Annotated in this window: 69 protein-coding genes, 2 rRNA genes and 2 other annotated features (1 of these 73 only partly in view); all 71 genes read left to right on the plus strand. The window is 39.7% G+C overall.

Annotation, left to right across the window (positions count from 1 at the left end; all coding sequences use genetic code 11):
* Positions 1-2351: ribosomal RNA gene (locus MKY00_RS00500) — 23S ribosomal RNA — on the plus strand (it extends 572 nt beyond the left edge of the window).
* A 49-nt stretch (positions 2352-2400) separates the two neighbouring features.
* Positions 2401-2516 (plus strand): 5S ribosomal RNA (gene rrf, locus MKY00_RS00505).
* Positions 2517-2722: 206 nt separating this feature from the next.
* Positions 2723-3184: a transcriptional regulator CtsR gene (gene ctsR, locus MKY00_RS00510; RefSeq protein ID WP_001244563.1), complete on the plus strand. Its 462-nt coding sequence runs from the start codon at positions 2723-2725 to the stop codon at positions 3182-3184.
* Between the two features lie 174 nt (positions 3185-3358).
* Positions 3359-3907 carry a UvrB/UvrC motif-containing protein gene (locus MKY00_RS00515; protein WP_000128394.1) on the plus strand — a complete coding sequence of 183 codons (549 nt, stop codon included), beginning with the start codon at positions 3359-3361 and terminating at the stop codon, positions 3905-3907.
* Between the two features lie 4 nt (positions 3908-3911).
* Complete coding sequence (locus MKY00_RS00520; RefSeq protein WP_016716245.1) at positions 3912-4976, plus strand: protein arginine kinase; 1065 nt, start codon at positions 3912-3914, stop codon at positions 4974-4976.
* A gap of 22 nt (positions 4977-4998) precedes the next feature.
* Positions 4999-7434 carry an ATP-dependent protease ATP-binding subunit ClpC gene (gene clpC, locus MKY00_RS00525; protein WP_000971179.1) on the plus strand — a complete coding sequence of 812 codons (2436 nt, stop codon included), beginning with the start codon at positions 4999-5001 and terminating at the stop codon, positions 7432-7434.
* Between the two features lie 95 nt (positions 7435-7529).
* On the plus strand, positions 7530-8906 hold the full coding sequence (radA, locus tag MKY00_RS00530; protein WP_001085212.1) for a DNA repair protein RadA: 1377 nt from the start codon (positions 7530-7532) through the stop codon (positions 8904-8906).
* A 3-nt stretch (positions 8907-8909) separates the two neighbouring features.
* Positions 8910-9983: a DNA integrity scanning diadenylate cyclase DisA gene (gene disA / locus MKY00_RS00535; protein ID WP_000392168.1), complete on the plus strand. Its 1074-nt coding sequence runs from the start codon at positions 8910-8912 to the stop codon at positions 9981-9983.
* Between the two features lie 160 nt (positions 9984-10143).
* Positions 10144-11253, plus strand: a complete 1110-nt coding sequence (locus MKY00_RS00540; RefSeq protein WP_000919684.1) for a PIN/TRAM domain-containing protein — start codon at positions 10144-10146, stop codon at positions 11251-11253.
* 16 nt (positions 11254-11269) lie between these two features.
* Positions 11270-11950 carry a 2-C-methyl-D-erythritol 4-phosphate cytidylyltransferase gene (gene ispD, locus MKY00_RS00545; protein ID WP_000288294.1) on the plus strand — a complete coding sequence of 227 codons (681 nt, stop codon included), beginning with the start codon at positions 11270-11272 and terminating at the stop codon, positions 11948-11950.
* A gap of 115 nt (positions 11951-12065) precedes the next feature.
* The gene (gene ispF, locus MKY00_RS00550; RefSeq protein ID WP_000488396.1) at positions 12066-12542 is read left to right on the plus strand and encodes a 2-C-methyl-D-erythritol 2,4-cyclodiphosphate synthase; all 477 of its coding nucleotides are present in this window, start codon (positions 12066-12068) and stop codon (positions 12540-12542) included.
* Positions 12543-12631: 89 nt separating this feature from the next.
* On the plus strand, positions 12632-14089 hold the full coding sequence (gene gltX, locus MKY00_RS00555) for a glutamate--tRNA ligase (RefSeq protein WP_000415154.1): 1458 nt from the start codon (positions 12632-12634) through the stop codon (positions 14087-14089).
* 47 nt (positions 14090-14136) lie between these two features.
* Positions 14137-14381 (plus strand) — a binding site (T-box leader).
* 138 nt (positions 14382-14519) lie between these two features.
* Complete coding sequence (gene cysE, locus MKY00_RS00560) at positions 14520-15185, plus strand: serine O-acetyltransferase (RefSeq protein WP_000476500.1); 666 nt, start codon at positions 14520-14522, stop codon at positions 15183-15185.
* A complete protein-coding gene (cysS, locus tag MKY00_RS00565; protein WP_016716246.1) occupies positions 15166-16563 on the plus strand; it encodes a cysteine--tRNA ligase in 1398 nt (465 codons plus the stop codon). Before cysE ends, cysS begins: the two co-directional genes overlap by 20 nt.
* Positions 16564-16565: 2 nt before the next feature.
* Positions 16566-16973, plus strand: a complete 408-nt coding sequence (locus MKY00_RS00570; RefSeq protein WP_000564261.1) for a Mini-ribonuclease 3 — start codon at positions 16566-16568, stop codon at positions 16971-16973.
* Positions 16970-17713, plus strand: a complete 744-nt coding sequence (rlmB, locus tag MKY00_RS00575; RefSeq protein ID WP_000093759.1) for a 23S rRNA (guanosine(2251)-2'-O)-methyltransferase RlmB — start codon at positions 16970-16972, stop codon at positions 17711-17713. Before MKY00_RS00570 ends, rlmB begins: the two co-directional genes overlap by 4 nt.
* A 3-nt stretch (positions 17714-17716) precedes the next feature.
* A complete protein-coding gene (locus MKY00_RS00580) occupies positions 17717-18229 on the plus strand; it encodes an NYN domain-containing protein (protein WP_000997883.1) in 513 nt (170 codons plus the stop codon).
* 67 nt (positions 18230-18296) lie between these two features.
* Positions 18297-18956, plus strand: coding sequence for an RNA polymerase sporulation sigma factor SigH (locus MKY00_RS00585; RefSeq protein ID WP_000387198.1), 660 nt, complete (start codon positions 18297-18299; stop codon positions 18954-18956).
* Positions 18957-19083: 127 nt separating this feature from the next.
* Positions 19084-19230 carry a 50S ribosomal protein L33 gene (gene rpmG / locus MKY00_RS00590; protein ID WP_002070160.1) on the plus strand — a complete coding sequence of 49 codons (147 nt, stop codon included), beginning with the start codon at positions 19084-19086 and terminating at the stop codon, positions 19228-19230.
* Positions 19231-19262: 32 nt separating this feature from the next.
* Positions 19263-19442, plus strand: a complete 180-nt coding sequence (gene secE, locus MKY00_RS00595) for a preprotein translocase subunit SecE (protein ID WP_001241321.1) — start codon at positions 19263-19265, stop codon at positions 19440-19442.
* 131 nt (positions 19443-19573) lie between these two features.
* Positions 19574-20107, plus strand: coding sequence for a transcription termination/antitermination protein NusG (gene nusG, locus MKY00_RS00600; protein ID WP_000415794.1), 534 nt, complete (start codon positions 19574-19576; stop codon positions 20105-20107).
* A 167-nt stretch (positions 20108-20274) separates the two neighbouring features.
* Positions 20275-20700, plus strand: coding sequence for a 50S ribosomal protein L11 (rplK, locus tag MKY00_RS00605; RefSeq protein ID WP_001085872.1), 426 nt, complete (start codon positions 20275-20277; stop codon positions 20698-20700).
* 177 nt (positions 20701-20877) lie between these two features.
* A complete protein-coding gene (gene rplA, locus MKY00_RS00610) occupies positions 20878-21570 on the plus strand; it encodes a 50S ribosomal protein L1 (protein ID WP_002020168.1) in 693 nt (230 codons plus the stop codon).
* A gap of 49 nt (positions 21571-21619) precedes the next feature.
* Positions 21620-21763, plus strand: a sequence feature (ribosomal protein L10 leader region).
* A gap of 39 nt (positions 21764-21802) precedes the next feature.
* Positions 21803-22303 carry a 50S ribosomal protein L10 gene (rplJ, locus tag MKY00_RS00615; RefSeq protein ID WP_000048716.1) on the plus strand — a complete coding sequence of 167 codons (501 nt, stop codon included), beginning with the start codon at positions 21803-21805 and terminating at the stop codon, positions 22301-22303.
* Between the two features lie 67 nt (positions 22304-22370).
* Positions 22371-22730: a 50S ribosomal protein L7/L12 gene (rplL, locus tag MKY00_RS00620; protein WP_000159736.1), complete on the plus strand. Its 360-nt coding sequence runs from the start codon at positions 22371-22373 to the stop codon at positions 22728-22730.
* A 76-nt stretch (positions 22731-22806) separates the two neighbouring features.
* Entirely contained in the window at positions 22807-23406 is a 600-nt protein-coding gene (locus MKY00_RS00625; protein ID WP_000763282.1) for a class I SAM-dependent methyltransferase, read from the plus strand.
* A gap of 293 nt (positions 23407-23699) precedes the next feature.
* Positions 23700-27233, plus strand: a complete 3534-nt coding sequence (rpoB, locus tag MKY00_RS00630; protein WP_000147554.1) for a DNA-directed RNA polymerase subunit beta — start codon at positions 23700-23702, stop codon at positions 27231-27233.
* 37 nt (positions 27234-27270) lie between these two features.
* Positions 27271-30882, plus strand: a complete 3612-nt coding sequence (rpoC, locus tag MKY00_RS00635) for a DNA-directed RNA polymerase subunit beta' (RefSeq protein ID WP_000567938.1) — start codon at positions 27271-27273, stop codon at positions 30880-30882.
* A gap of 113 nt (positions 30883-30995) precedes the next feature.
* Positions 30996-31244 carry a 50S ribosomal protein L7ae-like protein gene (locus tag MKY00_RS00640; protein ID WP_000121830.1) on the plus strand — a complete coding sequence of 83 codons (249 nt, stop codon included), beginning with the start codon at positions 30996-30998 and terminating at the stop codon, positions 31242-31244.
* Positions 31245-31358: 114 nt separating this feature from the next.
* Positions 31359-31781 carry a 30S ribosomal protein S12 gene (gene rpsL, locus MKY00_RS00645; RefSeq protein ID WP_001142340.1) on the plus strand — a complete coding sequence of 141 codons (423 nt, stop codon included), beginning with the start codon at positions 31359-31361 and terminating at the stop codon, positions 31779-31781.
* Between the two features lie 29 nt (positions 31782-31810).
* On the plus strand, positions 31811-32281 hold the full coding sequence (gene rpsG / locus MKY00_RS00650) for a 30S ribosomal protein S7 (RefSeq protein WP_001137493.1): 471 nt from the start codon (positions 31811-31813) through the stop codon (positions 32279-32281).
* A 206-nt stretch (positions 32282-32487) separates the two neighbouring features.
* Positions 32488-34566 (plus strand): elongation factor G, encoded by a 2079-nt coding sequence (gene fusA / locus MKY00_RS00655; RefSeq protein ID WP_000532231.1) that lies wholly within the window; start codon positions 32488-32490, stop codon positions 34564-34566.
* Between the two features lie 117 nt (positions 34567-34683).
* Positions 34684-35871 carry an elongation factor Tu gene (gene tuf / locus MKY00_RS00660; RefSeq protein ID WP_001029615.1) on the plus strand — a complete coding sequence of 396 codons (1188 nt, stop codon included), beginning with the start codon at positions 34684-34686 and terminating at the stop codon, positions 35869-35871.
* A 400-nt stretch (positions 35872-36271) separates the two neighbouring features.
* Complete coding sequence (gene rpsJ, locus MKY00_RS00665) at positions 36272-36580, plus strand: 30S ribosomal protein S10 (RefSeq protein WP_001040596.1); 309 nt, start codon at positions 36272-36274, stop codon at positions 36578-36580.
* A gap of 34 nt (positions 36581-36614) precedes the next feature.
* Complete coding sequence (gene rplC / locus MKY00_RS00670; RefSeq protein WP_000160207.1) at positions 36615-37247, plus strand: 50S ribosomal protein L3; 633 nt, start codon at positions 36615-36617, stop codon at positions 37245-37247.
* Between the two features lie 25 nt (positions 37248-37272).
* Complete coding sequence (gene rplD / locus MKY00_RS00675) at positions 37273-37896, plus strand: 50S ribosomal protein L4 (RefSeq protein ID WP_001127258.1); 624 nt, start codon at positions 37273-37275, stop codon at positions 37894-37896.
* Complete coding sequence (rplW, locus tag MKY00_RS00680) at positions 37896-38186, plus strand: 50S ribosomal protein L23 (RefSeq protein ID WP_001205558.1); 291 nt, start codon at positions 37896-37898, stop codon at positions 38184-38186. The genes rplD and rplW overlap by 1 nt, the downstream gene beginning before the upstream one ends.
* 28 nt (positions 38187-38214) lie before the next feature.
* Positions 38215-39045, plus strand: coding sequence for a 50S ribosomal protein L2 (rplB, locus tag MKY00_RS00685; protein ID WP_000511580.1), 831 nt, complete (start codon positions 38215-38217; stop codon positions 39043-39045).
* Between the two features lie 60 nt (positions 39046-39105).
* Positions 39106-39384, plus strand: coding sequence for a 30S ribosomal protein S19 (gene rpsS, locus MKY00_RS00690; RefSeq protein WP_000124453.1), 279 nt, complete (start codon positions 39106-39108; stop codon positions 39382-39384).
* 17 nt (positions 39385-39401) lie between these two features.
* Positions 39402-39743: a 50S ribosomal protein L22 gene (rplV, locus tag MKY00_RS00695; protein WP_001148024.1), complete on the plus strand. Its 342-nt coding sequence runs from the start codon at positions 39402-39404 to the stop codon at positions 39741-39743.
* A 3-nt stretch (positions 39744-39746) separates the two neighbouring features.
* The gene (gene rpsC / locus MKY00_RS00700; protein WP_000529956.1) at positions 39747-40406 is read left to right on the plus strand and encodes a 30S ribosomal protein S3; all 660 of its coding nucleotides are present in this window, start codon (positions 39747-39749) and stop codon (positions 40404-40406) included.
* Between the two features lies 1 nt (position 40407).
* Positions 40408-40842, plus strand: coding sequence for a 50S ribosomal protein L16 (gene rplP, locus MKY00_RS00705; RefSeq protein ID WP_000928971.1), 435 nt, complete (start codon positions 40408-40410; stop codon positions 40840-40842).
* On the plus strand, positions 40832-41032 hold the full coding sequence (gene rpmC, locus MKY00_RS00710) for a 50S ribosomal protein L29 (RefSeq protein WP_000855718.1): 201 nt from the start codon (positions 40832-40834) through the stop codon (positions 41030-41032). The genes rplP and rpmC overlap by 11 nt, the downstream gene beginning before the upstream one ends.
* 20 nt (positions 41033-41052) lie before the next feature.
* Positions 41053-41316, plus strand: a complete 264-nt coding sequence (gene rpsQ / locus MKY00_RS00715; RefSeq protein WP_000004106.1) for a 30S ribosomal protein S17 — start codon at positions 41053-41055, stop codon at positions 41314-41316.
* Positions 41317-41359: 43 nt separating this feature from the next.
* Entirely contained in the window at positions 41360-41728 is a 369-nt protein-coding gene (rplN, locus tag MKY00_RS00720) for a 50S ribosomal protein L14 (RefSeq protein WP_000615912.1), read from the plus strand.
* Positions 41729-41766: 38 nt separating this feature from the next.
* Positions 41767-42078 (plus strand): 50S ribosomal protein L24, encoded by a 312-nt coding sequence (gene rplX, locus MKY00_RS00725; RefSeq protein WP_000558200.1) that lies wholly within the window; start codon positions 41767-41769, stop codon positions 42076-42078.
* A gap of 26 nt (positions 42079-42104) precedes the next feature.
* On the plus strand, positions 42105-42644 hold the full coding sequence (gene rplE, locus MKY00_RS00730; protein ID WP_001080827.1) for a 50S ribosomal protein L5: 540 nt from the start codon (positions 42105-42107) through the stop codon (positions 42642-42644).
* 33 nt (positions 42645-42677) lie between these two features.
* Positions 42678-42863: a 30S ribosomal protein S14 gene (rpsN, locus tag MKY00_RS00735; RefSeq protein WP_001085700.1), complete on the plus strand. Its 186-nt coding sequence runs from the start codon at positions 42678-42680 to the stop codon at positions 42861-42863.
* Positions 42864-42892: 29 nt separating this feature from the next.
* Positions 42893-43291 carry a 30S ribosomal protein S8 gene (gene rpsH, locus MKY00_RS00740; RefSeq protein WP_000245511.1) on the plus strand — a complete coding sequence of 133 codons (399 nt, stop codon included), beginning with the start codon at positions 42893-42895 and terminating at the stop codon, positions 43289-43291.
* Positions 43292-43323: 32 nt separating this feature from the next.
* Positions 43324-43863, plus strand: a complete 540-nt coding sequence (gene rplF, locus MKY00_RS00745) for a 50S ribosomal protein L6 (protein WP_000086558.1) — start codon at positions 43324-43326, stop codon at positions 43861-43863.
* Between the two features lie 31 nt (positions 43864-43894).
* Entirely contained in the window at positions 43895-44257 is a 363-nt protein-coding gene (rplR, locus tag MKY00_RS00750) for a 50S ribosomal protein L18 (RefSeq protein WP_000628816.1), read from the plus strand.
* A gap of 21 nt (positions 44258-44278) precedes the next feature.
* Entirely contained in the window at positions 44279-44779 is a 501-nt protein-coding gene (gene rpsE, locus MKY00_RS00755) for a 30S ribosomal protein S5 (RefSeq protein ID WP_000554646.1), read from the plus strand.
* 13 nt (positions 44780-44792) lie between these two features.
* The gene (gene rpmD, locus MKY00_RS00760; protein ID WP_001085234.1) at positions 44793-44975 is read left to right on the plus strand and encodes a 50S ribosomal protein L30; all 183 of its coding nucleotides are present in this window, start codon (positions 44793-44795) and stop codon (positions 44973-44975) included.
* Positions 44976-45008: 33 nt separating this feature from the next.
* Entirely contained in the window at positions 45009-45449 is a 441-nt protein-coding gene (gene rplO, locus MKY00_RS00765) for a 50S ribosomal protein L15 (protein ID WP_000766080.1), read from the plus strand.
* The gene (gene secY, locus MKY00_RS00770; RefSeq protein WP_000490114.1) at positions 45449-46750 is read left to right on the plus strand and encodes a preprotein translocase subunit SecY; all 1302 of its coding nucleotides are present in this window, start codon (positions 45449-45451) and stop codon (positions 46748-46750) included. The genes rplO and secY overlap by 1 nt, the downstream gene beginning before the upstream one ends.
* 56 nt (positions 46751-46806) lie before the next feature.
* Positions 46807-47457: an adenylate kinase gene (locus tag MKY00_RS00775; RefSeq protein ID WP_001048996.1), complete on the plus strand. Its 651-nt coding sequence runs from the start codon at positions 46807-46809 to the stop codon at positions 47455-47457.
* Positions 47457-48203: a type I methionyl aminopeptidase gene (gene map, locus MKY00_RS00780; protein WP_000582539.1), complete on the plus strand. Its 747-nt coding sequence runs from the start codon at positions 47457-47459 to the stop codon at positions 48201-48203. Before MKY00_RS00775 ends, map begins: the two co-directional genes overlap by 1 nt.
* A 68-nt stretch (positions 48204-48271) precedes the next feature.
* Positions 48272-48490, plus strand: a complete 219-nt coding sequence (gene infA / locus MKY00_RS00785) for a translation initiation factor IF-1 (RefSeq protein WP_001029884.1) — start codon at positions 48272-48274, stop codon at positions 48488-48490.
* Positions 48491-48525: 35 nt separating this feature from the next.
* Positions 48526-48639: a 50S ribosomal protein L36 gene (rpmJ, locus tag MKY00_RS00790; protein ID WP_000868344.1), complete on the plus strand. Its 114-nt coding sequence runs from the start codon at positions 48526-48528 to the stop codon at positions 48637-48639.
* 21 nt (positions 48640-48660) lie between these two features.
* On the plus strand, positions 48661-49026 hold the full coding sequence (gene rpsM / locus MKY00_RS00795) for a 30S ribosomal protein S13 (RefSeq protein WP_000090789.1): 366 nt from the start codon (positions 48661-48663) through the stop codon (positions 49024-49026).
* A 24-nt stretch (positions 49027-49050) separates the two neighbouring features.
* Entirely contained in the window at positions 49051-49440 is a 390-nt protein-coding gene (gene rpsK, locus MKY00_RS00800) for a 30S ribosomal protein S11 (protein WP_000101799.1), read from the plus strand.
* Positions 49441-49620: 180 nt separating this feature from the next.
* Positions 49621-50565, plus strand: coding sequence for a DNA-directed RNA polymerase subunit alpha (locus MKY00_RS00805; RefSeq protein WP_000569643.1), 945 nt, complete (start codon positions 49621-49623; stop codon positions 50563-50565).
* Positions 50566-50600: 35 nt separating this feature from the next.
* Positions 50601-50963 (plus strand): 50S ribosomal protein L17, encoded by a 363-nt coding sequence (rplQ, locus tag MKY00_RS00810; RefSeq protein WP_000331490.1) that lies wholly within the window; start codon positions 50601-50603, stop codon positions 50961-50963.
* Positions 50964-51066: 103 nt separating this feature from the next.
* Entirely contained in the window at positions 51067-51909 is an 843-nt protein-coding gene (locus MKY00_RS00815; RefSeq protein ID WP_000711783.1) for an energy-coupling factor ABC transporter ATP-binding protein, read from the plus strand.
* On the plus strand, positions 51885-52766 hold the full coding sequence (locus MKY00_RS00820; RefSeq protein ID WP_016716248.1) for an energy-coupling factor ABC transporter ATP-binding protein: 882 nt from the start codon (positions 51885-51887) through the stop codon (positions 52764-52766). Before MKY00_RS00815 ends, MKY00_RS00820 begins: the two co-directional genes overlap by 25 nt.
* Positions 52754-53548 (plus strand): energy-coupling factor transporter transmembrane component T family protein, encoded by a 795-nt coding sequence (locus tag MKY00_RS00825; RefSeq protein WP_001186536.1) that lies wholly within the window; start codon positions 52754-52756, stop codon positions 53546-53548. Before MKY00_RS00820 ends, MKY00_RS00825 begins: the two co-directional genes overlap by 13 nt.
* Before the next feature lie 14 nt (positions 53549-53562).
* On the plus strand, positions 53563-54306 hold the full coding sequence (truA, locus tag MKY00_RS00830; RefSeq protein WP_011039908.1) for a tRNA pseudouridine(38-40) synthase TruA: 744 nt from the start codon (positions 53563-53565) through the stop codon (positions 54304-54306).
* Positions 54307-54458: 152 nt separating this feature from the next.
* Complete coding sequence (gene rplM / locus MKY00_RS00835) at positions 54459-54896, plus strand: 50S ribosomal protein L13 (RefSeq protein WP_001260793.1); 438 nt, start codon at positions 54459-54461, stop codon at positions 54894-54896.
* A gap of 21 nt (positions 54897-54917) precedes the next feature.
* On the plus strand, positions 54918-55310 hold the full coding sequence (gene rpsI, locus MKY00_RS00840; RefSeq protein ID WP_000079986.1) for a 30S ribosomal protein S9: 393 nt from the start codon (positions 54918-54920) through the stop codon (positions 55308-55310).
* Between the two features lie 162 nt (positions 55311-55472).
* The gene (locus tag MKY00_RS00845; protein ID WP_001101006.1) at positions 55473-55901 is read left to right on the plus strand and encodes a YbaK family protein; all 429 of its coding nucleotides are present in this window, start codon (positions 55473-55475) and stop codon (positions 55899-55901) included.
* 66 nt (positions 55902-55967) lie between these two features.
* Positions 55968-56681, plus strand: a complete 714-nt coding sequence (gene cwlD, locus MKY00_RS00850; protein ID WP_000822436.1) for an N-acetylmuramoyl-L-alanine amidase CwlD — start codon at positions 55968-55970, stop codon at positions 56679-56681.
* Positions 56682-56700: the final 19 nt, after the last annotated feature.

A 56700-nucleotide genomic window follows, 5' to 3' on the forward strand; every position in this document is an offset into this window, starting at 1 on the left:
CAAATAGTCAGAGCCCGTTAACGGGTGATGGCGTGCCTTTTGTAGAATGAACCGGCGAGTTACGATCCCGTGCGAGGTTAAGCTGAAGAGGCGGAGCCGCAGCGAAAGCGAGTCTGAATAGGGCGTTTAGTACGTGGTCGTAGACCCGAAACCAGGTGATCTACCCATGTCCAGGGTGAAGTTCAGGTAACACTGAATGGAGGCCCGAACCCACGCACGTTGAAAAGTGCGGGGATGAGGTGTGGGTAGCGGAGAAATTCCAATCGAACCTGGAGATAGCTGGTTCTCCCCGAAATAGCTTTAGGGCTAGCCTTAAGTGTAAGAGTCTTGGAGGTAGAGCACTGATTGGACTAGGGGTCCTCATCGGATTACCGAATTCAGTCAAACTCCGAATGCCAATGACTTATCCTTAGGAGTCAGACTGCGAGTGATAAGATCCGTAGTCAAAAGGGAAACAGCCCAGACCGCCAGCTAAGGTCCCAAAGTGTGTATTAAGTGGAAAAGGATGTGGAGTTGCTTAGACAACTAGGATGTTGGCTTAGAAGCAGCCACCATTTAAAGAGTGCGTAATAGCTCACTAGTCGAGTGACTCTGCGCCGAAAATGTACCGGGGCTAAATACACCACCGAAGCTGCGGATTGATACCGAATGGTATCAGTGGTAGGGGAGCGTTCTAAGGACAGTGAAGTCAGACCGGAAGGACTGGTGGAGTGCTTAGAAGTGAGAATGCCGGTATGAGTAGCGAAAGACGGGTGAGAATCCCGTCCACCGAATGCCTAAGGTTTCCTGAGGAAGGCTCGTCCGCTCAGGGTTAGTCAGGACCTAAGCCGAGGCCGACAGGCGTAGGCGATGGACAACAGGTTGATATTCCTGTACCACCTCTTTATCGTTTGAGCAATGGAGGGACGCAGAAGGATAGAAGAAGCGTGCGATTGGTTGTGCACGTCCAAGCAGTTAGGCTGATAAGTAGGCAAATCCGCTTATCGTGAAGGCTGAGCTGTGATGGGGAAGCTCCTTATGGAGCGAAGTCTTTGATTCCCCGCTGCCAAGAAAAGCTTCTAGCGAGATAAAAGGTGCCTGTACCGCAAACCGACACAGGTAGGCGAGGAGAGAATCCTAAGGTGTGCGAGAGAACTCTGGTTAAGGAACTCGGCAAAATGACCCCGTAACTTCGGGAGAAGGGGTGCTTTCTTAACGGAAAGCCGCAGTGAATAGGCCCAAGCGACTGTTTAGCAAAAACACAGCTCTCTGCGAAGCCGTAAGGCGAAGTATAGGGGGTGACACCTGCCCGGTGCTGGAAGGTTAAGGAGAGGGGTTAGCGTAAGCGAAGCTCTGAACTGAAGCCCCAGTAAACGGCGGCCGTAACTATAACGGTCCTAAGGTAGCGAAATTCCTTGTCGGGTAAGTTCCGACCCGCACGAAAGGTGTAACGATTTGGGCACTGTCTCAACCAGAGACTCGGTGAAATTATAGTACCTGTGAAGATGCAGGTTACCCGCGACAGGACGGAAAGACCCCGTGGAGCTTTACTGTAGCCTGATATTGAATTTTGGTACAGTTTGTACAGGATAGGCGGGAGCCTTTGAAACCGGAGCGCTAGCTTCGGTGGAGGCGCTGGTGGGATACCGCCCTGACTGTATTGAAATTCTAACCTACGGGTCTTATCGACCCGGGAGACAGTGTCAGGTGGGCAGTTTGACTGGGGCGGTCGCCTCCTAAAGTGTAACGGAGGCGCCCAAAGGTTCCCTCAGAATGGTTGGAAATCATTCGTAGAGTGCAAAGGCATAAGGGAGCTTGACTGCGAGACCTACAAGTCGAGCAGGGACGAAAGTCGGGCTTAGTGATCCGGTGGTTCCGCATGGAAGGGCCATCGCTCAACGGATAAAAGCTACCCCGGGGATAACAGGCTTATCTCCCCCAAGAGTCCACATCGACGGGGAGGTTTGGCACCTCGATGTCGGCTCATCGCATCCTGGGGCTGTAGTCGGTCCCAAGGGTTGGGCTGTTCGCCCATTAAAGCGGTACGCGAGCTGGGTTCAGAACGTCGTGAGACAGTTCGGTCCCTATCCGTCGTGGGCGTAGGAAATTTGAGAGGAGCTGTCCTTAGTACGAGAGGACCGGGATGGACGCACCGCTGGTGTACCAGTTGTTCTGCCAAGGGCATAGCTGGGTAGCTATGTGCGGAAGGGATAAGTGCTGAAAGCATCTAAGCATGAAGCCCCCCTCAAGATGAGATTTCCCATAGCGTAAGCTAGTAAGATCCCTGAAAGATGATCAGGTTGATAGGTTCGAGGTGGAAGCATGGTGACATGTGGAGCTGACGAATACTAATAGATCGAGGACTTAACCATATAATATGAAGCAAATGTTATCTAGTTTTGAAGGAATATGCCTTCATAGTTTGGTGATGATGGCAGAGAGGTCACACCCGTTCCCATACCGAACACGGAAGTTAAGCTCTCTAGCGCCGATGGTAGTTGGGACCTTGTCCCTGTGAGAGTAGGACGTCGCCAAGCAACTAAACACGAGTCAAATGACTCGTGTTTTTTCGTGTTTTCTTTTATAATCCATAGTAATTAAAAATGTATTTAAATAATTATTATTTTGATTAAATACAGGAAAATGTGGCTAGGATAGTAAATAAGCAAAAGAGTTGCAAATTTTATTAATACGTATATAATTAAAGTCAAAGATAGTCAAAGTCAATAAAGGTGGCGGATAAATGAGAAATATATCTGATATCATTGAGCAATATCTAAAGCAAGTTATTGACTTAAGTAATAATAATGTGATTGAAATCAAAAGAAATGAGATTGCGGATCGATTCGAGTGCGTACCATCTCAAATCAATTATGTAATCAATACCCGTTTTACGTTAGAAAGAGGATTTGTAGTAGAAAGTAAACGTGGTGGAGGAGGTTACATTCGCATTATAAAAGTCAAACTGCATGATGATATAGACATTATTGATCAAATGCTTCATATGATTGATCATAGCGTTGCGCAAGGAAATGCAGAGAGTATGATTATACGTTTAATAGAAGAGGGAATCATAACGAATCGTGAAGCTAAACTTATGTTAAGCGTACTAGATCGTTCTGTATTATCAATGGATGTTCCTTCTAGAGATGAACTTAGGGCTCGAATATTATGCGCAATGTTAAGAACACTGAAATATAAATAAATACAGCTTTTGTAAAAGAATAATAACTAAGAGATAAAGCAGTTAAATATTGTAGAAGTTTTGAAAAAAACAACACGCACTTTTATGTAAACGAATAAAGGAAAGTGAACAGTCTAGTAATGTATGAAAAGTACTATGAGATAGATCGTTCCTGTTGTAAAGGTGGGGATAGTGATGACTTGTCAAAACTGTAATATAAGACCAGCAACTTTACATTATACAAAAGTAATTAACGAAAAGAAGGCGGAAGTTCATCTTTGTGAGCAATGTGCAGAACAAAGTGGCTATACGTCTTTCTTTCAATCATCGCAGTCTAACTTTTCATTCCATGATTTATTTGCTGGGTTATTACACGGTGAATCAACAATGTTTGAAGAAGGAAAAAGCGGATTTTCGAACACAAATATATTAAGATGTCCAGATTGTAAAATGACATATGAGCAACTTACAAAGGTAGGACGCTTTGGATGTGCTTCTTGTTACGATACATTTAAGGAACATTTAAAGCCGTTATTAAAACGTCTTCACGGCGGGCATACAGATCATTGCGGAAAAATTCCGGAGCGTATAGAAGGAAATATTCACTTAAAGAAAGAATTAGATGAACTAAAACTCATTCTGAAACAATACGTACAGAAAGAGGAATTTGAGAAAGCTGCTGAAGTAAGGGATAAAATTAGAAACCTTGAAAATCAGCTTAGTGAGCATAGAGAGGGGGAATAGTTCTATGTCACTGGACAAAATTATGAATGAAGCGATTAGTCCATGGATGAAGGGGGATGGCCCTGATTCTGATATTGTTTTAAGTAGTCGAATTCGTTTGGCTCGTAATTTTAAAAAATATCAATTCTCTACTATGCAAAATGAAGAAGAAGCTAAACTGATTCAAGAATTATTTAAAAAGGAATTTATAAATAAAACGGTAGAACCTTTTGGAGAGTTTGAGCTATTACAAATGAATGAATTGACGCCTCTTCAAAGGAGAGTATTAGTTGAAAAGCATTTAATTAGTCCCAACCTTGCAGGAACAGAATATGGAGCATGTCTATTGTCAGAAAGCGAACATATTAGTGTTATGCTGAATGAAGAAGACCATATTCGGATTCAGTGCTTATTTTCAGGATTGCAGTTATCAGAGGCTCTTCAAAGTGCCAATCAAATAGATAATTGGATTGAGAAAGAGGTTGAATATGCTTTTGATGAATCACTTGGATATATTACAAGCTGCCCTACTAATGTTGGTACAGGATTGAGGGCTTCCGTAATGATTCATTTACCGGGACTCGTTTTAACGAAAAGAATTAGCCGCATTATACAAGTAATTCAAAAATTAGGGTTAGTAGTAAGAGGAATATACGGTGAAGGTAGCGAAGCGTTAGGTAATATATTTCAAGTGTCAAACCAAATGACGCTAGGAAAATCTGAAGAAGATATTATTGCAGATTTAAAGAGTGTCATTCAACAAATCATACAGCAAGAAAAGATGGCTAGAGAATTAATTGTACAAAATTCAAGTATTGAGCTTGAAGATAAAGTTTATCGCTCTTATGGCATACTAGCCAACAGTCGTTTAATTCAATCTGCGGAAGCAGCCAATTGCTTATCAGATTTACGACTTGGTATTGATTTAGGATATATAAAAGGTATATCGAGAAATATTTTGACTGAGCTAATGGTCCTTACACAACCAGGCATTTTACAACAATATGCAGGAGGACCTTTAGGACCAGAAGAAAGAGATTATCGAAGAGCAACCTTAATCCGTGAGCGATTACGTATTGAAAAAAACTAAGCGCAAGTAGGAGGCGATTTCTATGATGTTTGGAAGATTTACAGAAAGAGCACAGAAAGTATTAGCTTTATCTCAAGAGGAAGCGATTCGTATTGGGCATAACAATATTGGAACAGAACATATTTTACTTGGGCTTGTACGCGAAGGTGAAGGAATTGCAGCAAAAGCGTTGATTGCTCTTGGATTAAGCCCGGAGAAAGTTCAAAAAGAGGTAGAAGCGTTAATTGGGCGCGGAACAGAAGCTTCTCAAACTGTACATTATACACCGCGTGCTAAAAAGGTTATTGAGTTGTCTATGGATGAAGCTCGCAAATTAGGCCATTCTTATGTTGGAACAGAACATATCTTACTTGGTTTAATTCGCGAAGGTGAAGGGGTAGCAGCACGTGTTTTAAATAATTTAGGTGTTAGCTTAAATAAGGCAAGACAACAAGTATTGCAACTTCTTGGAAGTAATGAAGCAAGTTCAGGTCATCAAGGTGGTTCTTCAACAAATGCAAATACACCAACACTTGATAGCTTAGCACGTGATTTAACAGTTGTTGCACGTGAAAATCGTTTAGATCCTGTTATTGGACGTGGTAAAGAAATTCAACGTGTAATTGAAGTTTTAAGTCGTAGAACAAAAAACAACCCTGTATTAATTGGGGAGCCTGGTGTAGGTAAAACGGCAATTGCAGAAGGATTAGCACAACAAATTGTAAATAATGAAGTTCCTGAAACTTTAAGAGATAAGCGTGTTATGACACTAGATATGGGTACGGTGGTAGCCGGAACGAAATACCGTGGTGAATTTGAAGACCGTTTGAAGAAAGTAATGGATGAAATCCGCCAAGCAGGAAATATCATTCTATTTATTGATGAACTTCATACATTAATTGGTGCAGGTGGCGCAGAAGGTGCTATTGACGCATCGAATATTTTAAAACCATCTTTAGCTCGTGGTGAATTACAATGTATTGGGGCGACAACGTTAGATGAATACCGCAAATATATTGAAAAAGACGCAGCTTTAGAGAGACGTTTCCAACCAATTCACGTTGATGAGCCAAGTTTAGATGAATCAACTCAAATTTTGAAAGGTTTACGCGATCGTTATGAGGCACATCACCGCGTATCTATTACGGATGATGCAATTGATGCAGCTGTAAAGCTTTCAGATCGTTATATTACAGATCGTTTCTTACCAGATAAAGCAATTGATTTAATTGATGAAGCTGCTTCAAAGGTTCGCTTACGCTCTTATACAACACCACCAAATCTAAAAGAGCTTGAAGTGAAGCTTGAGGAAATTAGAAAAGAGAAAGATGCAGCTGTACAAAGTCAAGAATTTGAAAAAGCTGCTTCGTTACGTGATATGGAACAACGCTTACGTGAGAAGTTAGAAGATACGAAGCGTCAATGGAAAGAGCAACAAGGAAAAGAAAACTCAGAAGTGACAGTAGAAGATATTGCAAATGTCGTTTCTACGTGGACTCGTATCCCGGTTTCTAAACTTGCACAAACAGAGACTGATAAATTATTAAACTTAGAATCGATTCTTCACGATCGTGTTATTGGTCAAGATGAAGCGGTAGTAGCTGTAGCGAAAGCTGTTCGTCGTGCTAGAGCAGGCTTGAAAGATCCGAAACGTCCGATTGGTTCATTTATTTTCTTAGGACCAACAGGTGTAGGTAAAACGGAGCTAGCAAGAGCGTTGGCAGAATCTATGTTCGGTGATGAGGATGCAATGATTCGCATCGATATGTCTGAGTACATGGAGAAGCATTCTACTTCTCGTTTAGTTGGATCTCCTCCAGGATATGTTGGATATGAAGAAGGTGGACAATTAACAGAAAAGGTTCGCCGTAAGCCATATTCAGTTGTCTTATTAGATGAAGTAGAGAAAGCTCATCCTGATGTGTTTAACATTTTACTACAAGTATTAGAAGATGGTCGCTTAACAGATTCTAAAGGGCGTACAGTTGATTTCCGTAATACAATTGTTATTATGACATCTAACGTTGGTGCAGAAGCATTAAAACGTAATAAGCATCTTGGATTTAACGTACAAGATGAGAGCCGCGATTATTCAGATATGAAAGGTAAAGTAATGGATGAACTGAAAAAGGCATTCCGTCCAGAATTCTTAAACCGTATTGATGAAATTATCGTGTTCCATATGCTTGAGAAAAAACATATTCAAGAGATTGTAACACTTATGGTAAATCAGTTAGTAAATCGCTTAAAAGAGCAAGAAATTGAATTGCATTTAACAGAAGGAGCGATTTCGGCTATTGCTGATAAAGGGTTTGACCGAGAGTACGGTGCTCGTCCGCTTCGTAGAGCAATTCAGAAACATGTAGAAGATAGACTATCGGAAGAACTTTTAAAAGGTGCTATTGAGAAAGGACAAAAAGTTATCTTTGATGTTGAAGGAGAATCATTTGTCATTCATAGTGCTGAAAAGGTAAAATAAGTATAGACAAACTAAGAGGGCTACGAGATAGCCCTCTTTCTTGTACGACAAGGATAAATTGTTATAGATGAAAGTGAAGTGAGATATAAAACAATATGGCTAAAAAGAAAACAAAATTCACATGTCAAGAGTGTGGGTATCAGTCACCAAAATATATGGGGAAATGCCCTGGATGTGGTCAATGGAATACGCTTGTTGAAGAGATGGAACCAGTTGTATCATCAAGGCGCCTTAATTATGCCAATGCAATTCAAACAGAAGTAACAAAACCAAGACGTCTAACAGAAGTGGAAACAAAGTCTGAGGCGCGTATTGAAACAAAATTTCAAGAATTTAACCGTGTACTTGGTGGCGGGATTGTAGATGGATCCTTAGTACTGATTGGTGGAGACCCCGGGATTGGAAAATCAACGTTACTGTTACAAATATCATCGCAATTAGCAGATTCTTCATATGATGTCCTATATATATCGGGTGAAGAATCAGCAAAACAGATTAAACTGCGTGCGGATCGTTTACATGTAAATGGTAGTAATCTATTTGTTGTATCAGAGACGGATTTACAGCGAATTGCAACACATATTGAAGAGGTGAACCCAGCCTTTGTTGTTATTGATTCTATTCAAACAATACATCTACCTGAAGTAACATCAGCGCCGGGAAGTGTGGCACAAGTTCGTGAATGTACAGCGGAATTAATGAAACTTGCAAAAACGAAAGGGATCCCTATTTTTATCGTTGGACATGTGACAAAAGAGGGAGCGATTGCAGGACCTCGTATGTTAGAACATATGGTCGATGCAGTTCTTTACTTTGAAGGAGACCGTCATCATACATACCGCATTTTGCGAGCAGTAAAGAATCGTTTTGGTTCTACGAATGAAATGGGTATTTTTGAAATGAAAGAGCTTGGCCTTGCAGAAGTATTAAACCCTTCTGAAATTTTTCTTGAGGAAAGACCAGTTGGGGTTGCAGGATCAACAGTGGTTGCCTCAATGGAAGGAACAAGACCAGTTTTAGTAGAAATACAAGCATTAATCTCCCCTACTAGTTTTGGAAACCCTCGAAGAATGGCAACGGGAATTGATCATAACCGTGTATCGCTTATTATGGCAGTGCTAGAAAAAAGAACAGGCTTATTATTGCAAAATCAGGATGCATATTTAAAAGTAGCAGGTGGTTTGAAGTTAGATGAACCAGCAATTGATTTAGCTGTCGCTTTAAGTATAGCTTCAAGTTTTAGAGATAAATCTACGGCACCAACCGATGCAGTAATAGGAGAAGTAGGATTAACTGGAGAAATAAGAAGAGTATCAAGAATTGAACAACGTGTACAAGAAGCAGCTAAATTAGGATTTCAACGCGCTATTATTCCTAGAAAAAATTTGGGAGGATGGACAATTCCAGATGGGATTGAGGTAGTTGGTGTATCTAATTTAGGAGAAGCGCTTCGTTTGACATTAGGAGGCTAGGCTATGGAAGAAAACAAGCAACGTGTCAAAAGTATGATTAATATTTTACAACTTGTGGCCCCGGGAACACCACTGCGCGAAGGGATAGATAATGTACTTCGCGCACAAACAGGGGGATTAATTGTTCTTGGATATAATGAGCAGATTAAAAGTATTGTTGATGGAGGTTTTCATATTAATTGTGCATTTTCTCCGGCTAGTTTATACGAATTAGCAAAAATGGATGGGGCACTTATTTTAAATGAAACTGGAAGTAAAATTTTGATTGCGAACGCACAGTTAGTTCCAGAGTCATCTATCGACTCTATTGAGACAGGTATGCGCCACCGAACAGCGGAGCGTGTAGCAAAGCAGACTGGTAGCCTTGTTGTGGCTATTTCACAAAGACGTAACGTAATTACACTATACCAAGGGAATTTACGTTATACACTAAAAGATATAGGTGTTATTTTAACAAAGGCAAACCAGGCTATTCAGACGTTAGAAAAATATAAGGCTGTATGGAATGATGGGATTACGAATTTGGGCATTCTAGAATTTGAAGAGGTTGTTACAATGTCCGAGGTGGTTCATGTTTTACATAGTGTTGAAATGGTACTACGTATTAAAAATGAAATATTGAGCTATATTCATGAATTGGGAACAGAAGGTAGGTTAATTCGTTTACAACTTACGGAACTACTAGCCGACTTAGAAGCAGAGGCAGCGCTATTAATTAAAGATTACTATCAAGAAAAAACACAAGACCATCATCAAATTTTGAAAAAGTTACAAGAGCTTGCGAATACACAACTTCTAGAGGATAGTGATTTAGTTAAATTGCTCGGATATCCGGGACAAACGAGCTTAGAAGAAAGTGTGACGCCGAGAGGATACCGAATCACAAGCAAAATTTCGCGTGTTCCACCACTTATCATTGAAAATTTAATTAATCGATTTAAAACCTTGCAGGGTGTTTGTCGTGCAACTATTAATGAATTAGATGATGTGGAAGGAATTGGAGAAGTCAGGGCGAAGAAAATACGAGAAGGCCTAAAAAGAATTCAAGAGCATCTCTATATGAGTAGACACAATTAAGAATATTACATTGATTCCATAATATAACGACACTAGAACATTTTTGGTATATGATATGATATATTGGTAAATAAAACTATTTATAAAAAAACACGTCCGCTTTTGCATTCGGCGTTTTGATTAGCGAAACAATGGTTAATAATGAGTAGGAGGTGGTTGGATGTTAAAACGGATTGTACAGCTCTTCTTTTTAGTAATCGGGGGAGCGTTAGGGATTTACTTAATCCCAAAAGTTATTAATGTATTAGACATCGGTGCCGTTCCTTTATTGGAAGGATCGTATGTTCGTGCAATTATTGGTGCAATTATTTTATTTTTAACAACATTTTGGCTTGTAGATTATATTGTTCAACTTATTAAGCATATTGAAGAGGCTCTTGTAAAGGCGCCTGTAGCAGATGTTTTATTTGGTACATTAGGGTTAATCTCTGGGCTTATTGTTGCGTATTTAATTTTAATACCAATTCGTGAATTTACAATTCCAGTTATTAGTACAGTGTTGCAAGTGTTCTTTACTCTTTTACTAGGATATTTAGGATTCCAAGTAGGGTTTAAAAAGAGGAATGAATTGCTAGGATTATTTACATTACCACAACGTGGGAAAAAGAAAAATAATAATAGTGAGAATGAAGAACCAGAAAATGAGGTAGAAGAATCTTTAGCGCATTGGAAAATTCTTGATACAAGTGTAATTATCGATGGACGTATTGCTGATATTTGCCAAACAAAGTTTTTAGAAGGAACAATTGTCATTCCACAATTCGTGTTAGAAGAACTTCAGCACATTGCCGATTCTTCTGATGCTTTAAAACGTAATCGTGGTCGCAGAGGATTAGATATTTTAAATCGTATTCAAAAAGAGATGCCGATTCCGGTAGAAATTTATGAAGGCGATTTCGACGATATTCAAGAAGTGGATAGCAAACTTGTAAAGTTAGCGAAAATCACTGGTGGAACGGTAGTAACGAATGACTTCAACTTAAACAAGGTCTCTGAATTACAAGGGGTAACGGTGTTAAACATTAACGATTTAGCTAATGCAATTAAACCTGTTGTACTCCCAGGTGAAGAACTAAGTGTTTATGTTGTAAAAGATGGAAAAGAACAAAATCAAGGTGTGGCATATTTAGATGATGGCACAATGATTGTAGTAGAAGATGGTAGAGAATATGTGGGCTCACAACTCGATGTACTCGTTACGAGTGTGTTACAAACATCGGCGGGGCGTATGATTTTTGCCAAACGTAAATTATTAGAAAAAGCATTATAAGTAGAGGATTATTAATATGTATACATTAATTATTCCAGCAGCGGGTCAAGGAAAGCGGATGGGTGCTGGCAAAAATAAGTTGTTCTTACTTATTAATGAAGTACCGATTATTGTGCATACGTTACGTGCTTTTGAAAAGGATAAAGCATGTAAAAATATTATTATGGCAATTAATGAAGAAGAGCGCCCGTATTTTGAAGAGTTAATGCAGAAGTATCCGGTTAAAAAGCCAGTGCAATTTATTCAAGGTGGAGCTGAAAGACAAGATAGTGTATATAACGCGATTCAGCATACGAGTGATGTTGAGTATGTTCTTGTACATGACGGTGCGCGCCCGTTTGTAACGAATAAAGTGATTCAAGATGTATTAACTGCAGCAGAAAAATATGGAGCTTCCATTTGTGCGGTGCCAGTGAAAGATACTGTTAAGAAAGTAGAGCAGGGTGTTGTTGTAGAAACAGTAGAAAGATCTCAGCTGAAAGCTGTACAAACACCGCAAGGGTTCTCTGTTTCTCTTTTGTTAGAAGCTCATAGAAGTGCGAAACAGAGTTGTTTTCTTGGTACAGATGATGCAAGTCTGGTAGAACGTATCGGGAAGCAAGTAGGTGTAGTAGAGGGGAGTTACTATAATATTAAGGTGACGACTCCAGAGGATTTACTAATTGCTGAAAGTTTTCTTCACGTTCAAAAGAAATGATAGCAATGATTATAGCGAAGAAAAGCTCGGCAACAGCCGGGCTTTTCTTTATAAAGATAGCGATATAATATAGAATCATAAAGCTCAGTAGTTTAGCTCGAGGAGGATGTAAAAAATGTTTCGAATTGGACAAGGTTTTGATGTACATGAATTCGCAGAGGGTAGACCGTTAATTATTGGTGGGGTTACAATTCCTCATGAGAAAGGATTAATCGGTCACTCCGATGCAGATGTATTGTTACATACAATCGCGGACGCTTGTTTAGGTGCAATTGCAGCAGGAGATATCGGAAAACATTTCCCTGATACAGACCCTGCCTTTAAAGATGCTGATTCAGCTGTATTGTTGCAAAAGGTTTGGGAATTTGTGCGTGAACAAGGTTATGAATTAGGAAATTTAGATTGTACAATTATTGCTCAAAAGCCAAAAATGGCACCACATATTGAAAGTATGCGTAAACGCATTAGTGAACTATTAGAAACGTCTATTGATAATATCAATGTAAAGGCAACAACAACAGAAAAATTAGGATTTACAGGTAGAGAAGAAGGAATTGCTTCTCAAGCAGTTGTTTTATTACAGAAAAAATAATGGTTTTTAATTCGTAAGATGGATAATCACATTTTTTTGGTGTACAATTATAGAATGTGTTGACATTAAGAATGGAAGGTGTACCAATTATGGAAAAGCAAGTGAGAGTGCGCTATGCGCCAAGTCCAACAGGACACTTACATATCGGAAATGCGCGTACGGCATTATTTAATTATTTATTTGCTCGTCATCAAGATGGTAAGTTTATTATTCGTATTGAAGATACTGATGTAAAACGTAATGTTGCTGGTGGAGAAGAAAGCCAATTAAAATACTTGAAATGGCTCGGTATGGACTGGGATGAAGGTGTTGATGTTGGTGGTGAATTTGGACCATATCGTCAAACAGAGCGTTTAGATATTTATAAAAAGTTATATGAAGATTTATTAGAGCGTGGTTTAGCTTACAAATGTTATATGACAGAAGAAGAACTAGAAGCAGAACGCGAAGGGCAAATTGCTCGTGGTGAAACACCTCGTTACGCAGGTAACCACCGTGATTTAACTGAAGCGCAAGTGAAAGAATTTGAAGCTGAGGGACGTATTCCAAGTATTCGTTTCCGTGTACCAGCTGACCGTGATTACACATTTAAAGATATTGTAAAAGATGAAGTTGCATTCCATTCAAATGATTTCGGTGATTTCGTTATTGTGAAAAAAGATGGGATTCCAACTTATAACTTTGCAGTAGCAGTAGATGATCACTTAATGGAAATTACACACGTGCTTCGTGGTGATGACCATATTTCAAACACGCCAAAACAAATGATGATTTATGAAGCTTTCGGTTGGGATATTCCACAATTCGGTCATATGACTTTAATTGTAAATGAAAGCCGTAAAAAATTAAGTAAGCGTGATGAATCTATTATTCAATTTATTGAGCAATATAAAGAGCTTGGATATCTTCCAGAAGCAATCTTTAACTTTATTGCATTACTAGGTTGGTCGCCAGTAGGAGAAGAAGAAATCTTCTCTCAAGAAGAGTTTATCAAAATGTTCGATGCAGCTCGTTTATCAAAATCACCTGCATTATTTGATTCTCAAAAACTAAAATGGATGAACAACCAATATATGAAAAAGCAAGATTTAGATACGGTGGTAGAATTAAGTTTACCGCATTTAGTGAAGGCTGGACGTATAGGTGAAACTTTAAGTGAACAAGAACAAGCTTGGATTCGTGATGTAATTGCGTTATATCATGAACAAATGAGCTTTGGAGCTGAAATTGTAGAGCTTTCTGAAATGTTCTTCAAAGATCATGTTGATTATGAAGAAGAAGGACAAGAAGTATTAAAAGGTGAACAAGTACCAGAAGTACTTCGTGCATTTGCTGGTCAAGTAGAAGCACTAGAAGCTATGGAACCGGCAGCAATTAAGGCTGCTATTAAAGCAGTTCAAAAGGAAACAGGTCATAAAGGTAAAAACTTATTTATGCCAATCCGTGTTGCAACTACTGGTCAAACACACGGCCCAGAGCTTCCTAATGCTATTGCACTTCTTGGAAAAGAAAAAGTTTTAAATCGTCTTCAAAAAGTAATTGGTTAACATTTTCTAGGTTTAGAAATATAATAAGTATACTTAAAACCTAATAAGGAAAAGCGACGAGAAGGAGAAGTAGAAAATCAGGCTTTTTACAGAGAGAACCACCTTAGGCTGGAAGTGGTTTATAAGCGGGTTTTTGAAATGCCCCTTCGAGTCTTCTGCTGAACAGCAAATGGTTTTGCGAAACGTCTTAGGACGTAAAGTAAGCAGAAGCGGTGTACACCGTTATCAGAGATGAGTTTGAGGCTTTTTTAGCCTAAACAGAGTGGAACCGCGCTTATAAGGCGTCTCTGTCAATATGACAGAGGCGTCTTTTTTTATACCGTAAAACTGGGTGTGAGTATAAGCTTTATCCACGTGTATAAAGATTTAGGGGGATAAGTAGGGAGTTAGTTCACTCGAAAAAGCAGCCCATAAAGGGGAGGGAACGTCGATGTTTAAGAGGCTTCGGGAAGATATTGAAGTCGTTTTTGAACAGGATCCAGCGGCAAGAAGTTATTTCGAAGTCATTTTGACTTACTCTGGATTACATGCAGTTTGGGCCCATCGAATTGCACATGCTTTTTATAAAAAGAATTTCTTCTTTATTGCACGTTGGATCTCACAAGTTAGTCGTTTCTTTACTGGCATTGAGATTCATCCAGGAGCAACAATTGGTCGTCGTTTTTTCATTGACCATGGAATGGGGGTTGTAATTGGAGAAACGTGCGAAATTGGTGACAATGTAACGATCTATCAAGGAGTTACATTAGGTGGTACGGGTAAAGAAAAGGGAAAGAGGCACCCTACAATCCAGGATAATGTATTAATTGCAACGGGTGCTAAAGTACTAGGTTCTATTACAGTTGGAGAGAATTCTAAAATTGGAGCAGGTTCTGTCGTATTAAAAGAAGTCCCTGCACATTCTACAGTTGTAGGTATACCTGGCCGAGTCGTTATTCAAAATGGAGTAAAGATCGGTCAAGAATTAAATCATTCCGACCTTCCAGACCCAATTTTTGATAAATTAAAGGTCATGGAAGTAGAACTTGATAAATTGAAAAAACAACTTGAAGTAAAGGTAGAAAGGAAGGATAAAAATGACTATTCACATTTATAATACGTTAACACGTCAAAAGGAAGAGTTTATTCCATTAGAAGAAAATAAGGTGAAGATGTATGTATGCGGACCTACAGTTTATAACTATATTCACATCGGGAACGCAAGACCACCTATGGTATTTGATACAGTGCGCCGTTATTTAGAATATAAAGGGTACGATGTGCAGTATGTATCTAACTTTACTGACGTAGATGATAAATTAATTAAAGCAGCAAATGAGTTAGGCGAAGATGTGCCGACAATTGCGGACCGTTTCGTGGAAGCGTACTTTGAAGATGTAACAGCATTAGGTTGCAAACATGCAACAGTTCATCCGCGTGTAACAGAAAATATGGATATTATTATTGAATTTATTCAAGAACTTGTGAATAAAGAATATGCATATGAATCAGAAGGGGATGTGTACTTTAGAACGAAGGAATTCGAAGGGTACGGTAAGTTATCACATCAACCGATCGCGGACTTACGTCACGGTGCGCGTATTGAAGTAGGAGAAAAGAAACAAGACCCTCTTGATTTTGCACTATGGAAAGCTGCGAAAGAAGGAGAAATCTTCTGGGAAAGCCCTTGGGGTCAAGGTCGTCCAGGCTGGCATATCGAATGCTCGGCAATGGCGCGTAAATACTTAGGGGACACAATTGATATTCACGCCGGTGGTCAAGACTTGGCATTTCCTCATCATGAGAATGAAATTGCGCAGTCTGAGGCGCTAACAGGAAAAACATTTGCACGTTATTGGATGCACAATGGATATATTAATATTAATAATGAGAAAATGTCTAAGTCACTTGGGAACTTCATTTTAGTTCACGATATCATTAAGCAATATGATCCGCAGTTAATTAGATTCTTTATGCTATCAGTACATTATCGTCACCCAATTAATTTCAGTGAAGAGTTATTACAAAGCACAAATAACGGACTGGAAAGAATTAAAACAGCTTACGGTAATTTGAAACACCGTATGGAAAGTAGTACGGATTTAACAGATCATAATGAGAAATGGTTAGCTGATCTGGAAAAATTCCAAACTGCATTTGAAGAAGCGATGAATGATGATTTCAATACTGCTAATGCAATCACTGAGTTATATAATGTAGCAAATCATGCAAATCAATATTTACTGGAAGAACATACGTCTACAGTGGTAATTCAAGCATACGTAAAACAACTTGAAACATTATTTGATATTTTAGGGTTAGAATTAGCACAAGAAGAGTTACTAGATGAAGAAATTGAGGCGCTTATTCAAAAACGTATTGAAGCTCGTAAAAATCGTGATTTTGCATTATCAGATCAGATTCGCGATGATTTAAAAGATCGTAATATTATTTTAGAAGATACCGCTCAAGGTACAAGATGGAAAAGAGGATAAGAATGATTGATGCAAAGCAATTAAACAGCTTAGCGTTAGCATATATGGGTGATGCGGTATATGAACAATATATCCGCTATCACCTACTTCAAAAAGGGAAGGTTCGTCCTAATCAGTTGCATCGATTAGGGACAAGCTTTGTTTCGGCAAAAGCACAGGCGAAAGTTGTTTATCATTTATTAGAGACAGCATTTTTAACTGAGGAAGAAGAGGCAGTACTAAGAAGAGGGCGTAATGCAAATTCAGGTACTGTTCCGAAAAATACAGATGTACAAACATATCGACATAGTACAGCCTTTGAAGCGTTAATTGGCTATCATCACTTATTAAATAATCGTGAAAGATTAGACGAAATTGTATATAAGGCAATTGCTGTTCTAGAAGAAAAGGAAGGGGGCACATCATCATGAGTAGTGAATATATTATCGGACGTAACCCTGTAATTGAAGCGTTACGATCAGGGAGAGATATTAATAAAATTTGGATCGCAGAAGGTGCTGCCAAAGGACAAGTACAAATTGTACTAGCACTAGCGAAAGAAAATAAAATTATTTTGCAACATGCACCAAAAAAGAAGTTAGATCAATTAGTTGAGGGGAACCATCAAGGTGTAATTGCTCAAGTGGCCGCATATCAATATGCGGAGCTAGAAGATCTATTTAAAGTAGCAGAGAAGCGTAACGAAGATCCGTTCTTCTTAATTCTAGATGAAATTGAAGACCCGCATAACCTAGGTTCTATTATGCGTACTGCGGACGCAACAGGGGCTCATGGAATTATAATTCCGAAAAGAAGAGCTGTGGGACTTACTGCATCAGTTGCGAAAGCATCTACTGGGGCAATTGAATATATTCCTGTTGCACGCGTAACGAATTTATCTCGTACAATCGATGAATTAAAAGAACGTGGACTTTGGATTGCTGGTACAGATGCAAAAGGGAAAACGGATTATCGTAATTTAGATGGTAAAATGCCAATTGGATTAGTAATTGGAAGTGAAGGAAAAGGTATGAGTCGTATTATTGGTGAAAAATGTGATTTCTTAATTACTTTACCGATGGTTGGTAAAGTTACATCCTTAAATGCTTCAGTGGCCGCAAGTTTGTTAATGTATGAGGTATATCGTAAACGTAACGAAATTGGTAAATAAAAAATGAACGATATTTTAATCGTTGACGGTTACAACATTATTGGAGCTTGGGGAGACTTGAAGAAACTACGGGATGTAGATTTGCAGTCATCAAGAGATGCACTGATTGATAAGATGGCGGATTACCAAGGTTACACAGGGACAAAGGTAATGATAGTTTTTGATGCGTATACAGTCCACGGTATTGAAAAAAAGATGAAACAATCGCGTGTGGAAGTTATATTCACGAGGAAGAATCAAACGGCAGATGAAAAGATAGAGCAACTTGCGATTGAACTTAGAAATATAAATACGCAAATATATGTTGCGACTTCTGATTATACGGAACAATGGGTTATATTTGCTCAAGGTGCGCTCCGGAAATCTGCGCGGGAATTAGAGTTGGAAGTACAAGCGATGGAGCAACAAGTAAGAAGGCGTACACAAGACACAAAAGAAAAGCAACCCGCCATGCGAAAGATATTTAGTAAAGATATTACAGAAAAGTTAGAAAAATTAAGAAGAGGAGAGCGTTGAAGCATTGACGCTCTTTGTCTTTTTACTGTATAATATTGCTAAATAAATAGCGGTCGGAGGGATCAAGGTGGAAGCAGGCTTCGTAAGTGTAGGCGACGTTACATTTCGTGATTTAGAAGATGAGGCAATCGTTGAGTTAGTTCGAAAAGGTAATACTGACGCTCTAGAATATTTGATTCACAAATATAAGAACTTTGTTCGCGCGAAATCGAGATCTTATTTCTTAGTGGGTGCCGATCGAGAAGATATTGTTCAAGAAGGTATGATTGGATTGTTTAAAGCGATTCGTGATTATAAGGAGGACAAGCTGTCTTCATTCAAAGCATTTGCTGAACTGTGTATCACTCGACAAATTATTACCGCTATTAAAACAGCAACCAGGCAAAAGCATATTCCGTTAAATTCATATGTGTCTTTAGATAAACCGATTTATGACGAGGAATCTGATCGGACATTATTAGATGTTATTTCGGAAGCGAAGGTAACTGATCCTGAAGAAATGATTATAAGTCAGGAAGAATATACAGACATAGAATCTAAAATATCTGAATTATTAAGCGATTTAGAAAGAAAAGTGCTTTCTTTATATCTAGACGGCCGTTCTTATCAAGAGATTTCGGAACAGTTAAATAGACATGTGAAATCTATTGATAACGCTTTACAGAGGGTGAAGCGGAAATTGGAACGATATATGGAAATGCGAGAGAGTACCACTTTAAATTCATAACAAGTACTACAGGTGTAAAAATCACCTGTTTTCTTTTTGTAGGGAGTACAAAAGGCATGACATTGACATTGTCTTTTATTGTATGATACATTTTTAGGGACATAATGTTACAAGGTTGGTGTAACTAATGAGGAAAAAAGTTGTACTCTCATGTGAAGAGTGTAAAAATCGAAACTACTCTACGATGAAAGATACGAGCTCAGTAGAGCGACTTGAAATAAAGAAATTTTGTAAAACATGCAATCAGCATACAGTTCACAAGGAAACAAAATAAATAATTGAAATAATACACTGGAGGTCCCGTAGATGCGTTTAACGAACTTTTTCGGCGATGTAGGTCGCGAAATGAAAAAAGTAAGTTGGCCTAAAAAAGATGAATTACTCCGTTCAACAGCGACTGTTATCGCTACAGTTGTCTTCTTTGCGATTTTCTTCGCAGTTGTTGATATGGGCATTTCTTCTTTAATTCGGTTAATTCTTGGTTAATTCTTGAATAAGAAGCACTTATCCATGATATAATGTTATTTATAAGAACTGTGTAAAAGCCCGGTGAACGGGTTTTTTCATTTGCGCAAAAAAATGTACGTCAGGGAGGGAAGGACGCTCGTCCTAAATGAATGGAAAAAAGTTGGTATGTTGTCCATACTTATTCTGGATATGAAAATAAAGTAAAAGCAAACCTAGAGAAACGTGTAGAATCAATGGGTATGCAAGATAAAATTTTCCGTGTTGTTGTCCCGGAAGAAGTAGAAGTAGAAATGAAAAATGGTAAAGAAAAATTAATGAAAAGAAAAGTGTTCCCAGGTTATGTATTAGTAGAATTAATCATGACTGATGACTCTTGGTATGTTGTACGTAACACACCAGGTGTAACTGGGTTCGTTGGTTCTTCTGGTTCTGGATCTAAACCATCACCTCTATTAGAAGAGGAAGTTGTTACCATTATGAAACATATGGGAATGGACAACGAGGTGGTTGATTTCGACTTTGAACTTCATGAGACAGTACGTGTAAATGAGGGGCCATTCGCAGATTATACAGGTGCTATCGAAGAAATTGATGTGGAGAAGAAGAAGGTTAGCGTGCTTGTGGACATGTTTGGTCGCGAGACTCCAGTTGAACTTGACTTCCATCAAATTGAAAAATTATAAAATGAAACTTGAAATGAATTGTAAAAAGTGATAATATCTTTTAAGTCAGTACGTCTTCGTTATCGGAGACGTTTTTTGAAAGATTTTATCCTTAGAGATAAAATATGACGTGGGAGGGCAAATCACTGTCCAATTGACCACATCACGGACTTAAGGAGGTGTGTCTCGTGGCTAAAAAGGTAATTAAAATGGTAAAGCTTCAAATTCCTGCAGGTAAAGCTAACCCAGCTCCACCAGTTGGTCCAGCATTAGGACAAGCAGGTGTTAACATCATGGGCTTCTGTAAAGAGTTTAACGCTCGTACAGCAGATCAAGCTGGTCTTATCATCCCTGTTGAAATTACGGTATTTGAGGACCGTTCATTCACTTTCATTACTAAAACTCCTCCTGCTGCTGTTCTTCTTAAGAAAGTAGCTGGTATTGAGTCTGGTTCTGGTGAACCAAACCGTAATAAAGTGGCAACTGTTAAGCGTGATAAAGTACGCGAAATCGCTGAAACTAAAATGCCTGACCTAAACGCTGCTAGCGTAGAAGCTGCAATGCGTATGGTTGAAGGTACTGCACGCAGTATGGGCATCGTTATCGAAGACTAATTCGATTTGTTTTTTAAAAAAGGTTGCGGGTCTGGAATTCCAATTCGCAACCTTTATTATCGTAAATGATTATCGTTTTTAAATAAATGGGTGGCGCGCATCCTCAGGTTATACCTGAAAATAAGCGTAAACGTGGGAGGTTATTCCGCTAAAACCACATTCGAGGAGGAAATAAAAATGGCTAAAAGAGGTAAAAAGTACGTAGAAGCTGCAAAGCTTGTTGATCGTGCAGCTGCTTACTCTGCAACAGAAGCAGTAGAATTAGTAAAGAAAACAAACACAGCTAAATTTGATGCAACTGTAGAAGCTGCATTCCGTTTAGGTGTTGACCCTAAGAAAGCTGACCAACAAATCCGTGGTGCAGTTGTTCTTCCACACGGTACTGGTAAAGTACAACGTGTATTAGTATTCGCTAAAGGTGAAAAAGCTAAAGAAGCTGAAGCTGCTGGAGCTGACTTCGTAGGCGATGCTGATTACATCGGTAAAATCCAACAAGGTTGGTTCGATTTCGATGTAGTAGTAGCAACTCCTGACATGATGGGTGAAGTTGGTAAACTTGGTCGCGTATTAGGACCTAAAGGTTTAATGCCAAACCCTAAAACTGGAACAGTTACTTTCGATGTAACTAAAGCTGTTAACGAAATCAAAGCTGGTAAAGTTGAATACCGCGTTGATAAAGCTGGTAACATCCACGTTCCAATCGGTAAAGTATCTTTCGAAGATGCTAAATTAGTAGAAAACTTCAGAACAATCGCTGACACTTTACAAAAAGTTAAGCCAGCTGCTGCAAAAGGTACTTACATGAAGAACGTAACAGTTGCTTCTACAATGGGACCTGGCGTACGTGTAGACGTTTCTACATTAGCGTAAATTTTGGAAGTTGACTTCATAAAGAAGTTTTAATATAATCATTTATGTTGTGAATTTAATTAGTGTACCGTAGACAGTAGGTGTCAATAGACTTAATTTCCTACCTAGGTGTTAATATACGAAGCGGAATTTTTTTCTGTGACTATATGCCTCCATGTCTACAAGTTGGGCATGGAGGTTTTTAGTGCACTTTCGGTACATCTTCTATATAATCTACAGGAGGTGTAATAACATGAGCAAAGTAATCGAAACTAAACAACAAGTTGTAACTGAAATCGCGGACAAACTTCGCGCTAGTAAATCTACAATCGTTGTTGACTACCGTGGTTTAACAGTTTCTGAAGCAACAGAATTACGTAAGCAATTACGTGAAGCTGGCGTTGAGTTCAAAGTTTACAAAAACTCTCTAACTCGTCGTGCTGCAGAATCTGCTGAAATGGCTGAGTTAAATGAATTCTTAACAGGACCAAACGCAATCGCGTTCAGTAACGAGGATGTAGTTGCTCCTGCGAAAGTATTAAACGACTTCGCTAAAGATCATGAAGCTTTAGAAATTAAAGCGGGCGTAATCGAAGGTAAACTTGTAACACTTGATGAGGTTAAAGCTATCGCTACTCTTCCATCACGTGAAGGCTTACTTTCTATGCTTCTTAGCGTTCTTCAAGCTCCAATCCGTAACCTTGCACTTGCTACTAAAGCAGTTGCAGACCAAAAGGAAGAGCAAGGCGCTTAATTTTTTAAAAGATAATTACGTATTATCGATAAAACAATACAAACCTATTTAAGGGAGGATATTTACAATGACTAAAGAACAAATCATTGAAGCAGTTAAATCTATGACTGTATTAGAACTTAACGACTTAGTAAAAGCTATCGAGGAAGAATTCGGCGTAACTGCTGCTGCTCCTGTAGCTGTTGCTGGTGGCGCTGGAGAAGCTGCTGCTGAGAAAACTGAATTTGATGTGGAACTAACTAGCGCTGGTGCACAAAAAATCAAAGTTATCAAAGTTGTTCGTGAAATCACTGGTCTTGGCTTAAAAGAAGCTAAAGAATTAGTTGACAACACTCCAAAAGTAATCAAAGAAGCTGCTGCTAAAGAAGAAGCTGAAGAAATCAAAGCTAAACTTGAAGAAGTTGGCGCTGCTGTAGAAGTTAAGTAATTAACTTTTGATGCTTTAAAAAAAGCTCGCTCTCATGCGAGCTTTTTTTTTAACTGTAAAGAAAAGAGGTGGCCATATGGCAGACCATTATTTTTCTAACGACCCTTCTAGTAAAAGTGATCGTAAGCGATGGGAATTTACGCTTCGTGGATCTCAATTTACTTTCTTATCTGACCGTGGGGTGTTCTCGAAAAACGAAGTGGACTTTGGTTCTCGTCTTTTAATTGAAGCGTTTCAAGTGCCAGATATTAAAGGTGACATATTAGACGTAGGTTGTGGATATGGACCAATTGGTTTATCGTTGGCGAAAGAGTTTCAAGACCGTAAAGTTCACATGGTGGATGTGAATGAAAGGGCACTTGAGCTTGCAAAAGAAAATGCCGCTAACAATAGAATTGGAAATGTGCACATTTTTCAAAGTAGCGTCTATGAAAATGTAGATGGTATGTATGCTGCTATTCTATCTAATCCTCCAATTCGTGCAGGTAAAGATATCGTGCATGAGATTTTAGAAAAAGCTGTAGAACATTTAGTTCCAGGTGGAGAGTTGTGGATTGTTATTCAAAAGAAACAAGGTGCACCATCTGCGCTGAAGAAACTAGAAGAAGTGTTTTCTGAAGTCGAAGTTGTAGAAAAGAAAAAAGGATATTATATCATAAAATCAAAAAAACGTTGACGGTTATTTTTGGCTATGTTAACATTATACAATGCCAATATATGATTTTCTGCGTTGAGAAAGATGTATATTTTTGTTTCTCTTGGAAAAGATAGTAAAATCAGCAGATTATGAAACAGAATGATGGTTTTCTTATAGAAGCCATTTTTCTTTTTTGAACAGGTAGAAAGACTCAACGTATTTATCTTTAAGAGAAAAAAGACTACGCTAAATAGCAGTAGTTGTATTTATTTGTGATTTTGCACAAATTTTTTTGTGCATTTATAATACTCATGATTTGAGGGGTGAAGCAGTTGACAGGTCAACTAGTTCAATACGGACGCCACCGCCAACGAAGAAGTTATGCCCGTATTAGTGAAGTATTAGAGTTACCAAATCTTATCGAAATTCAAACCTCTTCTTATCAGTGGTTTCTTGATGAGGGTTTGCGAGAAATGTTCCAAGACATTTCTCCGATTGAAGACTTTACGGGAAATCTATCGCTTGAATTTATCGACTACAGCTTAGGTGAACCTAAATACTCTGTAGACGAATGCAAAGAGCGTGATGTGACGTATGCAGCACCACTTCGTGTAAAAGTGCGTCTAATCAACAAGGAAACTGGTGAAGTAAAAGAACAAGATGTGTTCATGGGAGATTTCCCACTCATGACAGAGACTGGAACATTCGTAATTAACGGTGCAGAACGTGTTATCGTTTCCCAGTTAGTTCGCTCTCCAAGCGTATACTATAGTGGCAAAGTGGATAAAAACGGAAAACGTGGTTTTACTGCTACTGTAATTCCAAACCGCGGAGCTTGGTTAGAGTATGAGACAGATGCTAAGGATGTTGTATATGTGCGTATTGACCGTACGCGTAAACTTCCTGTAACTGTTTTGTTACGCGCATTAGGGTTTGGCTCTGATCAAGAAATCACCGAGCTTTTAGGTGATAACGAATACTTAAGCAACACATTAGAAAAAGACAACACAGATAGCACAGAAAAAGCATTGCTTGAAATTTATGAGCGCCTACGTCCTGGTGAACCACCAACAGTAGAAAATGCAAAGAGCTTACTTGTGTCTCGTTTCTTTGATCCAAAGCGCTACGATTTAGCAAATGTAGGTCGCTACAAGATCAACAAAAAGTTACACATTAAAAACAGATTGTTTAATCAACGTTTAGCTGAAACATTAGTGGATCCAGAAACTGGTGAAATTTTAGCGGCAGAAGGAACAATCTTAGATCGTCGTACACTCGATCGCATTTTACCTTACTTAGAGAAAAACATTGGATTCAAAACAGCGAAACCAATGGGTGGAGTGGTAGAAGGCGATGTTGAGCTGCAATCTATTAAGATTTATGCTCCTGAGTCAGAAGGCGAGCGCGTAATTAACGTAATTGGTAATGCAAATATTACTCGCGATGTAAAACACATCACACCAGGTGATATCCTTGCTTCTATCAGTTACTTCTTCAACCTACTATATAAAGTAGGGGATACAGATGATATCGACCACTTAGGAAACCGTCGTCTGCGTTCTGTTGGAGAACTATTACAAAATCAATTCCGTATCGGTCTTTCTCGTATGGAACGTGTTGTTCGTGAGAGAATGTCGATCCAAGATACAAATGCAATTACACCACAGGCATTAATTAATATTCGTCCTGTTATTGCATCTATTAAAGAGTTCTTCGGAAGTTCTCAGTTATCTCAGTTCATGGACCAAACAAATCCGTTAGCAGAGTTAACTCACAAACGAAGATTATCTGCATTAGGACCTGGTGGTTTAACGCGTGAGCGCGCAGGCTTTGAAGTACGTGACGTTCACTACTCTCACTATGGTCGTATGTGTCCGATTGAAACACCAGAGGGACCAAACATCGGTTTGATTAACTCATTATCTTCGTTCGCGAAAGTAAATGAGTTTGGTTTCATTGAAACACCATACCGTCGTGTTGACCCAGAAACTGGTCTTGTAACAGGGCATGTTGATTATTTAACAGCAGATGAAGAAGATAATTATGTTGTAGCCCAAGCGAATATGAAATTATCTGAAGAAGGAGAATTCCTTGATGAAGATATCGTAGCTCGTTTCCGTGGTGAAAACATTGTCACAAATAAAGAACGCATCGACTACATGGATGTATCACCAAAACAAGTAGTGTCGGCAGCGACAGCTTGTATTCCGTTCTTAGAAAACGATGACTCTAACCGCGCACTTATGGGAGCGAACATGCAACGTCAGGCGGTTCCGTTAATGAATCCGGAATCTCCGATTGTAGGTACAGGTATGGAGTACGTATCAGCAAAAGACTCAGGTGCTGCAGTAATCTGTAAACACCCTGGTATTGTTGAACGAGTAGAAGCACGTGAAGTTTGGGTACGTCGATATGTAGAAGTTGACGGTCAAACAGTAAAAGGCGACTTAGATCGCTACAAAATGCAAAAATTCATTCGTTCTAACCAAGGAACTTGCTACAACCAACGTCCAATCGTAAGTGTTGGAAATGAAGTTGTAAAAGGTGAAATCCTTGCGGATGGTCCTTCTATGGAATTAGGTGAACTAGCACTTGGACGTAACGTGCTTGTTGGTTTCATGACTTGGGACGGTTATAACTACGAGGATGCGATCATTATGAGTGAGCGCCTTGTAAAAGATGATGTGTACACTTCTATTCATATTGAAGAATATGAGTCAGAAGCTCGTGATACGAAGCTTGGACCAGAAGAAATTACACGTGACATTCCAAACGTTGGGGAAGATGCATTACGCAACCTTGACGAGCGCGGTATCATTCGCGTTGGTGCGGAAGTAAAAGATGGAGATTTACTTGTTGGTAAAGTAACACCTAAAGGTGTAACAGAATTAACAGCTGAAGAACGTCTATTACATGCTATCTTTGGAGAAAAAGCGCGTGAAGTACGTGATACATCACTACGTGTACCACACGGTGGTGGCGGTATTATCTTAGACGTAAAAGTATTCAACCGTGAAGATGGCGACGAATTGCCACCAGGCGTGAATCAACTTGTGCGTGCATATATCGTTCAAAAACGTAAAATTTCTGAAGGTGACAAGATGGCCGGACGTCACGGTAACAAAGGTGTTATCTCTCGTATTTTACCAGAAGAAGATATGCCTTACTTACCAGACGGTACGCCAATCGATATCATGTTAAACCCATTAGGGGTACCATCTCGTATGAATATCGGTCAGGTATTAGAGCTTCATCTTGGTATGGCAGCAAGATACCTTGGCATTCACATTGCAACACCAGTATTCGATGGTGCTCGTGAGGAAGATGTTTGGGGCACAATTGAAGAAGCTGGTATGGCAAATGACGCGAAAACAATCCTGTATGACGGACGTACTGGTGAACCATTCGATAACCGTGTATCTGTTGGTGTCATGTATATGATCAAACTTGCGCACATGGTTGACGATAAACTTCATGCTCGTTCTACTGGACCATACTCACTTGTAACGCAGCAGCCTCTTGGAGGTAAAGCTCAGTTCGGTGGACAGCGTTTCGGTGAGATGGAGGTTTGGGCACTTGAAGCTTATGGTGCTGCTTATACTCTTCAAGAAATCTTAACAGTGAAGTCTGATGATGTTGTTGGACGTGTTAAGACGTATGAAGCAATTGTTAAAGGCGAAAATGTTCCAGAACCAGGCGTTCCTGAATCATTCAAAGTATTGATTAAAGAGCTGCAAAGTTTAGGTATGGACGTTAAAATGATGTCTAGCGACGATACAGAAATTGAAATGCGTGATACGGAAGATGACGATGATCATCAATCAGCAGACAAATTGAATGTCGAAGTTGAGACAACTAAGGAATAATTGGGATAACCTGTAGACTAAAAGGGAGGTAGGCCCCTTGATAGATGTAAATAACTTTGAATATATGAAGATTGGACTTGCTTCACCTGACAAGATTCGTTCTTGGTCATACGGTGAAGTTAAGAAACCAGAAACAATTAACTATCGTACGTTAAAGCCTGAAAAAGATGGCTTGTTCTGTGAGCGTATTTTCGGACCACAAAAGGACTGGGAATGTCATTGCGGAAAATACAAACGTGTACGTTATAAAGGTGTAGTTTGTGATCGATGTGGCGTTGAAGTAACGCGTGCGAAAGTGCGTCGTGAACGTATGGGTCATATCGAATTAGCTGCTCCTGTATCTCATATTTGGTATTTCAAAGGTATCCCGAGCCGCATGGGACTTGTCTTAGACATGTCCCCTCGCGCGCTTGAAGAAGTAATTTATTTCGCTTCTTATGTTGTAACAGAAAGTGGAGATACACCACTTGATAAGAAGCAATTACTTTCTGAAAAAGAATACCGTGCATATCGTGATCGATATGGTAGCACATTCCAAGCTGCTATGGGTGCAGAAGCGATTAAAAAGCTATTACAAGACATCGATTTAGATAAAGAAGTAGACTTCTTAAAAGAAGAATTAAAAACAGCACAAGGACAACGCCGTACTCGTGCTATTAAACGTCTAGAAGTATTAGAAGCATTCCGTAACTCTGGAAATGAGCCATCTTGGATGATCTTAGATGTTCTACCAGTAATCCCACCAGAACTACGCCCAATGGTACAGTTAGATGGTGGACGTTTTGCTACTTCTGACTTAAACGACTTATACCGTCGTGTAATTAACCGTAACAACCGTTTAAAACGTCTATTGGACTTAGGTGCACCAAGCATTATCGTTCAGAACGAAAAACGTATGTTACAAGAAGCTGTAGACGCATTAATCGATAATGGTCGTCGTGGCCGTCCAGTTACTGGACCAGGTAACCGTCCATTAAAATCACTATCTCACATGCTTAAAGGTAAACAAGGACGCTTCCGTCAAAACTTATTAGGTAAACGTGTTGACTACTCTGGTCGTTCTGTAATCGTTGTAGGACCGAACTTAAAGATGTACCAATGTGGATTACCAAAAGAGATGGCGCTTGAACTGTTCAAACCTTTCGTAATGAAAGAGTTAGTTGAAAAAGGATTAGCACACAATATTAAGAGTGCGAAACGTAAAATCGAGCGTGTACAACCTGAAGTTTGGGACGTTTTAGAATCTGTAATTAAAGAACATCCAGTACTTCTAAACCGCGCACCAACACTTCACCGTCTTGGTATTCAGGCGTTTGAACCTACATTAGTAGAAGGTCGCGCAATCCGTCTTCACCCACTTGTATGTACTGCATACAACGCGGACTTTGACGGTGACCAAATGGCCGTTCACGTACCTTTATCATCAGAAGCACAAGCAGAAGCTCGTCTTCTTATGTTAGCGGCACAAAACATCTTGAACCCGAAAGACGGTAAACCGGTTGTTACTCCATCTCAGGATATGGTATTAGGTAACTACTACTTAACACTTGAGCGTGAAGGTGCAATCGGTGAAGGTATGGTCTTCAAAGATGCGAACGAGGCATTACTTGCATACCAAAATGGATATGTACATCTTCATACACGTGTTGCAGTAGCTGCAAGCGCAGTAAACAACGCAACATTTACTGAAGAGCAAAAGAGTATGCTTCTATTAACAACAGTTGGTAAATTAATATTTAACGAAATCTTACCAGAGTCGTTCCCTTATATTAATGAACCAACAAATTCAAACCTTGAAAAAGAAACACCAGCGAAATATTTCGTTGAAAAAGGTGCGAACATTAAAGAGATTATTGCTAGTCGCGAAGAAGTGGCGCCATTCAGCAAGAAAATCCTTGGTAACATCATTGCGGAAGTGTTTAAACGTTTCAAAATTACAGAAACGTCTCGCATGCTTGACCGTATGAAAAACTTAGGATTCAAGTACTCTACAAAAGCTGGTATTACAGTTGGGGTATCTGACATTCTTGTATTAGGTGAAAAAGATGAAATTCTCCACGAAGCACAAGCAAAAGTAGATAATGTAATTAAACAATTCCGTCGCGGTTTAATCACGGAAGAAGAACGTTACGATCGCGTTATCTCTATTTGGAGTAATGCAAAAGATGTTATCCAAGGAAAACTGATGAAATCCTTGAATAAACGCAACCCAATCTTCATGATGAGTGATTCCGGTGCCCGTGGTAACGCATCGAACTTTACTCAGCTTGCTGGTATGCGTGGTCTGATGGCCAATCCATCTGGTCGTATCATCGAACTTCCAATCAAATCAAGTTTCCGTGAAGGTTTAACAGTACTTGAGTACTTCATCTCTACGCATGGTGCGCGTAAAGGTCTTGCCGATACAGCACTGAAAACTGCCGATTCTGGTTACTTAACACGTCGTCTTGTTGACGTTGCACAAGATGTAATCGTTCGTGAAGATGATTGTGGAACAGATCGCGGTTTATTAATTGGTGCGATTAAAGAGGGTAATGAAGTTATCGAGTCATTATATGATCGTCTTGTTGGACGTTTTGCAAGAAAAACTGTAAAACATCCTGAAACAGGTGAAGTATTAGTTGCTGAAAATCAATTAATTACTGAAGATATCGCTCATATCGTTGAAAATTCGGGTGTTGAAACTGTAAACATTCGTTCAGCGTTCACGTGTAACACTCGCCACGGTGTATGTAAGAAGTGTTACGGTCGTAACTTAGCAACTGGAACAGACGTAGAGGTAGGGGAAGCGGTAGGTATTATCGCAGCTCAATCTATCGGTGAGCCAGGTACACAGTTAACGATGCGTACGTTCCATACAGGTGGGGTTGCCGGAGATGATATCACTCAAGGTTTACCTCGTATCCAAGAGATCTTCGAAGCTCGTAATCCGAAAGGTCAGGCAGTTATCAGTGAAATCGACGGTGTTATCGCAGCGATCAACGATGTTAAAGATCGCCAAGAAGTAGTTGTACAGGGTGAAGTTGAAACTCGTACGTATGCTATTCCTTACGGTGCTCGTCTGAAAGTAATTCCAGGACAGCAAATTAGCCACGGTAAAGAGTTAACAGAAGGTTCTATTGATCCGAAAGAATTACTAAAAGTAACGGACATTACGGCAGTTCAAGAATACTTATTACGTGAAGTTCAAAAAGTATACCGTATGCAAGGGGTAGAAATTGGTGACAAACACGTAGAAGTAATGGTACGCCAAATGTTACGTAAAGTTCGTGTAAGTGATGCAGGTGAAACAGATGTATTACCAGGAACATTACTAGATATCCATCAGTTTACTGATGCAAATGCGAAGGTGTTACTACAAGGTAAACAACCAGCAACAGCTAGACCTGTTCTACTTGGTATTACAAAAGCTTCACTTGAAACAGATTCATTCTTATCTGCAGCATCGTTCCAAGAAACAACTCGTGTCTTAACTGATGCAGCAATTAAGGGTAAACGTGATGAGCTTCTAGGATTGAAAGAAAATGTTATTATCGGTAAACTTGTTCCTGCTGGAACAGGTATGAATCGTTATCGCAAAGTGGATCTTGTTAAAACAACACAAGATGACATGAATGTAGAAAACGATGAAGTTTATGTGGAACAGTAAAATTTTCCGTCGTAAATTTTGTATAAAAACAGTTAATCCTAGTTGACATTGTATGAGTCAAAATGTTACTATAAGCAAGGTTGCTCCTGAACGATGCTTTGGAGGATATTTATATGTCTTATCAAAAAGTGTCAAATGCTGAAAATGTGGTCGTTGGTCATAAACGCACATTGGAAGCAATCAAAAATGGTATAGTTAAAGAAGTTGTCATTGCAGAAGATGCTGATATGCGGTTAACCCATGTTATCATTCGTACTGCATTGCAACATAACATACCCATAACAAAAGTTGAATCAGTTCGTAAACTTGGAAAAGTTGCGGGGATTCAAGTGGGAGCTTCAGCAATAGGAATAATAAGTTAAAACTGTTTTTGTGAGGAGAGAGCATTTGCTCTCCCTTGCAAAAACTTTGTTTTCAACTAATAATGAACCACCTGGATATGTGGTCATACAAACATGCGAAGGGAGGATAATCAAATGCCTACTATTAACCAATTAGTGAGAAATGGTCGTACTGATAAAGTATGGAAATCTAAATCACCTGCGTTAAACAAAGGTTTTAACTCTTTAAAGAAAAAATCAACTGATATCTCTGCACCTCAAAAACGTGGTGTATGTACTCGTGTTGGTACAATGACTCCAAAGAAACCAAACTCAGCGTTACGTAAATATGCTCGTGTTCGTTTAACAAATGGTATTGAGGTAACAGCATACATCCCAGGTATCGGTCACAACTTACAAGAGCACAGCGTAGTATTAATTCGCGGTGGTCGTGTAAAAGACTTACCAGGGGTACGTTACCACATCGTTCGTGGTGCGCTTGATACAGCTGGTGTTGACAAGCGTATGCAAGGCCGTTCTAAATACGGTACTAAAAAGCCAAAAGCGGCTAAGAAATAATAACTTTTTAATGAAAGGAGGAACTCAATATGCCTCGTAAAGGACCTGTTGCAAAACGTGACGTGTTACCAGATCCAATGTACAATTCAAAGCTAGTAACACGCCTTATCAACAAAATGATGGTTGACGGTAAAAAAGGTAAATCTCAAACAATTCTTTATAATGCGTTCGATATCGTAAGCGAACGTACTGGTAAAGAGCCAATGGAAGTATTCGAGCAAGCTCTTAAGAACATTATGCCTGTTCTTGAAGTACGCGCTCGTCGTGTTGGTGGTGCTAACTACCAAGTTCCAGTTGAGGTTCGTCCAGAACGCCGTACAACTTTAGGTCTTCGTTGGTTAGTAAACTACGCTCGTCTTCGTGGTGAAAAAACTATGGAAGAGCGTCTTGCTAACGAAATCTTAGATGCAGCTAACAACGCTGGTGCATCTGTTAAGAAACGTGAAGACACTCATAAAATGGCAGAAGCTAACAAAGCATTTGCTCATTACCGTTGGTAGGATACAACGTAAAATAAATGTAAGCATAGACCGCTTTATTTGTCGCTTATGGAAGTGTGGAGAGGGAGAATGCCTCTCCCTTTCAATGGCGCTCGTTTTACATAATGAGAGTACTGGACATACTGACATATGTAACAATATAAAGTGGCTTTTTTGCTACTTAAAATAAAAAATCCAATCCATATATGGAAGGAGCAAGACACCAAATGGGAAGAGAGTTCTCTTTAGAAAACACTCGTAATATTGGTATCATGGCTCACATCGATGCTGGTAAAACAACAGCTACTGAGCGTATTCTGTACTACACAGGACGTATTCATAAAATCGGTGAAACTCACGAAGGTGCATCTCAGATGGACTGGATGGAGCAAGAGCAAGAGCGTGGTATCACAATTACTTCTGCTGCAACTACAGCACAATGGAAAGGTCACCGTGTAAACATCATTGACACTCCAGGTCACGTAGACTTCACAGTAGAAGTAGAACGTTCTTTACGCGTACTTGATGGCGCGGTAGCAGTACTTGATGCACAATCTGGTGTTGAACCACAAACAGAAACTGTTTGGCGTCAGGCTACTACTTATGGCGTACCTCGTATCGTATTCGTTAACAAAATGGATAAGATTGGTGCGGACTTCTTATACTCTGTAGGAACAATCCACGATCGTTTACAAGCAAACGCACATCCAATTCAGTTACCAATCGGTGCTGAAGATGAGTTCAATGGTATCATTGACCTTGTTGAAGAATGTGCTTACATGTACGGTAACGATTTAGGAACAGACATTCAACGTGTTGAGATTCCTGAAGAGCACAAAGAACTAGCTGAAGAATACCGTGGAAAACTTATCGAAGCGGTAGCTGAGCTAGATGAAGAAATGATGATGAAGTACCTAGAAGGTGAAGAAATCACTGTAGAAGAGCTTAAAGCTGGTATCCGTAAGGCTACAACTTCTGTAGAATTCTTCCCAGTAATCTGTGGTTCTGCATTCAAAAACAAAGGTGTTCAAATTCTGTTAGACGCAGTTATCGACTACCTACCATCTCCATTAGACGTACCTGCTATTAAAGGTATCGTTCCTGATACAGATGAAGAAGTAGAACGTAAGTCTAGCGATGAAGAGCCTTTCTCAGCATTAGCATTCAAAATCATGACTGACCCTTATGTTGGTAAGTTAACGTTCTTCCGTGTGTACTCTGGTGTGTTAAACTCTGGATCATACGTGAAAAACTCAACTAAAGGTAAGCGTGAGCGTGTAGGTCGTATCCTACAAATGCACGCTAACAGCCGTGAAGAGATCTCAACAGTTTACGCTGGTGACATCGCTGCTGCTGTAGGTTTAAAAGATACTACTACTGGTGATACTCTTTGTGACGAGAAGAGCCTTGTTATCCTTGAGTCTATGGAATTCCCAGAGCCAGTTATCTCTGTAGCTATCGAACCAAAATCTAAAGCTGACCAAGATAAAATGGGTACAGCATTAGCTAAGCTTTCTGAAGAAGATCCAACATTCCGTGCTCACACTGACCAAGAAACTGGCCAAACAATCATCGCTGGTATGGGTGAACTTCACCTTGATATCATCGTTGACCGTATGCGCCGTGAGTTCAAAGTTGAAGCAAACGTTGGTGCTCCTCAGGTAGCATACCGTGAGACTTTCCGCTCTGCTGCGAAAGTTGAAGGTAAGTTCGCTCGTCAATCTGGTGGACGTGGACAATTCGGACACGTTTGGATTGAGTTTGAACCTAACGAAGAAGGTAAAGGATTCGAATTCGAAAACAAGATCGTCGGTGGTGTTGTTCCACGTGAATACATCCCAGCTGTAGGCGCAGGTCTTGAAGATGCACTTAAAAATGGTGTACTTGCTGGATATCCAGTAGTAGACATTAAAGCTGCATTAGTTGACGGATCTTACCATGATGTCGATTCATCTGAGATGGCGTTCAAAATCGCTGCATCTATGGCACTTAAAGCTGCGGTTTCTAAATGTAACCCAGTAATCCTTGAGCCAATGATGAAAGTTGAAGTTGTAATTCCTGAAGAGTACATGGGTGACATTATGGGTGACGTAACATCTCGTCGTGGACGTGTAGAAGGTATGGAAGCTCGCGGTAACGCTCAAGTTGTTCGCGCTATGGTTCCACTTTCTGAAATGTTCGGTTATGCAACGTCATTACGTTCTAACACTCAAGGACGCGGAACATTCTCTATGGTGTTTGACCACTATGAAGAAGTACCAAAGTCTGTTTCTGAAGAAATTATCAAAAAAAATAAAGGTGAATAATTGATTTTTATCGATTGTTCAAGTATAACTACTTATGTAAGCTTAGAAAGTGGGACGCAAGTTTCGCTTTCTAGACTAAATATAAAATAACCTATATAAACTAAGGAGGAATTTAGAATGGCTAAAGCTAAATTCGAACGTTCTAAACCCCATGTTAACATCGGTACAATCGGCCACGTTGACCATGGTAAAACTACATTAACTGCTGCGATCACTACAGTTCTTGCAAAAGCTGGTGGTGCTGAAGCACGCGGATACGATCAAATCGATGCTGCTCCAGAAGAAAGAGAGCGCGGTATCACAATCTCAACTGCACACGTTGAGTACGAAACTGAAACTCGTCACTATGCACACGTTGACTGCCCAGGTCACGCTGACTATGTTAAAAACATGATCACTGGTGCTGCTCAAATGGACGGCGGTATCTTAGTAGTATCTGCTGCTGATGGCCCAATGCCTCAAACTCGTGAGCACATCCTTCTTTCTCGTCAAGTAGGTGTACCTTACATCGTTGTATTCTTAAACAAATGCGACATGGTAGACGACGAAGAATTATTAGAATTAGTAGAAATGGAAGTTCGCGACCTATTATCTGAATACGGATTCCCAGGCGACGACATTCCTGTAATCAAAGGTTCTGCTCTTAAAGCTCTTCAAGGAGAAGCTGATTGGGAAGCAAAAATCATTGAATTAATGGCTGAAGTTGATGCTTACATCCCAACTCCAGAACGTGAAACTGACAAACCATTCTTAATGCCTGTAGAGGATGTATTCTCTATCACAGGTCGTGGTACAGTTGCTACTGGTCGTGTTGAGCGCGGTATCGTTAAAGTTGGTGACGTTGTAGAAATCATCGGTCTTGCTGAAGAAAATGCTTCTACAACTGTAACTGGTGTAGAAATGTTCCGTAAACTTCTTGACCAAGCTCAAGCTGGTGACAACATCGGTGCTTTACTTCGTGGGGTTGCTCGTGAAGACATCCAACGTGGACAAGTACTTGCAAAAAGCGGTTCTGTAAAAGCTCACGCTAAATTCAAAGCTGAAGTTTTCGTATTATCTAAAGAAGAAGGTGGACGTCACACTCCATTCTTCGCTAACTACCGTCCACAGTTCTACTTCCGTACAACTGACGTAACTGGTATCATCCAATTACCAGAAGGTACTGAAATGGTAATGCCTGGTGACAACGTAGAAATGACTATCGAACTTATCGCTCCAATCGCTATCGAAGAGGGAACTAAATTCTCTATTCGTGAAGGTGGACGTACAGTAGGTTACGGCGTAGTTGCTACTATCGTTGAGTAATCTTAACTGATATAAAAAACCCCGAGGGATTTTTCCTTGGGGTTTTTGTTTGCATTTATATAATGAACAAAATGATTGTTTCATATTTTGACGAGTTTCTTCTATAGTAATGTAAAATCATCAAAACCGAAATCCAGAAACTGTAAAATGAATTCTACTAGATGAAAACTTGAAATTCTTTAAAGTGCCATGTATAATAGCAAAAGTAGAGAAAAGCAGATGCAAACAAAAAGATGCTTGCATCTAGACGAATAACATTGTATAATAGACAATGTTGGTCTTTGACTGCGATGAAGTGGAAGGTTGCTGACACACCCGGCCGCTTTGCCATGGCATGGTGTGAGGAAATTTCCATGGAGAAGGTCTATTTTAGAAATAGGCGAACGAAGGAGGGAAAATAATGGCAAAAGAAAAAATTCGTATCCGTTTAAAAGCTTACGATCACCGTATTCTTGATCAGTCAGCTGAGAAAATTGTAGAAACAGCTAAGCGTTCTGGGGCAACAGTTTCTGGTCCGATCCCATTACCAACTGAAAAAACTGTTTACACAATTCTTCGTGCTGTTCATAAGTACAAAGATTCTCGTGAGCAATTCGAAATGCGCACGCACAAACGTCTAATCGACATCGTGAGTCCTACTCCACAAACAGTAGATTCATTAATGCGTTTAGACTTACCATCTGGTGTAGATATCGAAATCAAACTATAATTTATATAACTTAAAAATGTAGGAGGTGTAACTCATGACCAAAGGAATCTTAGGAAGAAAGATCGGTATGACTCAAGTATTTGCTGAGAACGGTGAGTTAATCCCAGTAACAGTTATCGCTGCTAATCCAAACGTTGTTCTTCAAAAGAAAACAACTGAAACTGATGGCTACAACGCAATTCAGTTAGGATTTGAAGATAAGCGTGAAAAGTTAACTAACAAACCTGAACAAGGCCACACTGCTAAAGCATCTACAACTCCTAAGCGCTTCATTCGCGAAATCCGCGATGCAGACGTGGACGGATTAGAGGTTGGTCAAGAGGTAAAAGTTGACGTATTCGCTACAGGTGAAATCGTTGATGTAACAGGAATTTCTAAAGGTAAAGGTTTCCAAGGTGTTATCAAACGCCACGGACAATCTCGCGGACCTATGTCTCATGGTTCTCGCTATCACCGTCGTCCAGGTTCAATGGGCCCAGTTGCTCCGAACCGTGTATTCAAAGGCAAAAAACTTGCTGGACGTATGGGTGGAGACCAAGTTACTATCCAAAACTTAGAAATCGTTCAAGTTGACACTGAGCGCAACTTATTACTAGTAAAAGGTAACGTTCCAGGTGCTAAGAAATCTCTTGTAGTTGTTCAAGGCGCTGTGAAGGTTAGCAAATAATTCACAATAGGAAGGAGGAATTCCAATGCCAAAAGTTACTGTATATAACCAAACTGGTTCACAGGTTGGTGAAATCGAATTAGCTGAAGCTATTTTCGGTATCGAACCAAATGAAGCTGTACTTTTCGAAGCTGTAATGATGCAACGTGCATCTTTACGTCAAGGTACACACAAAGTAAAAACTCGCTCTGAAGTTCGCGGTGGTGGTCGTAAACCATGGCGTCAAAAAGGAACTGGACGTGCTCGTCAAGGGTCTATCCGCTCTCCTCAATGGCGTGGTGGTGGTACGGTATTCGGACCTACACCAAGAAGCTATGCGTACAAACTTCCTAAGAAAGTTCGTCGTTTAGCAATCAAATCTGCATTAGCTACTAAAGTAGTTGAGAACAACATTGTAGTTCTTGAAGACCTAGTGTTAAATGCACCAAAAACAAAAGATATGCTAGCAGTACTTAAAGGATTAACTGTTGAGAAGAAAGCTCTTATCGTAACTGCTGATGCAAACGAATCTGTAGAGTTATCTGCTCGCAATATCCCTGGAGTAACAGTAATCACTGCTGATGGCGTAAACGTTTTAGACGTGCTTCATCATGATAAGCTAATCATGACAAAAGCGGCAGTGGAAAAAGTAGAGGAGGTGCTTGCATAATGAGAGATCCTCGTGATATCATTAAGCGCCCAGTTATCACTGAACGTTCTATGGAAATGATGGCTGAAAAAAAATACACGTTCGATGTGGACGTTAAATCTAATAAAACAGAAGTTAAAGATGCTCTAGAAGCGATCTTTGGTGTTAAAGTAGAAAAAGTGAACATCATGAACTACAAGCCGAAAGCAAAACGCGTTGGTCGTCACGCTGGTTTTACTAGCCGTCGTCGTAAAGCAATCGTTAAGCTAACTGCTGACAGCAAAGAAATCGAAATCTTCCAAGGCGTTTAATTCTTACTAAAGAAGGAGGGAAATTGAGATGGGAATTAAAAAGTATAATCCAACTACTAACGGTCGTCGTAACATGACTACGAATGATTTCGCTGAAATCACGACTGACAGACCCGAAAAGTCTTTACTTGCTCCTTTAAGCAAAAAGGCTGGTCGTAATAACCAAGGTAAAATCACTGTACGTCATCAAGGTGGCGGACATAAGCGTCAATACCGTATCATCGACTTCAAACGTAACAAAGATGGAATTCCAGGACGCGTTGCTACGATCGAATACGATCCAAACCGCTCTGCGAATATCGCATTAATTAACTACGTTGACGGTGAAAAACGTTACATTCTTGCTCCTAAGAACTTAGAAGTAGGTATGGAAATTATGTCTGGCGCTGAAGCTGACATTAAAATCGGTAACGCATTACCATTAATCAACATTCCAGTAGGTACTGTTGTTCATAACATCGAGCTTAAACCAGGTCGTGGTGGACAATTAGTTCGTTCTGCTGGTACATCTGCACAAGTACTTGGTAAAGAAGGTAAATACGTTCTTGTACGTTTAACTTCTGGTGAAGTGCGTCTTGTATTATCTGCTTGCCGTGCAACTGTAGGTCAAGTTGGTAATGAGTCACACGAACTTATCAAGATCGGTAAAGCTGGTCGCTCTCGCTGGTTAGGTAAGCGCCCAACTGTTCGTGGTTCTGTAATGAACCCAGTTGATCACCCACACGGTGGTGGTGAAGGACGTTCACCAATCGGACGTAAGTCTCCAATGTCTCCATGGGGTAAACCAACTCTTGGATTCAAAACTCGTAAGAAAAACAAAGCGTCTGACAAATTCATCGTTCGTCGTCGTAAAAAATAATGGGATTGTAGTACGGTTCACTTTAAGAACCGTACGGCAATCACGAAGGGAGGCACCAAAATGGCTCGTAGCTTGAAAAAAGGACCATTTGTCGATGATCATTTAATGAGTAAAATTGCAAAGCTAAATGAAACTGAGCAAAAGCAAGTTGTTAAAACTTGGTCTCGTCGTTCAACGATCTTCCCTCAGTTCATCGGTCACACAATCGCTGTATATGACGGTCGTAAACATGTACCTGTATATGTTACTGAAGACATGGTAGGCCACAAGTTAGGTGAATTCGCACCAACTCGTACGTATAAAGGTCATGATGCTGACGATAAGAAAACTAGAAGATAATGAGAGGAGGCACTTCAATGCAAGCTAAAGCAGTAGCGAGAACAGTTCGTATTGCTCCTCGTAAAGTTCGTTTAGTTGTAGACTTAATCCGAGGTAAGCAAGTGGGTGAAGCGATTGCTATCCTTAACCACACACCAAAAACTGCTTCTCCAGTTGTAGAAAAAGTTTTAAAATCTGCAATCGCAAATGCAGAGCACAATTATGAAATGGACATTAACAACCTAGTTGTTGAGAAAGTTTTCGTTGACGAAGGTCCAACGTTAAAACGTTTCCGTCCACGTGCAATGGGTCGTGCAAGCCAAATTAACAAACGCACAAGCCACATCACAGTTGTGGTATCAGAAAAGAAGGAGGGATAATCGATGGGTCAAAAGGTTAATCCAATTGGTCTTCGTGTCGGCGTTATCCGTGACTGGGAATCTCGTTGGTTCGCTGAGAAAGATTACGCTACATTATTACATGAAGACATCAAAATCCGTGAGTACATTAATGTACGCTTAAAAGATTCTGCTGTTGCTAAAGTAGAAATCGAACGTGCAGCAAATCGTGTAAATGTTACAATTCACACTGCAAAACCTGGTATGGTAATTGGTAAAGGTGGTACTGAAGTTGAAGCACTTCGTAAAGCTCTTAACCAATTAACAGGCAAGCGTGTACACATCAACATTTTAGAAGTTAAGAGAGCTGATCTTAACGCTAAATTAGTAGGCGAAAACATCGCTCGTCAATTAGAAAACCGTGTATCATTCCGTCGTGCACAAAAGCAAGTTATTCAACGTGCTATGCGTGCAGGTGCTAAAGGTATTAAAACACAGGTTTCTGGTCGTCTTGGCGGAGCTGATATCGCTCGTGCAGAATCTTACAGTGAAGGAACTGTTCCACTTCATACACTTCGCGCTGATATTGACTATGCAGCAGTTGAAGCTGATACAACATACGGTAAATTAGGCGTAAAAGTATGGATCTACCGTGGAGAAGTCCTTCCTACAAAAAAGAAAGCTTCTGAGGAAGGAGGAAAATAATATGTTAATGCCAAAACGCGTAAAATATCGTAGAGAGCATCGTGGTAAAATGCGTGGTCGTGCTAAAGGTGGAACTGAAGTAGCTTTCGGTGAATTCGGTTTACAAGCACAAGCTGCTTCATGGATTACAAACCGTCAAATCGAAGCTGCTCGTCGTGCAATGACTCGTTACATGAAACGTGGCGGTAAAGTATGGATTAAAATTTTCCCTTCTAAACCTTACACTGCAAAACCTCTAGAAGTACGTATGGGTTCCGGTAAAGGGGCACCAGAAGGCTGGGTAGCAGTAGTAAAACCTGGGAAAATTATGTTCGAAATCGCGGGTGTATCTGAAGAGGTAGCACGCGAAGCATTACGTCTTGCAGCTCACAAGTTACCTGTGAAATGTAAATTCGTAAAACGTGAAGAAAATGGTGGTGAATCTAATGAAAACTAATGATATTCGTGAATTAACCACTGCCGAAATCGAAACAAAAGTTAAAGCTTTAAAGGAAGAGTTGTTTAATCTTCGCTTCCAACTTGCTACAGGACAATTAGAGAATCCAACTCGCATTCGTGAAGTGCGTAAGGCAATTGCTCGTATGAAAACTGTAGTTCGTGAAAGAGAGATCGGAATTAATCGATAAATTGAGGGGAGGTTTGCATAGTGAGCGAACGTAACCAACGCAAAGTTTATACTGGTCGTGTAGTGTCTGACAAAATGGACAAAACGATTACAGTTTTAGTTGAAACTTACAAAACTCATTCCTTGTACGGAAAACGTGTTAAGTATTCTAAGAAGTACAAAGCCCATGATGAGCAAAACCAAGCGAAACTTGGCGATATCGTAAAAATCATGGAAACTCGCCCGCTTTCTGCTACTAAGCGTTTCCGTTTAGTTGAAATCGTTGAAGAAGCGGTTATTATCTAAATAGACGAATCGGAATTTTTAGTCCGAAGGGAGGTTTCATAACATGATCCAACAAGAATCTCGTTTGAAAGTTGCTGACAACTCTGGTGCACGTGAACTTTTAACAATTAAAGTATTAGGCGGCTCTGGTCGTAAATATGCTAACATTGGTGACATTATCGTTGCTACGGTAAAACAAGCAACACCAGGTGGCGTTGTTAAAAAAGGTGACGTTGTTAAAGCAGTAGTAGTACGTACGAAGAGCGGTGCTCGTCGTCCGGATGGTTCTTACATCAAATTTGATGAAAACGCAGCGGTTATCATTAAAGACGATAAGAGCCCACGTGGTACTCGTATCTTCGGACCAGTAGCTCGTGAATTACGTGATAGCAACTTCATGAAGATCGTTTCTTTAGCTCCAGAAGTTCTATAATTTAAGGTATTGCCTTGCTAAGGAGGTGCAGAATTAAGATGCATGTAAAAAAAGGTGATAAAGTACAGGTAATCACTGGTAAAGACAAAGGAAAACAAGGCGTTATCCTTGTGGCTTTCCCAAAGCAAAACCGTGTTATCGTTGAGGGTGTTAACATCGTTAAGAAGCACTCTAAGCCATCTCAATTAAATCCACAAGGTGGAATTATTACTAAAGAGGCACCTATTCACGTTTCTAACGTTATGATTTTAGATCCGAAAACAGGTGAACCTACTCGCGTAGGCTTCAAGGTAGAAGATGGTAAAAAAGTTCGTATTGCAAAAAAATCTGGTGAATTATTAGATAAATAATTTTCTTAAGAAAGGAGGTCACTTCATTGAATCGCCTTAAAGAGAAGTTCCAAAAGGAAATTACTCCTGCTCTAATGAGCAAGTTTAACTATAAATCTGTAATGCAGGTACCAAAAATCGAAAAGATCGTAATCAACACTGGTGTTGGTGACGCGGTATCTAACTCAAAAGCTTTAGACAACGCAGTAGAAGAATTAACACAAATCGCAGGTCAAAAACCTGTTGTAACTCGTGCTAAAAAATCAATCGCTGGTTTCCGTCTTCGTGAAGGTATGCCAATCGGTGCGAAAGTAACTTTACGCGGCGAGCAAATGTATGAGTTCTTCGATAAATTAGTATCAGTTTCTTTACCACGTGTACGTGATTTCCGTGGTGTTTCTAAGAAATCATTCGATGGTCGTGGAAACTATACATTAGGTGTTAAAGAGCAACTTATTTTCCCTGAGATTGATTATGATAAAGTAAGCAAAGTCCGCGGTATGGACATCGTAATCGTTACTACAGCGAACACTGATGAAGAAGCTCGTGAACTTTTAACACAATTCGGTATGCCATTCCAAAAATAATGGAAGCCAACGCTAAGTAGAGGAGGCGAAAACGTGGCTAAAAAATCTATGATTGCGAAACAAAAGCGTACTCCTAAGTTTAAAGTACAAGAGTATACACGTTGCGAACGCTGCGGTCGTCCGCATTCTGTATACCGCAAATTTAAACTTTGCCGTATTTGTTTCCGTGAACTTGCATATAAAGGTCAAATTCCTGGTGTTAAAAAAGCTAGTTGGTAAAACCCACAAATGGGAAGGAGGTAAAACACATGGTGATGACAGATCCAATTGCAGACATGCTTACTCGCATCCGTAATGCGAACATGGTACGTCATGAGAAATTAGAGGTTCCTGCTTCTAAAATCAAAAAAGAGATCGCTGAACTTTTAAAACGTGAAGGTTTCATTCGTGATGTAGAATACATCGAGGATAACAAACAAGGTATCCTTCGTATTTTCCTGAAATATGGTGCAAACAACGAACGTGTAATCACTGGATTAAAACGTATCAGTAAACCTGGCTTACGCGTTTACGCTAAAGCTGACGAAGTACCACGTGTACTTAACGGATTAGGTATCGCTCTTGTTTCTACATCTAAGGGAGTAATGACAGACAAAGACGCTCGTCAATTACAAACTGGTGGAGAAGTAGTAGCATACGTTTGGTAATATATATTTAAAACGAACGGAGGTGTGACCACATGTCTCGTATTGGTAAAAAGATTCTTGAAATCCCTGCAGGTGTTACTATTACAGTTGCAGAAGACAATACTGTAACAGTAAAAGGCCCTAAAGGTGAATTAACTCGTACTTTCAATGCTGATATGCTTATCAAAATTGAAGAGAATACATTAACAGTTGAGCGTCCATCTGAACAGAAGGAACACCGTGCATTACACGGTACAACTCGTGCTTTAATCGGAAACATGGTTGAAGGTGTAACTGAAGGTTTCGCACGCGGACTTGAATTAGTCGGTGTTGGTTACCGTGCTCAAAAACAAGGTGATAAACTTGTATTAAGCGTAGGTTATTCTCATCCAGTAGAAATGACTCCGGAAGCAGGTCTTGAAGTTGAAGTACCTGCACCAACTAAGATCGTAATCAAAGGTATCGACAAGCAACGTGTTGGCGAATTCGCTGCTAACATCCGTGCTGTACGTGCTCCTGAGCCTTACAAAGGTAAAGGTATTCGTTACGAAGGCGAAGTTGTTCGTCGTAAAGAAGGTAAAACTGCTAAGTAAACCCGTTAGGTGAGAGAAAGGAGTGACAAGAATGATCACTAAAGCTGATAAAAATGCGACTCGTAAGAAAAGACATGCGCGTGTACGTGCTAAACTTACTGGTACTGCAGAACGTCCACGTTTAAACGTGTTCCGTTCTAACCAACATATTTACGCTCAAGTTATTGATGATGTAAATGGTGTAACGTTAGTAAGTGCATCTACTCTTGATAAAGACCTTGCTCTTAACGGTACTAGCAATATTGAAGCTGCTACGAAAGTTGGAGAATCAGTTGCTAAGCGTGCTGTAGAGAAAGGCGTTAAAGAAGTAGTATTTGATCGCGGTGGTTACTTATACCATGGCCGTGTTAAAGCTCTAGCTGAAGCTGCTCGTGAGGCTGGATTACAATTTTAATGGTCAAAGGAGGGAAAATTGATGCATCGCATTGACCCAAGTAAATTAGAACTTGAAGAACGTGTAGTTACGATAAATCGTGTCGCGAAAGTTGTTAAGGGTGGTCGTCGTTTCCGCTTTGCTGCACTAGTTGTAGTTGGCGATAAAAACGGTCATGTTGGATTCGGTACTGGTAAAGCACAAGAGGTACCAGACGCAATCCGCAAAGCTATCGAAGACGCTAAGAAAAACTTAATCGCTGTACCATTAGTTGGTACAACAATTCCACACACAATCAACGGTCATTTTGGAGCTGGTGAAGTATTCTTAAAGCCTGCTGCTGAGGGTACTGGTGTTATTGCTGGTGGACCTGTTCGTGCGGTCCTTGAATTAGCAGGTGTACAAGATATTCTTTCGAAATCTCTTGGTTCTAACACACCAATCAACATGATTCGCGCTACTGTGAACGGATTAAGCGAACTTAAGCGCGCTGAAGATGTTGCAAAATTACGCGGTAAATCTGTAGAAGAGCTACTAGGTTAAGGAGGGAAAACAAATGGCGAAAAAGTTAGAAATTACCCTCACTCGTAGTGTAATTGGTCGTCCACAAGATCAACGTGCGACGGTAGAAGCTTTAGGTCTTAAAAAGTTGAATTCAACTGTAGTTAAGGAAGAAACTCCTGCTATTCTTGGTATGATCAACAAAGTTTCTCACCTTGTAACTGTAAAAGAAGCTTAAGGATAACTCATTAATATAAGGAGGTGCCTGGGAATGAAACTTCATGAATTAAAACCTGCAGAAGGTTCTCGTAAAGTACGTAACCGTGTCGGTCGTGGTATCGGTTCTGGTAACGGTAAAACTGCTGGTAAAGGTCATAAAGGACAAAACGCACGTTCTGGCGGCGGTGTTCGTCTTGGCTTCGAAGGTGGTCAAACTCCATTATTCCGTCGTTTACCAAAACGCGGCTTCACAAACATTAACCGTAAAGAGTTTGCTATTGTAAACTTATCAACGTTAAATCGTTTTGAAGATGGTACAGAAGTAACACCTGAATTATTGCTGGAAACTGGCGTTATCAGCAAATTAAACGACGGTGTTAAAATTCTTGCAAGCGGCGCAGTAGAGAAAAAACTAACTGTTAAAGCGCACAAGTTCTCTTCAAGTGCTAAAGAAGCAATTGAAGCAGCTGGCGGATCAGTTGAGGTGATCTAATGTTTCGTACAATCTCCAACTTTATGCGCGTTGCTGAGATAAGACGTAAAATATTATTCACTTTAGCGATGTTAATCGTATTCAGGATTGGCACGTTTATCCCCGTGCCATTTACAAATGGAGACGTACTGAAGGCACAAGATCAATTAAATGCTTTAGGTATTCTAAATACATTTGGCGGTGGAGCCTTGAAAAACTTCTCCATCTTTGCGATGGGAATCATGCCGTATATTACAGCATCCATCATCGTGCAATTATTGCAGATGGATGTTGTTCCTAAATTTTCGGAATGGGCGAAGCAAGGTGAAATGGGCCGTCGTAAATTAACGCAATTCACGCGTTATTTTACAATTGTTCTTGCGTTTATTCAGGGGTTTGGTATGTCAATCGGTTTTAACGGTATGGTAGGTGGACAATTAATTTTGAATCCTGGTTGGAGCACTTATTTATACATTGCTACGGTACTGACTGCTGGTACTGCATTTTTAATGTGGTTAGGTGAACAGATTACAGCTAAAGGTGTAGGTAATGGTATTTCCATCCTAATCTTTGGTGGTATTGCCGCAGCGATCCCAAGTGTTATATCTCAAGTGTATCAGCAACAGTTTCAAAATATCGGAGATCAATTGTTCATGAGTATCGTTAAAGTTGCATTGATCTTACTAGCTGTGTTAGCAGTTATTGTGGGTGTTATTTTCATTCAACAGGCTGTTAGAAAGATCCCAATTCAATATGCGAAGCGTGTAACAGGAGGAAATGGTGGTTATGCTGGAGCACAAAACACACATTTACCGCTTAAGGTAAATAGTGCTGGTGTTATTCCAGTAATTTTTGCTGTTTCATTCTTAATTACGCCTCCGACTATTGCACAGTTCTTCCCGAAACATGATGTATCGCAGTGGATTATTGCAAACTTTAACTATTCTCACCCAGTGGGAATGATCATATATGTTGCGCTCATTGTAGCCTTCACATATTTCTATGCGTTTGTTCAGGTTAATCCAGAGCAAATGTCAGAGAATCTAAACAAACAAGGTGGATATGTTCCAGGTATTCGTCCGGGTAAGAATACAGAACAATATCTAACAAAAATCTTGTATCGTTTGACCTTTGTAGGATCAATTTTCCTAGCAGCGATTGCAATCTTACCAGTTATCTTTACGAAGCTGGGAAATCTTCCTCCATCTGCACAGATCGGTGGAACGAGTATGTTAATCGTTGTCGGCGTTGCTTTAGAAACAATGAAGCAACTAGAAAGCCAACTGGTAAAACGCCATTACAAAGGGTTTATCAAGCAGTGAGTAAGTGGGAAGTATTGTCTTCCCTACATGCTCATGTACTCTGAGGGGGAACAAGGATGAACTTAATTTTAATGGGGCTTCCTGGTGCTGGTAAAGGTACACAAGCCGAACAGATTGTTGCCAAGTATAACATCCCTCACATCTCAACAGGAGATATGTTCCGTGCAGCTATGAAGGCTGAAACTGAAATGGGTTTACAAGCAAAATCTTTTATTGATAAAGGTGCACTTGTTCCAGATGAAGTTACAATCGGAATCGTTCGTGAACGTTTAAGCCAAGAAGACTGCGTAAGAGGCTTCTTATTAGATGGTTTCCCACGAACTGTTGCACAAGCATCAGCTCTTGAAGAGATTATGAAAGATCTTGGCAAAAAAATCGACTATGTTTTAAACATTAATGTGGATTCAGGGTTGTTATTAAAGCGCCTTACAGGCCGTCGCATTTGTAAAGAGTGCGGTGCGACTTACCACTTAGAATTCAATCCGCCAGCAAAAGCTGACGTGTGCGATAAATGTGGTGGCGAATTATATCAACGCTCTGATGACAATGAAGAAACTGTAGCAAATCGCTTAGATGTAAATATTAAGCAAACTAAACCTTTGCTTGATTTCTACGAGGAGCTTGGTTACTTACAAAGCATTAATGGTGAGCAAGATATCAATAAAGTATTTGCTGATATCGATGTTCTCATCGGAGGCTTAGCGTAATGATAATCTGCAAAACTCCTCGCGAGATAGAAATCATGCGAGAAGCTGGCAGGATCGTTGCTTTAACTCATCAAGAGTTAAAACAGCACATTACTCCAGGAATTACAACGAAAGAGCTCGATCAAATAGCGGAAAAGACGATTCAAAAATATGGTGCTACGCCATCTTTTAAAGGATACAACGGATTTCCGGGGAGCATATGTGCTTCTGTAAATGAAGAGCTTGTACACGGAATTCCAGGGAAGCGCAAGCTCAAAGAGGGCGATATCATCAGTATCGATATTGGTGCGAAATACAATGGGTACCATGGAGATTCTGCATGGACGTATCCAGTTGGAAACATTTCTGAATCTGTTCAAAAGCTACTTGATGTCACAGAAAAATCGTTGTATCTTGGTCTAGAACAAGTAAAACCAGGCGAGAGATTATCAAATATCTCACATGCGGTTCAAACCCATGCTGAAGAGAATGGATTCTCGATCGTTAGGGAGTATGTTGGTCACGGAATCGGGCAAGACTTACATGAGGACCCTCAAATCCCGCACTATGGTCCACCAAATAGAGGCCCTAGATTAAAGCCGGGAATGGTCATCTGTGTTGAGCCGATGGTGAATCAAGGAAGACGATATGTAAAAACACTATCTGATGACTGGACAGTGGTAACGGTAGATGGTAAATGGTGTGCCCATTTTGAGCACACGATTGCTCTTACAGAAGCAGGATACGAAATCCTTACCACTTTATAAGTAGCTGGCTCTCCGGGATTTCAGAGCAGTGTAAAATGTTACTGATTTGAAGAAGGGAGAACTATTGAATGGCTAAAGATGATGTAATTGAAGTCGAAGGTACCGTTCTTGAAACGTTGCCAAATGCTATGTTCAAAGTAGAATTAGAGAATGGGCATGTCGTATTGGCTCACGTTTCTGGTAAAATCCGTATGAACTTCATTCGTATTTTACCAGGAGACAAAGTTACGGTAGAATTATCTCCGTACGATTTAAATCGTGGTCGTATTACGTACCGTTTTAAATAATATAGCACTCCGTAATCTTTAAGGAGGTTCGAGACATGAAAGTAAGACCGTCAGTTAAACCAATCTGCGAAAAATGTAAAGTTATTCGTAGACGTGGAAAAGTAATGGTTATTTGTGAAAACCCTAAACATAAACAAAAACAAGGTTAATCAGAAGGAGGTGCATTCGGAATGGCACGTATCGCAGGTGTAGATATTCCTCGTGACAAACGCGTTGTTATTTCTTTAACTTACGTATTCGGCATTGGTCGCACAACTGCTGAAAAAATTCTTGCTGAAGCTGGTGTTTCTGAAGAAACACGAGTTCGTGATTTAACGGAAGACGAATTAGGACGTATCCGTGATATCATCGATCGTATTAAAGTTGAGGGAGACCTTCGTCGTGAAGTATCTCTTAACATCAAACGTCTAATGGAGATCGGTTCTTACCGTGGTCTTCGTCACCGTCGTGGTTTACCAGTTCGTGGTCAAAACTCTAAAAACAATGCTCGTACACGTAAAGGTCCACGTCGTACAGTAGCAAATAAAAAGAAATAATAAGTAAAGGAGGTTGAACTAACAATGGCACGTAAAACAAACACTCGTAAAAAACGTGTGAAAAAGAATATTGAAGCTGGTGTAGCTCATATTCGTTCTACTTTCAACAACACAATCGTAACACTTACAGATACTCACGGTAACGCGCTTTCTTGGTCTAGTGCTGGTGCACTTGGTTTCCGTGGATCTCGTAAATCTACTCCATTCGCTGCGCAAATGGCTGCTGAAACTGCTGCTAAAGCTGCAATGGAGCACGGTTTAAAAACTTTAGAGGTTACTGTTAAAGGTCCTGGTGCTGGTCGTGAAGCTGCAATTCGTGCTCTTCAAGCTGCAGGTCTAGAAGTAACAGCAATTAGAGATGTTACTCCAGTTCCTCATAATGGATGTCGTCCACCAAAACGTCGTCGTGTGTAATTTTTCTGTATAGAATTTTCCCTTTTGTCTATAATGGATATGATGCATTATCGAGAAATTTCGTACAGAAACATCGCTTGTTGTGCACAATCGGGAACTGCCTAAGGGGGACTTTCGGTTAGACAGGGGTTATACCTTTGTTTAACCGGGGTTTCGACGTTTTGAAGGAGGGTTTAGTTAATGATTGAAATCGAAAAGCCGAAAATCGAAACGGTTGAACTTAACGAAGATGCTAAATATGGTAAATTCGTAATTGAACCGCTTGAGCGTGGATATGGTACTACGTTGGGTAACTCCTTACGTCGTATTCTTTTATCTTCACTCCCTGGTGCCGCTGTTACTGCTATCCAAATCGATGGCGTATTACATGAATTTTCAACAGTTGAGGGCGTAGTAGAAGACGTTACAACGATCATCTTAAACTTGAAAAAGTTAGCTCTTAAAATCTACTCTGAAGAAGAGAAGACGTTGGAAATTGATGTGCAGGGCGAAGGTATTGTCACAGCTGCTGATATTACTCACGATAGTGATGTAGAAATCTTAAATCCAGATTTACACATTGCAACGTTAGCAAAAGATGCGCATTTCCGCGTGCGTTTAACTGCAAAGCGTGGCCGTGGGTATACGCCAGCTGATGCAAATAAAAGCGAAGATCAACCAATAGGAGTAATTCCTATTGATTCTATTTATACTCCAGTATCACGTGTGACTTACCAAGTGGAAAAGACACGTGTCGGACAAGTGGCTAATTATGATAAGCTTACGCTTGATGTATGGACGGATGGAAGCATCGGGCCAAAAGAAGCTATCTCTTTAGGTGCCAAAATCTTAACTGAGCATTTAAATATCTTTGTTGGTTTAACTGATGAAGCACAAAATGCTGAGATTATGGTCGAGAAGGAAGAAGATCAAAAAGAGAAAGTTCTTGAGATGACTATCGAAGAACTAGACCTTTCTGTTCGTTCTTATAATTGCCTAAAACGTGCAGGAATTAATACTGTACAAGAGCTTGCGAACAAAACAGAAGAAGATATGATGAAAGTTCGTAACTTAGGACGTAAATCCTTAGAAGAAGTTAAACATAAACTTGAGGAATTAGGTTTAGGTTTACGTAAAGACGACTGAGGATTTAAACCCATCAACAAAGGAGGGAACTACGAATGGCATACAGAAAATTAGGCCGTACAAGTGCGCAACGTAAAGCTATGTTACGTGACTTAGCTACTGATTTAATTATCAACGAGCGCATCCAAACGACAGAAACTCGTGCAAAAGAACTTCGTTCTGTAGTGGAAAAAATGATCACTTTAGGTAAACGCGGAGATCTTCATGCTCGTCGTCAAGCAGCAGCTTTCATTCGCAATGAAGTAGCTAACGCTGAGACTGGTCAAGATGCACTTCAAAAACTATTCGCTGATGTAGCTCCACGCTATGCTGAGCGCCAAGGCGGATACACTCGTATTGCAAAAATTGGTCCACGTCGCGGAGACGCAGCACCAATGGTAATTATCGAGTTAGTATAATGATAATTAAAAGGGCAGGACAGTTCTTTTCAAGAAACTGGTCATGGCCCTTTTTTTTAAATATAAAAATAGGCTTACTTGGCGAAGGAAAGGGTGCCTTGTATTGAAAAAAGAGAAACTTCGGACAGAAAATATATCATTTCAATATCCTGGTGCAGCCACTTATGCATTAAAAGATGTTTCATTCTCCTTATATGAAGGTGAATGGGTATCTGTTATTGGACAAAACGGTTCTGGGAAGTCTACACTTGCAAAATTATTGAATGGTTTGTTTTTGCCGGAAGCAGGGACAATTACAGTAAATGATACAATGGTTTTGTCAGAGGAAACGGTATGGGATGTTCGAAAACAAATTGGGATGGTATTTCAAAATCCGGATAATCAATTTGTTGGAACAACAGTGCAAGATGACGTTGTCTTTGGTTTAGAGAATATCGGAATGCCAAGAGAGCAAATGGTAGAAAGATTAGATCAGGCCTTACGACTAGTCCGTATGGAAGATTTTCTTAATGATGAGCCACATTCGTTATCTGGTGGGCAAAAGCAGCGAGTAGCAATAGCAGGCGTTTTAGCACTTCAGCCATCTATTTTGATATTAGATGAAGCAACTTCAATGCTAGACCCTCAAGGGAGACGTGAAGTGGTAGAAACGGTTAGACAACTTGTTAATGAAAAAGGTATTACCGTGTTATCAATTACGCATGATTTAGAAGAAGCGGCACAGTCAGACCGTGTCATTATTTTAAATAAGGGAGAGATATTAGAGGAAGGGACTCCAGAACAAATTTTCAAGTCCTCTCATATGCTCCAAGAAATTGGATTAGATGTACCATTTTCAGTGAAAATAGCAGAATTATTAAAAAGAAATGAAATTCTCTTGCAAAATACGCATCTTACAATGGAAAGCTTGGTGAACGAACTTTGGAGATTACATTCCAAAAAGTAGAACATCGTTATCAACATAAAACTCCATTTGAAAGACGCGCACTTTATGATGTAGACGTGTCGTTTCCAAGTGGGGGCTATTATGCCATTATCGGTCATACTGGTTCAGGTAAGTCGACGATGATTCAACATTTAAATGGTTTATTGCAGCCGACAAATGGCACAGTTCAAATTGGTGAACATTTCATTTCGGCAGGAAAGAAAGAAAAAAAGCTAAAGCCACTACGTAAAAAGGTAGGGGTTGTCTTTCAATTCCCAGAACATCAGTTGTTTGAAGAGACTGTAGAGAAAGATATTTGCTTCGGACCTACTAATTTTGGTGTATCTGTAGAAGAAGCGAAGCAAAAGGCAAGAGAGGCAATTGAACTTGTAGGGTTAGAACCAGAACTGTTAGTACGTTCACCATTTGAATTAAGTGGTGGGCAAATGAGGCGTGTTGCGATAGCAGGCGTATTAGCGATGGAACCCGAAGTGCTTGTATTAGATGAACCTACAGCAGGACTAGATCCAAAAGGGCAAAATGAACTTATGGAGATGTTTTATAAGCTACATAAGGAGAAAGGCCTTACAGTTATCCTTGTAACGCATAATATGGAGGATGCTGCTAAATATGCCGAGCAGATTGTAGTCATGCATAAAGGAACGGTCTTTTTGCAAGGAAGTGCAGAGGAAGTATTTTCACATGCTGATGAACTAGAGAAAATTGGCGTGGATCTTCCTATGTCTTTAAAGTATAAACGTGCAATTGAAGAGAAGTTTGGCATTTCAATCCCAAAGGCTACCTTATCTTTAGAGGATCTTACTCATGAAGTTGTGCAGGTGTTACGAAAAGGTGGTCATGAATCATGCAGCAGTTGATTATTGGAAGATATATTCCAGGGAATTCTCTTATTCATCAACTTGATCCACGTACGAAGCTGCTGATTGTCTTTTTATATGTATTTGTTGTTTTCTTAGCAAATAATGCGATTTCATATGGATTTTTATTTTTATATGCACTCATTGCTTTATTTTTTGCAAAAGTGCCGATTCGTTATGTACTTTCGGGCTTAAAACCAATTCTATGGATTTTTCTTTTTACATTTTTCCTGCATATTTTAACAAATAAAGAAGGGGAAGTACTATTCCAGCTTGGTTGGTTTTCGATACATGAAAAAGGATTAGAGCAAGGAATATACATTTCTATACGATTCTTCGTTATTATTTTAATGACGACATTATTAACGTTAACGACGACACCTATTGAGATTACAGATGGTTTGGAGACGTTATTAAAGCCGTTGAAGCGTATAAAAGTTCCTGTTCATGAAATCGCATTAATGATGTCAATTTCTCTTCGTTTTATCCCGACATTAATGGATGAAACGAGTAAAATAATGAAGGCACAATCGTCACGTGGTATTGATTTTGCAGGGGGACCGATAAAAGATAGGATGAAAGCTATCATTTCACTACTCGTTCCTCTATTCATCAGTGCTTTTAAGCGTGCAGAGGACTTAGCAATTGCTATGGAAGCCCGTGGATATCAAAGTGGCGAAGGACGTACTAAATTCAGGCAACTACGCTGGAAAACAAGCGATACAGTAACGATTATAAGCTTACTTTGTTTAGCTTGTATTTTGGCATGGGTGCGATCGTAATGGAGAATAAAGAAATGGATAGAATAAAATGTACGGTTGCATATGATGGCATGCACTTTTGTGGTTATCAAATTCAACCGCAGCATCGTACTGTTCAACAAGAAATAGAGAAAGCTTTACAGAAATTGCATAAAGGGGAACTTGTCCGTGTTCAGGCATCGGGCAGAACAGATTCTACTGTTCATGCTAAAGGACAAGTCATACACTTTGATACACCGTTGTCTCTTGAAGAGTGGCAATGGAACAATGCATTAAACACAATGTTACCAGATGATATTGTTATCACACAGGTAGAGAAAAAAACAGAAGAATTTCATGCACGTTACGGTGTCGAGAGAAAAGAATATCGTTATCGTGTATTATTATCAAAGACTGCGGATGTATTCCGTAGAAATTACGTATATCAATATCCATATCCGCTCGAAATAAACGCTATAAGAAAAGCGATCCCTTATTTTATTGGAACGCATGATTTCACTTCTTTTTGTTCGGCAAAAACTGACAAAAAAGATAAAGTGAGAACAATTTATGAAATCGAGCTAATTGAGCAAGACGATGAATTAATTTTTCGTTTTGTAGGTAATGGATTTTTATATAATATGGTCAGGATTATTGTTGGTACGTTACTGAGCGTAGGGCAAGGAAAGCTTGATCCGGATAGCATTCCAGAGATTTTAGCGAAACAAAATCGTCAGTTTGCTGGAAAGATGGCTCCTGGTCATGGGCTTTATTTATGGCAGGTAAACTATAACAACTAATCCTGGTGTAACATTTGCTTGACATTAGAAACTCAAAAGTATATCATAACATATGGTATTGTTTCTAAAACCACGATTAGCCCCGGAAGGAAATCGTGTTTAAGATAAACAATAGATTTTTTCTATGGAAAAGATAACGAGGAGGGAAACACATGCGTACGACTTTTATGGCAAAAGCTAACGAAGTTGAGCGTAAATGGTATGTGGTTGATGCTGAAGGTCAAACTTTAGGTCGCCTTGCTAGTGAAGTAGCATCCATTTTACGTGGTAAAAACAAACCTACATTTACACCACACGTTGACACGGGTGATCATGTAATTATTATTAACGCTGAGAAAATTCATTTAACAGGTAATAAATTAAACGATAAAATTTACTACCGTCACACTAACCACCCAGGTGGACTTAAACAAAGAACAGCTCTTGAAATGCGTACAAACTACCCTGTACAAATGTTAGAGCTTGCAATTAAAGGCATGCTTCCAAAAGGACGCTTAGGCCGTCAAGTTTCTAAGAAACTAAACGTGTATGCTGGAGCAGAGCATCCACACCAAGCACAAAAACCAGAAGTTTACGAACTTCGCGGATAATCAATTAAAGGAGGGCTTACTTTGGCACAGGTTCAATACTATGGCACTGGACGTCGTAAGAGTTCAGTAGCGCGCGTACGCCTAGTTCCAGGCGAAGGACGCGTTATCATTAACGGTCGTGATTTTGAAAACTATATCCCATTTGCTGCATTACGTGAAGTAGTGAAACAACCTCTAGTTGCAACAGAAACTTTAGGTAACTACGATGTACTTGTAAACGTAAATGGTGGTGGATACACTGGTCAAGCTGGTGCTATTCGTCACGGTATTTCTCGCGCTTTATTAAAAGCTGATCCAGAATACCGTCTAACACTAAAACGTGCAGGTCTATTAACTCGTGACGCACGTATGAAAGAGCGTAAAAAATACGGTCTTAAAGGCGCACGTCGTGCACCTCAGTTCTCAAAACGTTAATTTTTGCGAACTACAAACCCCAACCATTTTGGTTGGGGTTTTTTTATGTTTCATTCCTCTTTTGTAATTTTTGTAGTTTGGAATATTTTAGTGCTATCCTCTCGCGTATGCTTCTTCTTTAGAAGTTTAGACTAATACGTATTAGGGAGGTTTATAAGTACTATGAATGTCATTGTCAGCTTACAAGAAAAACAAAAAGAAAAGCAGTTGAAATATGAGCGGAAGATGCTGCGGGAATTATCATTAAAAACATTACGTTCAAATATTAGAGATGCCTTTCAGATGCAGGAACTTCATCGTCAGTATGAAGATTACTGCATTGAATTAGGGATAGAATCGTATTTATTAGGAGCGAGATATAGTAAATTTGGCTATTATGGCGAATCGTTCTTTGATGTGAAATATAGGGCCTTAGAAGAAGAGCAACAATTAACGGAAACACTATTTCAATTTTTAACGAGCATGACTATGCGGGAAATTAAATTACAAGATGAGGAATTACTTTTTGAATCTTGCCAGCAGTTTATCGGCTTATGGTGGCAGGAAGGATATGAAAAAGGTGAAAGAAGATATCGATTAAAGCTTCATTAAGACAAGCATAAACTTTCCTCTTGTCCCATATAAGTAATTAGAGGGACTAGCTGGAGGAGGAAAGGTATGAAGAGAATTCGAATTATCTCTTTTGCACTCGCTGCGGTTATTTTGTTTTTTTTAGTCAAACAAGAATTTCAAATTACAAAATCGTGGCGAGCTTGGAATTTACCCTTATCAGGGAAAGTAATCGTATTAGATGCTGGGCATGGTGGACCAGACGGAGGGGCTGTTGGTGGCAAGGATATTGTAGAAAAAGATATTACGCTTGAGATCACAAAGAAGGTGCAAGATTATTTACAAGAGCAAGGTGCACTAGTTATTTTAACGCGTGAGGGAGATTATGATTTAGCCCAGAAAGATACAAAGTCATATAGTAGACGTAAAGCAGAAGATTTAAAAAAACGTGTAGAGATTATTAATAAACCCGATGTAGACTTTTTTGCAAGTATCCATTTAAATGCTTTAACTAGTAGTGGATCGAAGGGCGCACAAACGTTCTATTACCGTTCTTCAATTGAAAATGAACGTGCTGCGAAATTTATACAAGCTGAGTTGAGAACGAGTTTAGAGAATACAAATCGTTCTGCTAAAACAATTTCTCATGTGTATTTATTAAAGTATGCGAAAACACCAGGCGCTTTAATTGAAGCTGGCTTTTTATCGAATGTAAATGAAAGGTATATGTTAAATTCGGAGAAATATCAGCAAAAGGTAGCAGCTGCAGTATATCGTGGTATATTACGTTATTTCACGGAAAAAGGAAATCCTCCAGAATAAGGAGGATTTTTTTGCGTTT

The organism is Bacillus sp. FSL R9-9834, assembly GCF_038006905.1.
Lineage (GTDB): Bacteria > Bacillota > Bacilli > Bacillales > Bacillaceae_G > Bacillus_A > Bacillus_A pacificus.

Excerpts from the sequence above, each read along its gene's own strand:
- ctsR (WP_001244563.1), top strand. The coding sequence starts at position 2,723 with ATGAGAAATATATCTGATATCATTGAGCAATATCTAAAGCAAGTTATT.
- MKY00_RS00515 (WP_000128394.1), top strand. The coding sequence starts at position 3,359 with ATGACTTGTCAAAACTGTAATATAAGACCAGCAACTTTACATTATACA.
- MKY00_RS00520 (WP_016716245.1), top strand. The coding sequence starts at position 3,912 with ATGTCACTGGACAAAATTATGAATGAAGCGATTAGTCCATGGATGAAG.
- clpC (WP_000971179.1), top strand. The coding sequence starts at position 4,999 with ATGATGTTTGGAAGATTTACAGAAAGAGCACAGAAAGTATTAGCTTTA.
- radA (WP_001085212.1), top strand. The coding sequence starts at position 7,530 with ATGGCTAAAAAGAAAACAAAATTCACATGTCAAGAGTGTGGGTATCAG.
- disA (WP_000392168.1), top strand. The coding sequence starts at position 8,910 with ATGGAAGAAAACAAGCAACGTGTCAAAAGTATGATTAATATTTTACAA.
- MKY00_RS00540 (WP_000919684.1), top strand. The coding sequence starts at position 10,144 with ATGTTAAAACGGATTGTACAGCTCTTCTTTTTAGTAATCGGGGGAGCG.
- ispD (WP_000288294.1), top strand. The coding sequence starts at position 11,270 with ATGTATACATTAATTATTCCAGCAGCGGGTCAAGGAAAGCGGATGGGT.
- ispF (WP_000488396.1), top strand. The coding sequence starts at position 12,066 with ATGTTTCGAATTGGACAAGGTTTTGATGTACATGAATTCGCAGAGGGT.
- gltX (WP_000415154.1), top strand. The coding sequence starts at position 12,632 with ATGGAAAAGCAAGTGAGAGTGCGCTATGCGCCAAGTCCAACAGGACAC.
- cysE (WP_000476500.1), top strand. The coding sequence starts at position 14,520 with ATGTTTAAGAGGCTTCGGGAAGATATTGAAGTCGTTTTTGAACAGGAT.
- cysS (WP_016716246.1), top strand. The coding sequence starts at position 15,166 with ATGACTATTCACATTTATAATACGTTAACACGTCAAAAGGAAGAGTTT.
- MKY00_RS00570 (WP_000564261.1), top strand. The coding sequence starts at position 16,566 with ATGATTGATGCAAAGCAATTAAACAGCTTAGCGTTAGCATATATGGGT.
- rlmB (WP_000093759.1), top strand. The coding sequence starts at position 16,970 with ATGAGTAGTGAATATATTATCGGACGTAACCCTGTAATTGAAGCGTTA.
- MKY00_RS00580 (WP_000997883.1), top strand. The coding sequence starts at position 17,717 with ATGAACGATATTTTAATCGTTGACGGTTACAACATTATTGGAGCTTGG.
- rpmG (WP_002070160.1), top strand. The coding sequence starts at position 19,084 with ATGAGGAAAAAAGTTGTACTCTCATGTGAAGAGTGTAAAAATCGAAAC.
- secE (WP_001241321.1), top strand. The coding sequence starts at position 19,263 with ATGCGTTTAACGAACTTTTTCGGCGATGTAGGTCGCGAAATGAAAAAA.
- nusG (WP_000415794.1), top strand. The coding sequence starts at position 19,574 with ATGGAAAAAAGTTGGTATGTTGTCCATACTTATTCTGGATATGAAAAT.
- rplA (WP_002020168.1), top strand. The coding sequence starts at position 20,878 with ATGGCTAAAAGAGGTAAAAAGTACGTAGAAGCTGCAAAGCTTGTTGAT.
- rplJ (WP_000048716.1), top strand. The coding sequence starts at position 21,803 with ATGAGCAAAGTAATCGAAACTAAACAACAAGTTGTAACTGAAATCGCG.
- rplL (WP_000159736.1), top strand. The coding sequence starts at position 22,371 with ATGACTAAAGAACAAATCATTGAAGCAGTTAAATCTATGACTGTATTA.
- MKY00_RS00625 (WP_000763282.1), top strand. The coding sequence starts at position 22,807 with ATGGCAGACCATTATTTTTCTAACGACCCTTCTAGTAAAAGTGATCGT.
- MKY00_RS00640 (WP_000121830.1), top strand. The coding sequence starts at position 30,996 with ATGTCTTATCAAAAAGTGTCAAATGCTGAAAATGTGGTCGTTGGTCAT.
- rpsL (WP_001142340.1), top strand. The coding sequence starts at position 31,359 with ATGCCTACTATTAACCAATTAGTGAGAAATGGTCGTACTGATAAAGTA.
- rpsG (WP_001137493.1), top strand. The coding sequence starts at position 31,811 with ATGCCTCGTAAAGGACCTGTTGCAAAACGTGACGTGTTACCAGATCCA.
- fusA (WP_000532231.1), top strand. The coding sequence starts at position 32,488 with ATGGGAAGAGAGTTCTCTTTAGAAAACACTCGTAATATTGGTATCATG.
- tuf (WP_001029615.1), top strand. The coding sequence starts at position 34,684 with ATGGCTAAAGCTAAATTCGAACGTTCTAAACCCCATGTTAACATCGGT.
- rpsJ (WP_001040596.1), top strand. The coding sequence starts at position 36,272 with ATGGCAAAAGAAAAAATTCGTATCCGTTTAAAAGCTTACGATCACCGT.
- rplC (WP_000160207.1), top strand. The coding sequence starts at position 36,615 with ATGACCAAAGGAATCTTAGGAAGAAAGATCGGTATGACTCAAGTATTT.
- rplD (WP_001127258.1), top strand. The coding sequence starts at position 37,273 with ATGCCAAAAGTTACTGTATATAACCAAACTGGTTCACAGGTTGGTGAA.
- rplW (WP_001205558.1), top strand. The coding sequence starts at position 37,896 with ATGAGAGATCCTCGTGATATCATTAAGCGCCCAGTTATCACTGAACGT.
- rplB (WP_000511580.1), top strand. The coding sequence starts at position 38,215 with ATGGGAATTAAAAAGTATAATCCAACTACTAACGGTCGTCGTAACATG.
- rpsS (WP_000124453.1), top strand. The coding sequence starts at position 39,106 with ATGGCTCGTAGCTTGAAAAAAGGACCATTTGTCGATGATCATTTAATG.
- rplV (WP_001148024.1), top strand. The coding sequence starts at position 39,402 with ATGCAAGCTAAAGCAGTAGCGAGAACAGTTCGTATTGCTCCTCGTAAA.
- rpsC (WP_000529956.1), top strand. The coding sequence starts at position 39,747 with ATGGGTCAAAAGGTTAATCCAATTGGTCTTCGTGTCGGCGTTATCCGT.
- rplP (WP_000928971.1), top strand. The coding sequence starts at position 40,408 with ATGTTAATGCCAAAACGCGTAAAATATCGTAGAGAGCATCGTGGTAAA.
- rpmC (WP_000855718.1), top strand. The coding sequence starts at position 40,832 with ATGAAAACTAATGATATTCGTGAATTAACCACTGCCGAAATCGAAACA.
- rplN (WP_000615912.1), top strand. The coding sequence starts at position 41,360 with ATGATCCAACAAGAATCTCGTTTGAAAGTTGCTGACAACTCTGGTGCA.
- rplX (WP_000558200.1), top strand. The coding sequence starts at position 41,767 with ATGCATGTAAAAAAAGGTGATAAAGTACAGGTAATCACTGGTAAAGAC.
- rpsH (WP_000245511.1), top strand. The coding sequence starts at position 42,893 with ATGGTGATGACAGATCCAATTGCAGACATGCTTACTCGCATCCGTAAT.
- rplF (WP_000086558.1), top strand. The coding sequence starts at position 43,324 with ATGTCTCGTATTGGTAAAAAGATTCTTGAAATCCCTGCAGGTGTTACT.
- rplR (WP_000628816.1), top strand. The coding sequence starts at position 43,895 with ATGATCACTAAAGCTGATAAAAATGCGACTCGTAAGAAAAGACATGCG.
- rpsE (WP_000554646.1), top strand. The coding sequence starts at position 44,279 with ATGCATCGCATTGACCCAAGTAAATTAGAACTTGAAGAACGTGTAGTT.
- rpmD (WP_001085234.1), top strand. The coding sequence starts at position 44,793 with ATGGCGAAAAAGTTAGAAATTACCCTCACTCGTAGTGTAATTGGTCGT.
- rplO (WP_000766080.1), top strand. The coding sequence starts at position 45,009 with ATGAAACTTCATGAATTAAAACCTGCAGAAGGTTCTCGTAAAGTACGT.
- secY (WP_000490114.1), top strand. The coding sequence starts at position 45,449 with ATGTTTCGTACAATCTCCAACTTTATGCGCGTTGCTGAGATAAGACGT.
- MKY00_RS00775 (WP_001048996.1), top strand. The coding sequence starts at position 46,807 with ATGAACTTAATTTTAATGGGGCTTCCTGGTGCTGGTAAAGGTACACAA.
- map (WP_000582539.1), top strand. The coding sequence starts at position 47,457 with ATGATAATCTGCAAAACTCCTCGCGAGATAGAAATCATGCGAGAAGCT.
- infA (WP_001029884.1), top strand. The coding sequence starts at position 48,272 with ATGGCTAAAGATGATGTAATTGAAGTCGAAGGTACCGTTCTTGAAACG.
- rpmJ (WP_000868344.1), top strand. The coding sequence starts at position 48,526 with ATGAAAGTAAGACCGTCAGTTAAACCAATCTGCGAAAAATGTAAAGTT.
- rpsM (WP_000090789.1), top strand. The coding sequence starts at position 48,661 with ATGGCACGTATCGCAGGTGTAGATATTCCTCGTGACAAACGCGTTGTT.
- rpsK (WP_000101799.1), top strand. The coding sequence starts at position 49,051 with ATGGCACGTAAAACAAACACTCGTAAAAAACGTGTGAAAAAGAATATT.
- MKY00_RS00805 (WP_000569643.1), top strand. The coding sequence starts at position 49,621 with ATGATTGAAATCGAAAAGCCGAAAATCGAAACGGTTGAACTTAACGAA.
- rplQ (WP_000331490.1), top strand. The coding sequence starts at position 50,601 with ATGGCATACAGAAAATTAGGCCGTACAAGTGCGCAACGTAAAGCTATG.
- MKY00_RS00825 (WP_001186536.1), top strand. The coding sequence starts at position 52,754 with ATGCAGCAGTTGATTATTGGAAGATATATTCCAGGGAATTCTCTTATT.
- truA (WP_011039908.1), top strand. The coding sequence starts at position 53,563 with ATGGATAGAATAAAATGTACGGTTGCATATGATGGCATGCACTTTTGT.
- rplM (WP_001260793.1), top strand. The coding sequence starts at position 54,459 with ATGCGTACGACTTTTATGGCAAAAGCTAACGAAGTTGAGCGTAAATGG.
- MKY00_RS00845 (WP_001101006.1), top strand. The coding sequence starts at position 55,473 with ATGAATGTCATTGTCAGCTTACAAGAAAAACAAAAAGAAAAGCAGTTG.
- cwlD (WP_000822436.1), top strand. The coding sequence starts at position 55,968 with ATGAAGAGAATTCGAATTATCTCTTTTGCACTCGCTGCGGTTATTTTG.